The sequence below is a fragment of the Escherichia sp. MR genome (assembly GCF_005280595.1).
GTDB classification, from domain to species: Bacteria; Pseudomonadota; Gammaproteobacteria; order Enterobacterales; family Enterobacteriaceae; genus Escherichia; species Escherichia ruysiae.
Map to the genome: position 1 here is coordinate 1 of NZ_SZVK01000026.1, position 54,624 is coordinate 54,624.

53 protein-coding genes, 3 pseudogenes and 1 other annotated feature are annotated in these 54,624 nt (G+C 50.8%); of the genes and pseudogenes, 21 read left to right on the forward strand and 35 right to left on the reverse strand.

The genetic code is table 11. From position 1 onward, the window contains the following. Nucleotides 1-75: 75 nt before the first annotated feature. Nucleotides 76-702 (reverse strand): annotated as a pseudogene (fliB, locus tag FC814_RS12605) (flagellin lysine-N-methylase); the annotation flags it as partial. Nucleotides 703-1,187: 485 nt separating this feature from the next. On the opposite strand from fliB, the gene FC814_RS12615 reads away from it, so the two are divergent. After that, nucleotides 1,188-2,090: a carboxylate/amino acid/amine transporter gene (locus tag FC814_RS12615; protein ID WP_000535939.1), complete on the forward strand. Its 903-nt coding sequence runs from the start codon at nt 1,188-1,190 to the stop codon at nt 2,088-2,090. Nucleotides 2,091-2,115: 25 nt separating this feature from the next. On the opposite strand, the gene nlpA is transcribed toward FC814_RS12615, so the two are convergent. Further along, the gene (nlpA, locus tag FC814_RS12620; protein WP_000779439.1) at nt 2,116-2,934 is read right to left on the reverse strand and encodes a lipoprotein NlpA; all 819 of its coding nucleotides are present in this window, start codon (nt 2,932-2,934) and stop codon (nt 2,116-2,118) included. 219 nt (nt 2,935-3,153) lie between these two features. Between nlpA and yicS the strand changes: the two genes are divergently transcribed. Continuing rightward, nucleotides 3,154-3,447, forward strand: a complete 294-nt coding sequence (gene yicS, locus FC814_RS12625) for a protein YicS (RefSeq protein WP_010350505.1) — start codon at nt 3,154-3,156, stop codon at nt 3,445-3,447. 41 nt (nt 3,448-3,488) lie between these two features. Here yicS and nepI read toward each other — a convergent pair whose 3' ends face one another. From nepI to adeQ, 3 genes are all read right to left on the reverse strand, one after another. Continuing rightward, nucleotides 3,489-4,679 (reverse strand): purine ribonucleoside efflux pump NepI, encoded by a 1,191-nt coding sequence (gene nepI, locus FC814_RS12630; protein ID WP_032226856.1) that lies wholly within the window; start codon nt 4,677-4,679, stop codon nt 3,489-3,491. A 210-nt stretch (nt 4,680-4,889) separates the two neighbouring features. Next, complete coding sequence (locus FC814_RS12635; protein ID WP_010344415.1) at nt 4,890-5,342, reverse strand: DUF1198 domain-containing protein; 453 nt, start codon at nt 5,340-5,342, stop codon at nt 4,890-4,892. Nucleotides 5,343-5,394: 52 nt separating this feature from the next. After that, nucleotides 5,395-6,729 (reverse strand): adenine permease AdeQ, encoded by a 1,335-nt coding sequence (gene adeQ, locus FC814_RS12640; protein WP_016159934.1) that lies wholly within the window; start codon nt 6,727-6,729, stop codon nt 5,395-5,397. A 174-nt stretch (nt 6,730-6,903) separates the two neighbouring features. On the opposite strand from adeQ, the gene adeD reads away from it, so the two are divergent. Then, nucleotides 6,904-8,670 carry an adenine deaminase gene (adeD, locus tag FC814_RS12645; RefSeq protein WP_137326012.1) on the forward strand — a complete coding sequence of 589 codons (1,767 nt, stop codon included), beginning with the start codon at nt 6,904-6,906 and terminating at the stop codon, nt 8,668-8,670. 43 nt (nt 8,671-8,713) lie between these two features. Here adeD and uhpT read toward each other — a convergent pair whose 3' ends face one another. From uhpT to ivbL, 7 genes are all read right to left on the reverse strand, one after another. Next, on the reverse strand, nt 8,714-10,105 hold the full coding sequence (uhpT, locus tag FC814_RS12650) for a hexose-6-phosphate:phosphate antiporter (protein ID WP_000879190.1): 1,392 nt from the start codon (nt 10,103-10,105) through the stop codon (nt 8,714-8,716). 202 nt (nt 10,106-10,307) lie between these two features. Continuing rightward, nucleotides 10,308-11,627, reverse strand: coding sequence for an MFS transporter family glucose-6-phosphate receptor UhpC (uhpC, locus tag FC814_RS12655; RefSeq protein WP_137326023.1), 1,320 nt, complete (start codon nt 11,625-11,627; stop codon nt 10,308-10,310). 9 nt (nt 11,628-11,636) lie between these two features. Next, nucleotides 11,637-13,145 (reverse strand): signal transduction histidine-protein kinase/phosphatase UhpB, encoded by a 1,509-nt coding sequence (uhpB, locus tag FC814_RS12660; protein ID WP_137326024.1) that lies wholly within the window; start codon nt 13,143-13,145, stop codon nt 11,637-11,639. After that, nucleotides 13,145-13,735 (reverse strand): transcriptional regulator UhpA, encoded by a 591-nt coding sequence (uhpA, locus tag FC814_RS12665; protein ID WP_137326013.1) that lies wholly within the window; start codon nt 13,733-13,735, stop codon nt 13,145-13,147. The genes uhpB and uhpA overlap by 1 nt, the downstream gene beginning before the upstream one ends. A 73-nt stretch (nt 13,736-13,808) precedes the next feature. Further along, nucleotides 13,809-14,099 (reverse strand): acetolactate synthase small subunit, encoded by a 291-nt coding sequence (gene ilvN / locus FC814_RS12670; RefSeq protein ID WP_001181709.1) that lies wholly within the window; start codon nt 14,097-14,099, stop codon nt 13,809-13,811. Nucleotides 14,100-14,102: 3 nt separating this feature from the next. Next, nucleotides 14,103-15,791, reverse strand: a complete 1,689-nt coding sequence (ilvB, locus tag FC814_RS12675; RefSeq protein WP_137326014.1) for an acetolactate synthase large subunit — start codon at nt 15,789-15,791, stop codon at nt 14,103-14,105. A gap of 104 nt (nt 15,792-15,895) precedes the next feature. Next, nucleotides 15,896-15,994 carry an ilvB operon leader peptide IvbL gene (ivbL, locus tag FC814_RS12680; RefSeq protein ID WP_016159932.1) on the reverse strand — a complete coding sequence of 33 codons (99 nt, stop codon included), beginning with the start codon at nt 15,992-15,994 and terminating at the stop codon, nt 15,896-15,898. Between the two features lie 562 nt (nt 15,995-16,556). Here ivbL and tisB point away from each other — a divergent pair. Both tisB and emrD read left to right on the forward strand, forming a co-directional pair. Then, nucleotides 16,557-16,646: a type I toxin-antitoxin system toxin TisB gene (gene tisB / locus FC814_RS12685; RefSeq protein WP_000060506.1), complete on the forward strand. Its 90-nt coding sequence runs from the start codon at nt 16,557-16,559 to the stop codon at nt 16,644-16,646. Between the two features lie 282 nt (nt 16,647-16,928). Further along, nucleotides 16,929-18,113 carry a multidrug efflux MFS transporter EmrD gene (emrD, locus tag FC814_RS12695; protein WP_024212485.1) on the forward strand — a complete coding sequence of 395 codons (1,185 nt, stop codon included), beginning with the start codon at nt 16,929-16,931 and terminating at the stop codon, nt 18,111-18,113. A 6-nt stretch (nt 18,114-18,119) separates the two neighbouring features. Here the strand turns inward: emrD and FC814_RS12700 are convergent, their stop codons facing one another. From FC814_RS12700 to ibpA, 6 genes are all read right to left on the reverse strand, one after another. Further along, nucleotides 18,120-18,617 (reverse strand): radical SAM protein, encoded by a 498-nt coding sequence (locus FC814_RS12700; RefSeq protein WP_000148080.1) that lies wholly within the window; start codon nt 18,615-18,617, stop codon nt 18,120-18,122. Then, nucleotides 18,614-18,976 (reverse strand): DUF202 domain-containing protein, encoded by a 363-nt coding sequence (locus FC814_RS12705; RefSeq protein WP_001113440.1) that lies wholly within the window; start codon nt 18,974-18,976, stop codon nt 18,614-18,616. Before FC814_RS12705 ends, FC814_RS12700 begins: the two co-directional genes overlap by 4 nt. Beyond that, nucleotides 18,966-19,313, reverse strand: a complete 348-nt coding sequence (locus tag FC814_RS12710; protein ID WP_085461480.1) for a YidH family protein — start codon at nt 19,311-19,313, stop codon at nt 18,966-18,968. The genes FC814_RS12705 and FC814_RS12710 overlap by 11 nt, the downstream gene beginning before the upstream one ends. Before the next feature lie 149 nt (nt 19,314-19,462). Beyond that, nucleotides 19,463-21,124: a putative transporter gene (locus FC814_RS12715; RefSeq protein WP_024165177.1), complete on the reverse strand. Its 1,662-nt coding sequence runs from the start codon at nt 21,122-21,124 to the stop codon at nt 19,463-19,465. Between the two features lie 195 nt (nt 21,125-21,319). After that, on the reverse strand, nt 21,320-21,748 hold the full coding sequence (gene ibpB, locus FC814_RS12720; RefSeq protein WP_001243431.1) for a small heat shock chaperone IbpB: 429 nt from the start codon (nt 21,746-21,748) through the stop codon (nt 21,320-21,322). Nucleotides 21,749-21,859: 111 nt separating this feature from the next. Further along, a complete protein-coding gene (ibpA, locus tag FC814_RS12725; RefSeq protein ID WP_001243437.1) occupies nt 21,860-22,273 on the reverse strand; it encodes a small heat shock chaperone IbpA in 414 nt (137 codons plus the stop codon). Then, nucleotides 22,267-22,339, reverse strand: a sequence feature (ROSE (Repression Of Heat Shock gene Expression) occurs in the 5'-region of heat shock genes and acts as an RNA thermometer to modulate expression.). Its footprint overlaps the gene before it by 7 nt. A 238-nt stretch (nt 22,340-22,577) precedes the next feature. Here ibpA and FC814_RS12730 point away from each other — a divergent pair. Continuing rightward, on the forward strand, nt 22,578-22,910 hold the full coding sequence (locus tag FC814_RS12730; RefSeq protein ID WP_064732606.1) for a YceK/YidQ family lipoprotein: 333 nt from the start codon (nt 22,578-22,580) through the stop codon (nt 22,908-22,910). Here FC814_RS12730 and FC814_RS12735 read toward each other — a convergent pair whose 3' ends face one another. After that, nucleotides 22,911-24,125: a DUF3748 domain-containing protein gene (locus tag FC814_RS12735; RefSeq protein WP_205713602.1), complete on the reverse strand. Its 1,215-nt coding sequence runs from the start codon at nt 24,123-24,125 to the stop codon at nt 22,911-22,913. Between the two features lie 100 nt (nt 24,126-24,225). Between FC814_RS12735 and cbrA the strand changes: the two genes are divergently transcribed. Further along, on the forward strand, nt 24,226-25,326 hold the full coding sequence (cbrA, locus tag FC814_RS12740; RefSeq protein ID WP_137326016.1) for a colicin M resistance lipid reductase CbrA: 1,101 nt from the start codon (nt 24,226-24,228) through the stop codon (nt 25,324-25,326). Here cbrA and FC814_RS23150 read toward each other — a convergent pair. Beyond that, nucleotides 25,287-25,400: pseudogene (locus tag FC814_RS23150) on the reverse strand (hypothetical protein); the annotation flags it as partial. The gene cbrA and the pseudogene FC814_RS23150 overlap by 40 nt on opposite strands. Before the next feature lie 136 nt (nt 25,401-25,536). Between FC814_RS23150 and yidX the strand changes: the two are divergent. Then, nucleotides 25,537-26,193: a protein YidX gene (gene yidX / locus FC814_RS12745; protein ID WP_137326017.1), complete on the forward strand. Its 657-nt coding sequence runs from the start codon at nt 25,537-25,539 to the stop codon at nt 26,191-26,193. 45 nt (nt 26,194-26,238) lie between these two features. On the opposite strand, the gene yidA is transcribed toward yidX, so the two are convergent. From yidA to dnaA, 6 genes are all read right to left on the reverse strand, one after another. Beyond that, entirely contained in the window at nt 26,239-27,051 is an 813-nt protein-coding gene (yidA, locus tag FC814_RS12750; protein ID WP_137326018.1) for a sugar-phosphatase, read from the reverse strand. A 114-nt stretch (nt 27,052-27,165) separates the two neighbouring features. Then, nucleotides 27,166-27,564: a YidB family protein gene (locus FC814_RS12755; RefSeq protein WP_000522198.1), complete on the reverse strand. Its 399-nt coding sequence runs from the start codon at nt 27,562-27,564 to the stop codon at nt 27,166-27,168. Between the two features lie 233 nt (nt 27,565-27,797). Then, nucleotides 27,798-30,212: a DNA topoisomerase (ATP-hydrolyzing) subunit B gene (gene gyrB, locus FC814_RS12760; protein ID WP_137326019.1), complete on the reverse strand. Its 2,415-nt coding sequence runs from the start codon at nt 30,210-30,212 to the stop codon at nt 27,798-27,800. Nucleotides 30,213-30,240: 28 nt separating this feature from the next. After that, nucleotides 30,241-31,314, reverse strand: coding sequence for a DNA replication/repair protein RecF (recF, locus tag FC814_RS12765; RefSeq protein ID WP_000060090.1), 1,074 nt, complete (start codon nt 31,312-31,314; stop codon nt 30,241-30,243). Next, a complete protein-coding gene (gene dnaN / locus FC814_RS12770; protein ID WP_000673456.1) occupies nt 31,314-32,414 on the reverse strand; it encodes a DNA polymerase III subunit beta in 1,101 nt (366 codons plus the stop codon). Before dnaN ends, recF begins: the two co-directional genes overlap by 1 nt. A gap of 4 nt (nt 32,415-32,418) precedes the next feature. Continuing rightward, entirely contained in the window at nt 32,419-33,819 is a 1,401-nt protein-coding gene (dnaA, locus tag FC814_RS12775) for a chromosomal replication initiator protein DnaA (RefSeq protein ID WP_137326020.1), read from the reverse strand. Between the two features lie 606 nt (nt 33,820-34,425). Between dnaA and rpmH the strand changes: the two genes are divergently transcribed. The 12 genes from rpmH to yieF all read left to right on the forward strand — a co-directional run bounded on the left by rpmH (nt 34,426) and on the right by yieF (nt 45,309). Next, a complete protein-coding gene (gene rpmH, locus FC814_RS12785) occupies nt 34,426-34,566 on the forward strand; it encodes a 50S ribosomal protein L34 (protein WP_000831330.1) in 141 nt (46 codons plus the stop codon). A 16-nt stretch (nt 34,567-34,582) separates the two neighbouring features. Then, nucleotides 34,583-34,942, forward strand: coding sequence for a ribonuclease P protein component (rnpA, locus tag FC814_RS12790; RefSeq protein WP_000239730.1), 360 nt, complete (start codon nt 34,583-34,585; stop codon nt 34,940-34,942). Continuing rightward, nucleotides 34,906-35,163 (forward strand): membrane protein insertion efficiency factor YidD, encoded by a 258-nt coding sequence (yidD, locus tag FC814_RS12795; protein ID WP_001307474.1) that lies wholly within the window; start codon nt 34,906-34,908, stop codon nt 35,161-35,163. Before rnpA ends, yidD begins: the two co-directional genes overlap by 37 nt. A 2-nt stretch (nt 35,164-35,165) precedes the next feature. Next, a complete protein-coding gene (gene yidC / locus FC814_RS12800; RefSeq protein WP_000378289.1) occupies nt 35,166-36,812 on the forward strand; it encodes a membrane protein insertase YidC in 1,647 nt (548 codons plus the stop codon). Nucleotides 36,813-36,917: 105 nt separating this feature from the next. Beyond that, the gene (gene mnmE / locus FC814_RS12805; RefSeq protein ID WP_001282346.1) at nt 36,918-38,282 is read left to right on the forward strand and encodes a tRNA uridine-5-carboxymethylaminomethyl(34) synthesis GTPase MnmE; all 1,365 of its coding nucleotides are present in this window, start codon (nt 36,918-36,920) and stop codon (nt 38,280-38,282) included. Between the two features lie 241 nt (nt 38,283-38,523). After that, the gene (gene tnaC, locus FC814_RS12810) at nt 38,524-38,598 is read left to right on the forward strand and encodes a tryptophanase leader peptide (protein ID WP_032147965.1); all 75 of its coding nucleotides are present in this window, start codon (nt 38,524-38,526) and stop codon (nt 38,596-38,598) included. A 221-nt stretch (nt 38,599-38,819) separates the two neighbouring features. Then, nucleotides 38,820-40,235: a tryptophanase gene (gene tnaA, locus FC814_RS12815; RefSeq protein ID WP_010347274.1), complete on the forward strand. Its 1,416-nt coding sequence runs from the start codon at nt 38,820-38,822 to the stop codon at nt 40,233-40,235. Nucleotides 40,236-40,325: 90 nt separating this feature from the next. Then, nucleotides 40,326-41,573 (forward strand): low affinity tryptophan permease TnaB, encoded by a 1,248-nt coding sequence (gene tnaB / locus FC814_RS12820; RefSeq protein WP_000138823.1) that lies wholly within the window; start codon nt 40,326-40,328, stop codon nt 41,571-41,573. A gap of 132 nt (nt 41,574-41,705) precedes the next feature. Further along, entirely contained in the window at nt 41,706-42,881 is a 1,176-nt protein-coding gene (gene mdtL, locus FC814_RS12825) for a multidrug efflux MFS transporter MdtL (RefSeq protein WP_137326021.1), read from the forward strand. Further along, a complete protein-coding gene (gene yidZ / locus FC814_RS12830) occupies nt 42,856-43,815 on the forward strand; it encodes an HTH-type transcriptional regulator YidZ (RefSeq protein ID WP_085461487.1) in 960 nt (319 codons plus the stop codon). Before mdtL ends, yidZ begins: the two co-directional genes overlap by 26 nt. 156 nt (nt 43,816-43,971) lie before the next feature. Further along, on the forward strand, nt 43,972-44,721 hold the full coding sequence (locus tag FC814_RS12835; protein ID WP_010347267.1) for a 4'-phosphopantetheinyl transferase superfamily protein: 750 nt from the start codon (nt 43,972-43,974) through the stop codon (nt 44,719-44,721). A 21-nt stretch (nt 44,722-44,742) separates the two neighbouring features. Beyond that, nucleotides 44,743-45,309 (forward strand): class I chromate reductase YieF, encoded by a 567-nt coding sequence (yieF, locus tag FC814_RS12840; RefSeq protein ID WP_001291116.1) that lies wholly within the window; start codon nt 44,743-44,745, stop codon nt 45,307-45,309. A 54-nt stretch (nt 45,310-45,363) separates the two neighbouring features. Here the strand turns inward: yieF and adeP are convergent, their stop codons facing one another. Continuing rightward, nucleotides 45,364-46,701 carry an adenine permease AdeP gene (gene adeP / locus FC814_RS12845; RefSeq protein ID WP_010347264.1) on the reverse strand — a complete coding sequence of 446 codons (1,338 nt, stop codon included), beginning with the start codon at nt 46,699-46,701 and terminating at the stop codon, nt 45,364-45,366. Nucleotides 46,702-46,867: 166 nt separating this feature from the next. Here adeP and yieH point away from each other — a divergent pair, with 166 nt between their 5' ends. Further along, a complete protein-coding gene (gene yieH, locus FC814_RS12850; protein ID WP_137326022.1) occupies nt 46,868-47,533 on the forward strand; it encodes a 6-phosphogluconate phosphatase in 666 nt (221 codons plus the stop codon). Between the two features lie 69 nt (nt 47,534-47,602). On the opposite strand, the gene phoU is transcribed toward yieH, so the two are convergent. The 8 genes and pseudogenes from phoU to FC814_RS23505 form a co-directional block, all read right to left on the reverse strand. Further along, nucleotides 47,603-48,334: a phosphate signaling complex protein PhoU gene (phoU, locus tag FC814_RS12855; protein WP_000377802.1), complete on the reverse strand. Its 732-nt coding sequence runs from the start codon at nt 48,332-48,334 to the stop codon at nt 47,603-47,605. 14 nt (nt 48,335-48,348) lie between these two features. Then, nucleotides 48,349-49,122 carry a phosphate ABC transporter ATP-binding protein PstB gene (pstB, locus tag FC814_RS12860; protein ID WP_000063120.1) on the reverse strand — a complete coding sequence of 258 codons (774 nt, stop codon included), beginning with the start codon at nt 49,120-49,122 and terminating at the stop codon, nt 48,349-48,351. Between the two features lie 182 nt (nt 49,123-49,304). Then, on the reverse strand, nt 49,305-50,195 hold the full coding sequence (gene pstA, locus FC814_RS12865) for a phosphate ABC transporter permease PstA (RefSeq protein ID WP_001251991.1): 891 nt from the start codon (nt 50,193-50,195) through the stop codon (nt 49,305-49,307). Continuing rightward, nucleotides 50,195-51,154 (reverse strand): phosphate ABC transporter permease PstC, encoded by a 960-nt coding sequence (gene pstC, locus FC814_RS12870; protein WP_000741617.1) that lies wholly within the window; start codon nt 51,152-51,154, stop codon nt 50,195-50,197. Before pstC ends, pstA begins: the two co-directional genes overlap by 1 nt. Before the next feature lie 85 nt (nt 51,155-51,239). After that, entirely contained in the window at nt 51,240-52,280 is a 1,041-nt protein-coding gene (gene pstS, locus FC814_RS12875) for a phosphate ABC transporter substrate-binding protein PstS (protein WP_000867164.1), read from the reverse strand. 246 nt (nt 52,281-52,526) lie between these two features. Then, nucleotides 52,527-53,594 carry a fimbrial protein gene (locus FC814_RS12880; RefSeq protein WP_001038771.1) on the reverse strand — a complete coding sequence of 356 codons (1,068 nt, stop codon included), beginning with the start codon at nt 53,592-53,594 and terminating at the stop codon, nt 52,527-52,529. Nucleotides 53,595-53,604: 10 nt separating this feature from the next. Continuing rightward, a pseudogene (locus FC814_RS12885) lies at nt 53,605-54,549 on the reverse strand (fimbria/pilus outer membrane usher protein); the annotation flags it as partial. 16 nt (nt 54,550-54,565) lie between these two features. After that, nucleotides 54,566-54,622, reverse strand: coding sequence for an IS1 family transposase (locus FC814_RS23505; RefSeq protein WP_003032489.1), 57 nt, complete (start codon nt 54,620-54,622; stop codon nt 54,566-54,568). Nucleotides 54,623-54,624 lie beyond the last annotated feature (2 nt).

Genomic DNA, 54,624 nt, shown 5'->3' on the forward strand with positions numbered 1-54,624 from the left:
TGATAGAAACAGAAGCCACTGGAGCACCTCAAAAACACCATCATACACTAAATCAGTAAGTTGGCAGCATCACCCAAAATGGCGATGCAGATCGAACTCAATGCGTTGCAAGTAAACCATAAACTGTGCCAGCGCCATCAGGTTCTCTTCAACGTTCAACGATGGCGACTGTAGAAGGTGCCAGGCAAAGAGATGCACAATCTGTTGGATCTGATTAACCGGCTGCTGCCGGGCGATGATATTGTTTTTCGCCTTCGCCAGCAGCTCATCTTGTTCATGCACTAACATGCTGTCGGCATCGAACAATACCAGCCGGGCTACTTCCGGACATGAAAGCGTCATCGAATAACGAGTTGTATCCGCGTAGTGCTTTTTACAACGTGGATAAGTAGAACAGGTAACTGAAAGCGCGTTGCCTCCCAGCTCGCGATGAACCAGGCAGAGTTTATTTTCGTCGAGAAACGGACACTGCCCCTGCGCGTCCAGCTTAATTCTCGAATATCTTTGTTTACCTTTTCGCACCAGCATCAAATTCTCTTTCGCCAGCCTGGAAATTTCCAGATGGTGTGCGTTGAGGTAATCATGATGAGTTTTCTTGTCGATATCTATTTGCCATCCCTGACAACAGGAAATCAGGCAGTCAGGTCCGACACAGGAAAACTTCTTCACAAACTCGGGTTTGATCACTTTATGGATTTGCATAACATTCTTCGCGTTTAAAAAGCGAACAGTAACATGCTGTCAGAAAAAAATGATAACGCCATAACATGACGATTTAATAAGCATTTCACGCGTTTCATAAAGATAAAGAATAATGCTCGACCTCATCAAATTACCCACGCTATTTGTCAGCGACGCTAATGCAAAAATATTTCGTTGCGACGTGATAAGAGATTTCAATGCTTTTGAATAACGACCGACGCAAACTATGAAGGATACTTATGAGAAAAATATTTATGATTCCGACGAGGATAATATAAAAGCCTCACGGTCGATTTTATTTTCAGACTGCTTCTGGCTGGCGATAATAATGTCAGACGTATCAATGGTCTGCCTGTTATTGCTCAAGATGCGTAACTATTGCTGAAAGGCAACATAAATATGCCTTATATGAACAGAGCCATCCTTGCCATTTTTGCTATCATGCCTGCATACATAAATGACAAAACCGTATGTAGAGGGGAAAAATGGGTTCCACCAGAAAGGGGATGCTGAACGTTCTAATTGCCGCCGTATTGTGGGGAAGTTCAGGTGTCTGCGCACAATACATCATGGAGCAAAGCCAGATGTCATCGCAGTTTCTGACTATGACGCGACTGATATTTGCCGGTTTTATTCTGCTAACGCTCTCCTTTGTCCACGGCGATAAAGTCTTCTCAATCATTAAAAATCATAAAGATGCCATCAGCCTGCTGATTTTTTCCGTTGTTGGCGCACTGACCGTCCAGCTTACTTTCTTACTGACAATTGAAAAATCCAATGCTGCTACAGCAACGGTGCTGCAATTTTTATCACCAACGATTATCGTGGCATGGTTCTCACTGGTACGTAAATCACGCCCCGGCATCCTGGTTTTTTGCGCCATTCTGACATCGCTGATTGGTACGTTTTTATTGGTGACGCACGGTAATCCGACGTCATTATCGATCTCTCCTGCTGCGTTATTCTGGGGTATCGCCTCGGCATTTGCTGCCGCATTCTATACAACATACCCCTCAACGCTCATTTCCCGTTACGGCACGTTGCCAGTGGTCGGCTGGAGTATGCTCATTGGAGGTCTGATCCTGTTGCCCTTTTATGCCGGACAAGGAACAAATTTCGTGGTTAATGGCAGCCTGATTCTGGCATTTTTCTATCTGGTGGTAATTGGAACTTCGCTAACCTTTAGTCTGTATCTGAAAGGCGCACAGTTAATTGGCGGGCCAAAAGCCAGCATTTTGAGCTGTGCAGAACCATTAAGTAGCGCGCTGCTCTCTTTGCTGTTGCTGGGGATCACTTTCACATTACCTGACTGGCTGGGAACGCTGCTGATTCTGTCATCGGTGATTTTGATTTCAATGGATTCCCGCCGCCGCGCCAGAAAAATGTGATCGTCTGGCGCGGCGCGGTTGATAATTACCAGCCCGGCACCGCGCCACCGTTAAAGATAGTTTCTGCCGCTTTAGCAACTTCTGGTGATTGATAAGATTGCAAAAATTCCTTCACGTTTTCTGCATCCTTGTTATCTTCCCGCGCCACCAGAATGTTCACATACGGCGAATTTTTATCTTCAATAAATACGCTGTCATGCACCGGGGAAAGCCCGGTTTGCTGAATATAAGTCGTGCTGATAATCGCCACATCCACTTTCGGGTCGTCCAGTACACGCGGCAACTGTGCCCCCTCCAGTTCCATTATCTGCAAATGACGCGGGTTATCGGTAATATCCAATGCCGTTGGCAGTAAACCTTTCCCTTCTTTCAACGTAATCAGTTTCTCTTTTTGCAAAAGTAACAGCGCCCGCCCAAGGTTGGTCGGATCATTCGGAATCGCCACTGTCGCCCCATCTTTTAGCTGATCGACCGTTTTAATTTTTTTCGAATATCCCGCCATGGGGAATACAAAGGTATTTCCCACCGCCACCAGTTTATAACCGTGCGCCTGATTATCCTGTTCAAGGAAAGGGCGATGCTGGAATACATTGGCATCCAGTTCACCATGATCTGTTGCATCGTTCGGCAGCAATGAACCGCTAAATCCAATCAGTTCAACCTCAAGGCCATACTTCTCTTTAGCCACTTTTTTTGCGACTTCCGCCACATCTTGTTCGGCACCGTTTATGACGCCAACTTTAATGTGTTTGGTATCGCTGCTTTGCTGGTCGCAGCCTACCAGTAGTATTCCTGCCAGTAATAACGCTGCTCCTGTTCGTAGATGATGTGTTGTCAGTTTCATTTTTTATCCTTTTATTAATGATGACCTGACTATAGCGGTAAGGTCGCTGCGGTTAAAAAACGAAATGCTATCGATAAGAAGAAAAAGGAATAAAAGAGGAATATAAGGTCTGGCACTTCTTACTGAATACTAAAACGCGTTTCGTACAGCATGATTAGAGCGATGAAAACAAACTACACTTATGCTTCATTCGATGCCATTTGTAAAAAGGTAGAACTCATGAAACCAACGACGCTGCTTCTTATTTTCGCTGTTTTCGCGATGCCGGGTATCGTGTATGCCGAGTCGCCTTTTAGCTCGTTACAATCGGCGAAAGAGAAAAATACGGTATTACAGGATTTGCGAAAAATTTGTACCCCGCAGGCATCGTTATCAGATGAAGCGTGGGAAAAGTTAATGTTGTCTGATGAAAGCAATAAACAACACATACGCGAAGCCATCGTGGCGATGGAGCGTAATAATCAGAGTAACTACTGGGAAGCGTTGGGCAGGGTAGAATGCCCGGATATGTAAGAGCGGCAACAGCCACTGACCAACACTTCTTTAACCTGATATCAGGATTTCTTCATTTTCACCTTTGCAGTAACCAACAGCGCGGTAAGCAACATCAACGTGCCGGACAATATTAACGGCGAAGTCAGGCCAATGTTATCCAGTGCATAACCGCCAATTGCCGCGCCGCAGGTATTGGCAAGCTGAATAACAGCCACCTGAATAGATCCCGCCTTTTCTGCCTGGTCGGCTAATGAGCGGGTGATCCACGTTGACCAGCCCACGGGAATTAAAGCAAAGGTCAGCCCCCAGATAATCGCCACACCGGTAGCAATAATTTTATCGCTTCCCCACAACGTCAGTACCAGTGCACTAAGAGCAAGCACTAACGGTGCTCCCGCTAAGGCCAGTTTTACTGAACGTTTAAGAATGATCGACGAAAGCGACGTACCGACAAAACTGGCGATACCAAAACTCAACAGCACCAGCGTTAAGCCATCTACGCCGAATCCCGCCAGATTCATATATACCGGTCGAATATAGGTGAAGAAAGCGAATTGCCCCGCAAAGGACATAAAGATAGCGATCATCCCGGCCATCACCCCCGGACGCTGCAACAGACGGAAGGTATTTTGTTTCTGATGCGAGGGTTCGCCAGGCAGCGAAGGCAATGATTTGATAATGCAGATAATACACAGCACGCCCATCACCGCTGCCGCATTAAAGACATTGCGCCAGCCGATAAGCTCGCCTAAAAAGCTGCCTAACGGCGCGGCAATCACCAGCGCAATAGAAACCGCGCCGAAGATCACCGACAGCGCCTTCGGCACCGTACGAGGCGGCACCAGACGCATGGTCAGTGACGCTGACATCGCCCAGAATCCGCCCAGCGCCAGCCCCAGACAGGCTCGACCGATTAATAACATTCTGAACGAGCTGGCAAAGGAAACCAGTAAGCAAGAGAGCGTCAGCAAAACGGCGAACAAAATAACAACGTAGCGGCGGTCGGTGGCCTGAATTGTCTGGGTAATAAACAAACTGGCAAACATCGCCACAAAGGCGGTCACGGTCACCGATTGCCCGGCAAGCCCTTCCGAAATGCCTAAATCCTGCGCCATCGGCGTCAGCAAACTGACAGGTAAAAACTCAACGATAATCAGGCAGGCGACGCAAAACGCCACCGAGAAAACGGCTGACCAGTTCGGTCGGGTGATGGCATCCGCGCCACAGTTTTCTTCGATATGTTCACTCATGGTGTTACCCGTGGCATGTTTCAGGGGAAAAGCCGGTCAGTTTAGCATTGAAATGTGTGACGTATTTAACGTTTCTGCAACTTTTACGGTGTTGCTTGAGCTGGAGTTAAGATCGAAACGGAACAGGGCAAAGATTACCGAATGCGGCATGAACGCCTTATCCCCCCTACAGGTCAGGCGCGGTCTGTAGGCTGATAAGACGAAGCGGTTTTAATGCAGCCAGTGAACGCCCTCGGCAGGCTGAAAGAACGCGTTATAGCGCATCTGGAAAGCGTTAATCTCCTGCATTTCAGGTTCAGTTTCGCGCAGAAAACCCAGCGCCAGCCTGACCTGTGCGTCGGTAATGGGAGCTGCGAGGCGGGCTTTTTGTAAAATTCGATGCCATTGCAACAGGTTCTGTTCGCTACCATCGACAATGACAATTTGCCAGATGAGCAACACCTGCGCAGCATTTTGCAGGTGCGACTCATCCGGGCGATGCAGATAACGTAAAAATTCGTCACCCGCTGACTTTCCCATCTGATCGACCATCGATTCGACGGGTACGACATCAATATTCAGCCGATCGCTGAGACGGCGAATCGCCTTTCTGGCCCCGGATGTCAGCACCCGAAAACCAACCACAAACACCACCGCCAGTGTGGCAAGCATAATCCAGATCATGAGTTCTCCTGCGTAACCGGCCCTCATGATATCTGGAAACACTTATCAGATACTAATCCACCAGGATGATTTTCAGCGCAAACAGCGCCGCTACAACCACCACACACAGGTTCAGATCGCGCCATCGTCCGGTACAAACTTTCATAATGCAGTACGACATAAAGCCCAGCGCGATACCTTCAGTGATCGAGAAAGTAAAGGGCATCATCACCGTAGTAATAAATGCGGGCACCGATTCGGTAAAATCATCCCAGTTAACGCGCGCCAGACTTGAGGTCATTAACACGCCCACGAAGATGAGCGCCCCGGCAGTCGCATAGGGTGGAACCATTGCCACCAGCGGTGAGAAGAACATAACCAACAGGAACATAACGCCGACCACAACCGCAGTCAGCCCCGTGCGGCCACCGACCGCCACACCAGAAGTACTTTCAATATAGGCAGTAACAGACGAGGTGCCGATAAACGCACCCGCCACCGAACTGACGCTATCGACATACAGCGCCTTATTCATATTGGGGAATTTACCGTTACTATCTATTAAGCCAGCTTTATCAGTTACCCCAATTAATGTTCCTGATGAATCAAATAGGTTGATCAGCATAAAGGAGAAAATGATACCGGCAAGTTCAAGCGACAACGCGCCGCTCAAATCGACTTCACCAATGACACCGCTAATATCGGGTGGAATGGAATAGATACCGCTAAAATGAACATCACCGAAAAATAATCCACAGCAGGAAGTAACAACAATAGAAACCAACACCGCCGCATGAAAATTACGTGATGACAACACGGTTATAATAAAAAAACCTAAAATACCTAACAACACGCCGTGAGAACTTAAATCGCCAATCATAACCAGCGTATCTTTATTGGCGACAATAACACCGGTATTTTTTAATCCCATCAAGGCAATAAATAACCCGATACCACTGGTGATACCAATACGTAAACTTAATGGAATGTTGGAAATCATCCAGTAACGGATACGAAAGAGCGTGAGCAAAAACAGTCCGATTGCGCCCCAGAATATGGCTCCCATCCCGGTCTGCCAGGAGATCCCCATCGCCCCCACGACCACGAACGCGAAGAAGGCGTTCAGCCCCATTGCCGGTGCCAGCGCCACGGGTAAGTTAGCAAATATCCCCATCGCAATACTGCCAATACCGGCAATTAAACAGGTGGTGACAAATACCACTTTCGGGTCCATTTGTGCCGCGCCAAGGATTTGCGGGTTAACAAAAACGATGTACACCATGGTTAAAAAAGTAGTCATCCCCGCAATCAATTCTGTGCGGACGGTGGTTCCATGTTGAGGAAGTTTAAATAATCGCGAAAGCGTCCCTGATTCATTACTCACGTAATCGGTATTGTCATTATTCATTTTTTTGTCCATTGAAGGAAATTTAAATCCTTGCTTTTGTAAAACAAATGACAACACTGGTTCAGTGATAATTATCACATTTCAATTGCACATTAATGGATATTCTTTAATAATCTCGCGACGTTTCTTTATGATAAATAATAATCAATTTGATAAAATCAAAATGAGAAAAACATGAATAATTCTATTAGCCATAAATTTCATTACATTAGTCGGAGCGAATACCAGGAATTGTTAGCCGTATCCCGTGGCGAAGCCGTTGCCGATTATATTATTGATAATGTCTCTATTTTGGATCTGATCAATGGCGGAGAAATTTCCGGCCCGATTGTGATTAAAGGGCGTTACATTGCTGGTGTTGGCGCAGAATACGTCAACGCTCCGGCTTTGCACCGAATTGATGCTAACGGCGCAACGGCAGTACCAGGATTTATTGATGCTCACCTGCATATTGAATCCAGCATGATGACGCCAGTCACCTTTGAAACCGCCACCCTGCCACGCGGCCTGACAACTGTTATTTGCGATCCCCATGAAATCGTCAATGTCATGGGCGAATCCGGATTCGCCTGGTTTGCTCGCTGCGCAGAACAGGCAAAGCAGAATCAGTATTTGCAAGTTAGCTCTTGCGTACCCGCACTGGAAGGCTGCGATGTAAACGGCGCCAGTTTTACTCTCGAACAGATGCTCGCCTGGCGAGATCACCCGCAGGTTACCGGTCTCGCGGAAATGATGGACTACCCTGGCGTAATTAGCGGGCAGGATGCGCTGCTCGATAAACTGGACGCGTTTCGCCATCTGACGCTGGACGGTCACTGCCCCGGTTTAGGCGGTAAAGAACTTAACGCCTATATTGCTGCCGGTATTGAAAACTGCCATGAGAGCTATTTGCTGGAAGAAGGCCGTCGGAAATTACAACTCGGCATGTCGTTGATGATCCGCGAAGGATCCGCTGCCCGCAACCTCAACGCGCTGGCTCCGTTAATCAACGAATTTAATAGCCCGCAATGTATGCTCTGTACCGATGACCGTAACCCGTGGGAAATCGCCCATGAAGGGCATATCGATGCCTTAATTCGCCGCCTGATCGAACAGCACAATGTGCCGCTGCATGTGGCATATCGCGTCGCCAGTTGGTCAACAGCGCGCCATTTTGGTCTTAATCATCTCGGTTTACTGGCGCCCGGCAAGCAGGCCGATATTGTCCTGTTAAGTGATGCGCGTAAGGTCACGGTGCAGCAGGTACTGGTGAAAGGCGAACCGATTGACGCGCAAACCTTGCAAGCACAAGAGTCGGCGAGACTGGCGCAATCCGCCCCACCGTATGGCAATACTATTGCTCGCCAGCCGATTTCCGCCAGCGACTTTGCCCTACAATTTACGCCCGGAAAACGCTATCGGGTCATTGACGTTATCCATAATGAGCTGATTACGCACTCCCGCTCCAGCGTCTATAGCGAAAATGGTTTTGATCGCGATGATGTGTGCTTTATTGCCGTGCTTGAGCGTTACGGGCAACGACTGGCTCCGGCCTGTGGTTTGCTTGGGGGCTTTGGTCTGAATGAAGGTGCACTGGCTGCGACGGTTAGCCATGACAGCCATAACATTGTGGTGATCGGTCGTAGTACGGAAGAGATGGCGCTGGCGGTAAATCAGGTGATTCAGGATGGCGGCGGGCTGTGTGTGGTGCGTGACGGTCAGGTGCAGAGCCATCTACCGTTGCCCATTGCCGGCCTGATGAGCACCGACACGGCGCAGTCGCTGGCGGAGCAAATTGACGCCCTGAAAGTTGCCGCCCGCAAATGTGGTTCGTTACCGGATGAACCGTTTATTCAGATGGCGTTTCTTTCCCTGCCAGTGATCCCCGCGTTGAAACTGACCAGCCAGGGGTTGTTTGATGGCGAGAAGTTTGCCTTCACTACGCTGGAAATTGCGGAATAAAAAAATGCCCGGCGTCATGCCGGGCAAAAGTCACCAGTTACGTTTATGCCACTGTCAACTGCTGAATTTTTTTCTCGCGGCGGATTTTGCGTTCTTCCATCACCGCGACTATCGCCATCAGACAGATACAGCCAATTGCGGCGATATCCAGCGCGGCGAAGGTTCCAGCCCAGCCGGTGAGGCCGAATACCGGAGTACCATCGGCAATCATCCCCAGACCTAACTTGGCAAAGCTGTCACCAATCAGGTAGGCGAAGGTGCCTTTAATCCCGTCGGCAGCGCCGATCGCTTTTTTCGGTACAAAGCCAACTGCGGCCACACCAATCAACAATTGCGGGCCAAATACCAGGAAACCTAATGCAAAGAGAGAAGCCAGGTAGATATATTGATTGCTGGCGTGCTGATACACACCGAGTGTCGCGATAATCAGCGCCAGCGCGATGCAGGCTACAAGGCCACGGCGACCGTTCGCCAGGTCAGAGAGCCAGCCCCACAGTAGAGTACCGACCAGTGCGCCTGCTTCAAACAGCGTAAAGCCCTGAATCGCCACCGCTTTAGAGAGTTTCAGTTCCTGGAACGCGTACACGGTTGACCACTGGTCGATACCAATACGCACCACGTACAGGAAGATGTTGGCGAAGCACAGCAGCCAGATCACTTTGTTTTTCAGCACATACTCAACAAAGATCTGCCACTTGGTCATATCCGTGGATTCCGTCTCTTTGTCCTCTTCGCTGATCTCTTCACCAAACAGTTCTTCGGCTTTACCGAGGCCATACGCTTCAGGGGAGTCACTGCCGTAACGCAGGCCGATAAAACCGACAATCAGCGCGATAATCGACGGGAAAATAAACATGCCGATCACATGACCGTCGAACAGGTAATTTGCGCCGAACAGCGCCACACCCGCCGCGCCCGCACCGCCGAGGTTGTGGGAAATGTTCCAGAAACCGAGAAACGTCCCGCGCTTACGACGCGGCGTCCATTTGGTGATGGTGGAATAACTGCATGAGCCGCCAGTACTCTGGAAAAAGCCGCTTAAGGCGTAAAACGCAATCATCAGGAACAGGCTAACCGATCCGCTGCCCATACTGGCGCTGAAGCCCAGCATACAAATGGCAGAGAGGATCAGCATGAAAGGCAGGAACTGTTTGGTGTTTTTGCCGTCGGCGTAGTAGGAGACCAGCGTTTTACCCACGCCATAAGTGATGGAGAAGCCCAGGCCGATCATCCCCAACTGCGTCATGCTCAACCCGTAAGTGGAGATCATGTCGTTCTGCGCAATGTTAAAGTTCTTGCGAATCAGATACATCGTCAGGTAGCCAATAAAGACCACCAAGTAGGATTGCATGAACGGTTTGAACCACATTTTGCGCCGCACTTCGAGCGGAAGATCCAGAGTCGGCTTGCGAACCTGGTTGAGGAAAGCCAGCATGGGTTACTCCTGATTTCCCATCATTCTTCAAGCCGCAGGTGCTTTAGCTGCATGTATTCCTGCAACTTGAATTAATTGGGGAAAGAATTAATGAATGATGGCATTGTAAAAATCAGCAGCCAATCAGGCCTGAGATAGTGTCCAGGCAAAACCTGGAAAATTTCTTAGTTTTGCCGGATATGAGGTAAAAAGGTGAGATGTATCACGCTTCGCGCGGTGCCTGAGCATTCAAAAAGGGCAGTAATAGCAAGGCCGAGATCCCGGCGGCAATGGAGATAACCACAAAAAAACCGCTCCAGTGCCAGGTATCGAGCACTTTCGCCAGCGGCCAACCAGCAAGCGACGCCCCCAGGTAAGCAAACAAGCCGACAAACCCCGTCGCCGCCCCTGCCGCTTCTTTGTGGGAACACTCTGCTGCTGCCATACCGATTAACATCTGTGGGCCAAAAACAAAAAAACCAATGGTGAAGAAGCAAGTCGCCTGCATCACGTAGCTGGCAAACGGCATTAGCCACAGCGAGCCGACTGATAGCAAAATCCCGGCGGCGAAAATCAAATTCATCGGCCCACGGTTGCCGTTAAACAGTTTGTCCGAACCCCAACCGGCAACCAGCGCACCGATAAATCCGCCCAGTTCAAACATCGTCACTGCTGTATTCGCCGTGACCAGATCGACGCCCAGCGTCTCGGACATGTACAAGTTGCCCCAGTCGTTGATCGCTGCGCGAACCACGTAGACCAGCACGTAGCAGAACGAAAGCAACCAGATATACGGATTCAGCAACACATATTTGGTGAGGATCTCTTTACGCGTCAGCCCTGCGCCTTCCTGCTGCTGGGCGACCTCCAGCGCGTCGTGTCGCCATTCGCCGACCGCCGGTAAACCTAATGCCTGCGGGCGATCGCGCAGTCGCCAGCAAAGAAAAATCCCCACGACTATCGCCATACAACCGGCAACCATCATCCCGATACGCCAGCTGTGATGCAGCGCAACTGCCGCCATCACAATAGGGATCAACGCGCCGCCAACGTTATGCGCCGTGTTCCATAACGCCCACCAACCGCCGCGCTCGGTACGTGAATACCAGGCGGTTAACAGCCGCGCACAAACCGGCGAACCCCAGCCCTGGAAAAAAGCGTTCAACACCCAGAGCACGGCAAACGCCCATAGCGAAGTGGAAAATCCAAACAGAATGTTGATGATGCCAGTCGCAATAAGCCCCATCCCCATAAAATAACGCGCATTTGAGCGGTCGCTGACAATGCCGGAAACAAACTTCGACAAACCGTAGGTGATGTAAAACAGGGTTGCTAACAGGCCGATATCGCTACGACTTAGCACGCCAGTGGCAAGGATTTCTGGCATAGCGGCGTTAAAACTCTTACGCGTGAAATAAAACAGCGCATAGCCCAACCAGATTGTCAGCAAAATATGCCGACGCCAGTAACGATAGCGGGCATCAATTTCACGTTTATCGCTTATCAGCGGCGCGTCGGCAGGTGCTTTCAGGAACTGCAACATCATCAAGCCTTACACATAACGTTGGGGTAGAGAGACACTGACGCGCGTGCCGTGCAGACAGGATATGGTCAAGGTGCCACCCAACGCCGTTACGCGCTCGCGCATTCCGGTGAGACCAAAACCGTGTTGCCCTGAATCTGGCGGCAAACCGCTACCATCGTCGTCAATCACCAGCATTAATCGCCCAACCTGCTGCCAGCCTTGCAGCGTGACCGCACTGGCATCGGCATGTTTCACAATGTTGTTCAGCCCTTCCTGGCAGACACGAAACAGCGTCACACGCTGGTTTTCACTTAATGCTGATTCATCTATCTGCCATTCAAGATGACTGACAATGCCGCGACCTTCCAGCTCCATTTCTCGCATCAATGAACGGATAGCCTGCTCCAGGGTGAGATCATCCAACTGGCGCGGACGTAACCGTCCTAATAAGCGGCGCACCGCGTCGTAAACGCCCAGCGACAGTTGTTCGATTAACTGCCCGCTCTGCTTCACGCTGGCGTTATCTGCCGCCAGCCGCTGAACAATGCCCGCCTGAGTACGAATGGCGGTGATGGTCTGACCGATATCGTCGTGCAGTTCACGCGCCACATCGCGGCGCACGCTCTCTTCGGTTTCCAGCAAACGTTCGGCAAGATGCTGATTGCGTGCCAGCTCCTTTTGCAGCGACTGGTTAAGTTCACGCAACCGCTGGATGCCTGCGCCCAGTAACAGCCCTGTCAGACTTTGCACCAGAAGCGAGAGCAATAAATCTACCGGATGATCGCGCCATGTCTGGCTGGCAATCAGCGCAATGGCATTCATCAACGTCGCAATCAGCGCCCCTTGCCAACCATAGTGCCAGGCCAGAGCGATAATCGGCAGCGCCAGGCAGAATGGCGTAAAACGCGACAGTTCGTTCGGCAGTCCCAGTTGCAGCCAGAGGCTGATAACAAACAGCAGCAAGTACCAAATCAGATGCCGCCCGCGCCAGTTTATCGGCTGAGAAACCAGCGACGGCCCCAGCGGCAGCCAGGTGTTATTCGCCAGGTAGTGCCAGAACACAAGGCAAACAGGAGCCAGCGTCAGACCACCAGTTAAGGTTAATAACAACGCGTTCCACGATTCGTTACCATACCCGTGCCAAAGCCAGGGCAGCGACTGTAACAACGCTGCCGCCGTCAACGCAGCCCCCTGTAACAACAATGTGCGCCAGTCGCGCTGATGGCGAAAGCGGGAAATCAACGCCACGGGCAGTAACGTCAATAAACTACCGATCATCAATAATGGAAAATGCGTTAACCCGACAGCCTGCGTCAGCCAGTAAATCAGCAGCCATTCCGCGCCCAGCAACACGGGCCAGTATCCGCGCGGGCATTGCAACATCAGCCCCAGTCGCAGACCAAACGGAAACAGCAATACCGCCAGATCCGGTCGTTCAACCAGATGCAGGCTAATACTCCACAGGCAAAACCATGCGGCAGAGAAGATAAAAAAGCAGGAAATTACAGTATTTAAGCGGGAGAAAAATGTCTTCATCACCAGCCATCAAACATGCGGCGAGCCAGTTCAACATCGTTACTGACGCCCAGTTTGTCCATCAGATTAGCGCGATGTACGTGCACAGTTTTCGGCGACAAGCCCAGTTCGGCGGCAATCTCTTTCACCGCCATCCCTTGCGCCAGCTTTTCCGCTACCTGACGTTCGCGTTTGGTCAGCGGATCCTGACGACCGGATGCCAGTTTAATGGCGATATCTGGCGTCAGATAACAGCCGCCCGTGGCAACGGTATGCACCGCAGCGATCAGTTCGTCCGAGCTACAGCGTTTGGAGAGAAAGCCGCGTGCCCCTGCATTGAGCGCCTGTTCAACCAGCGCCGGACTGTCGTGAACGGAGAGCATAATTGTCGCCATGCCTTTCGGTAGTTGGCTTAGCAGCTCCAGACCGGAAATATCCGGCATAGAGATGTCGCAAATACACACCTGCACACCGCGCCCTGGCAACCCGGCCAGCGCCTCGCGCCCCGAACCAAACTCGGCAACTACCTGCAAATCAGGTTCCAGCCCCAGCAACTGCGCAAAGCCGGAGCGGACGATAAGGTGATCGTCTATAAGGGCAACGGTTATCATGGTCTTGTCCTGGCGGGTAAAAAAAACGCGCTTACCTTAACGATAAGCGCGCCGCTGTTCAAGCCTTGAGCGGTTACTGAAAGAACACAGCAATCTTGTTAAACATGGTCGGGTCGGACTGATTACGCTGCACTTTTACCACATCTTCCAGTTTGTCTATCTGGCTTATCATCTGCTCCAGCCGCTGATCATCATTCACCAGTAGCCAGATATGGCTTTTGTCGCTGTCCTGAACAGGCAGACAGAGAATGCCCTCAACGTTAAAGGCGCGGCGGGCAAAAAGCCCACAAACGTGGGTCATTACACCAGGATGGTTGCGAACGGTGAGTTCCAGAATCACGTTGTCATGAGTTGTATTTTGCATGGTTTATTCCCCCACCATTTCAGTATTCGCCGCACCTGGCGGCACCATCGGGTAAACTTTTTCTTCCGCATCAATCCGTACATGGATCAGTACCGGACCAGGGCGATTAATCATTTCCTGCAATGCGGCCTGCGGATCGGCTTCGTTATTCAAATCACACGTTTCGAGGCCGAATCCGGCGGCAATCTGCATAAAGTTGATTTTGCCCGGATAAGTGGCAGCAAAAACACCCTGCTTGTAGAACAGACTTTGTTGCTGATGCACCAGCCCCAGAGCTTCGTTGTTCATCAGAATGATTTTGACATCAAGCTGGTTTTCGCTGGCGGTGGCCATCTCCTGAATATTCATCATCAGACTGCCGTCACCGGAAAAACACAACACTTTGCGATCGGGGTTCGCCAGCGCCGCGCCAATCGCCGCAGGCAGGCCGAAGCCCATCGTACCCAGCCCACCGGAGGTCAGCCACTGACGTGGGCGATTGAGCGGATAGGCCTGCGCCGTCCACATCTGATGCTGACCAACATCAGTGGTAATAATCGCGTTGTCATCCACGCAGGCGGCAACGGCATTAATCAGGCCGTAATGTGTTAACGGATCGCACGCTTTTGGAATTGGACACGGGTATTCGCGCTGTAAATCAGCCACCAGTTGATGCCACTCTGCTCGCGGCTGGGCTTCCACCTGCGGGATCAGTTGCGCCAGCACGTCATCGACATCCGCCTGTATCGCCACATGCGGTTGCTTCACTTTACCCAGCTCTGCGCGGTCAATATCCACATGGATGATTTTGGCGTTCGGACAGAACTCCTCCGTTTTGCCAATCGCCCGGTCATCAAAACGTGCTCCGAGAACAATCAGCAGATCCGCCTCCTGCAAGATATAGTTGGTGCTGCGCACACCGTGCATCCCCAGCATACCCAGCGACAGTGGATGCGCTTTCGGCAACATGCCCAGCGCCATTAAGGTCATGGTGGTGGGCAACTGGGCTTTCTCTGCCAGTTCACGCACCCGTGCAGGCGCGTTAATGACACCGCCCCCCAGATAAAGCACCGGGCGTTTGGCGGCGTTAATCATTGCCGCAGCGTCACGAACGCTTTCTTCGCTAAAGGTGGGGGCGGCGGCTTTTTCTGCCATAACAGGTTGTTCTTCAATCTCAAAAACCGCTGTTTGCACATCCTTAGGAATGTCTATCCACACCGGGCCAGGACGGCCTGATTGCGCAATGCGGAAGGCATCGCTCATGACCTGCGGGAGTTCTTCGATATGTCTGACCAGATAGTTATGTTTGGTGATGGGGATAGAGATGCCGTAGGTATCGACTTCCTGGAAAGCGTCGGTGCCAATCATTGAGGCAGGAACCTGACCGGTGATGCAAATCAGCGGGATAGAGTCCAGCCGCGCATCGGCAATGGCAGTCACCAGATTAGTCGCCCCCGGCCCACTACAGGCCATGCAAACTGCGGGTTTGCCGTCGGTACGCGCCATCCCCTGGGCGATAAATCCCGCGCCTTGTTCGTGACGAGCCAGAATATGGCGGATTTGCGTGCTTTGGCTTAAGGCGTCATAGACAGGGAGAATCGAGCCGCCAGGTATCCCCGTCACAATCTTAATGCCCTGCTGTTCCAGAAAATGAACGATAAATTCTGCGCCAGTAAAACGCTTGCGTGTCGATATTATGCCCGAACTTGCCATACTCCAGTCCTTTTCTTCTGAGCCGACTTTCCGGGGGCGCTTAAACGAAAAACCCCGCCCGGTTTGCGCCGGCGGGGTTTTGGAATCGTGTGTTGTTCCAGTCCCTACGGCGCATTGCCGACGACCACCACCACACGCACGACGACCACTGCGGCGGATGGCGCAGTTGGTAGTAGTTTTGCGTTGAGCATGGAAATAGTCATTGGGGACCTTGTTGGTTTTGTGTTTAACAATATTTATACAAGCACAGGTTTACAGGGGAGACAATGGAAAATTTTTCATCAAAGGAAAATTGAGGGATTGATCACGTTTTGTACTGAATCGCAGGTAACAAAAAACCCCGCCGGAGCGAGGTTTCGTCAGCCGCTCGCGGCTGGTAACCGCAAAGCACACTGTATTATGTCAACACTGAAAGTATACGTGTTCCGCATAGAACACGCAATTTCGGCACGAATTTTGACTTTTTTAACGCATAGTCGAGTATCGATCACAGTTTGCAATTTGTCCAAAAATTACTGTTTATTTATACAGTGCACCTCTATAATATCACTGTACGCAATGTGTTATGCGGGGCCGCATCGTTACCCGGCGCACTAAGTCCTGGCTGAAACGGGTGGTGCCGTCAGCGCCTTAACCCCGCGTGAGCACACTGTGTTATGTCAACAGCACAACGTTTCTCCTTGAGAGACCGCGTGCACAACAGCTGGCAACAGGCAGCGGAAAGGTACGTCGGCTGGTAGTGCTCCTGAACCACAGGAGACGCGTATGAGCCTGGTGGATATCGCCATTCTTATCCTCAAACTCATTGTTGCAGCACTGCAACTGCTTGATGCTGTTCTGAAATATCTTAAGTAATTCAGATTCAAGCCGCACTAAAGGGGAGCGGGAAACCGCTCCCCTTTTATATTCTGCTTGCAAATGGGTGTCGGATGCGATGCTGGCGGATGTGGCGTTAAGGTTTTATCCCTATTCCGGCAACATTTATTGCCGCTTTTGTTTATATATTCTGCCGTTTTTCTTATTACTATTCCTCATATATATCTGGCTAACATTTATCAATGTGATAGATTTCTCTCCCGCATTTATTCGAATGCGTAGTAACTTATTCTAAATATATTTTTATAAGCGTCTGTGATAATGAAAAGGCATAGAAACGTCAATTTATTATTGATGTTGGTATTACTCGTGGCCGTCGGTCAGATGGCGCAAACTATTTATATTCCTGCTATTGCCGATATGGCGCGCGATCTCAACGTCCGTGAAGGGGCGGTGCAGAGCGTAATGGGCGCTTATCTGCTGACCTACGGTGTCTCACAACTATTTTATGGCCCAATTTCCGACAGGGTAGGTCGCCGCCCGGTGATCCTCATCGGAATGTCCATTTTTATGTTAGCAACGCTGGTTGCGGTCACCACCTCCAGCCTGACGGTATTGATTACTGCCAGCGCAATGCAAGGGATGGGAACCGGTGTCGGTGGTGTGATGGCGCGTACATTGCCGCGTGATTTGTATGAACGGACACAGCTACGCCACGCTAATAGCATGTTAAATATGGGTATTCTCGTCAGCCCTTTGCTCGCACCACTCATTGGCGGTCTACTGGATACCATGTGGAACTGGCGAGCCTGTTACCTGTTTTTACTGGTGCTTTGTGCTGGTGTGACCTTTAGTATGGCACGCTGGATGCCAGAAACGCGCCCTGTCGATGCACCGCGTACGCGTCTGCTCACCAGCTATAAAACGCTCTTTGGAAATGGCGGTTTTAACTGCTATTTACTGATGCTGATTGGCGGTCTGGCAGGGATTGCCGCTTTCGAAGCCTGTTCTGGGGTGCTGATGGGCGCAGTATTAGGGCTGAGCAGTATGACGGTCAGTATTTTGTTTATTCTGCCAATTCCGGCGGCATTTTTCGGTGCATGGTTTGCCGGACGCCCGAATAAACGGTTCTCTTCGTTAATGTGGCAGTCCGTTATCTGTTGCCTGCTGGCAGGACTGATGATGTGGATCCCCAGCTGGTTTGGCGTAATGAGTGTCTGGACACTGCTCGTTCCCGCAGCATTGTTCTTTTTCGGTGCCGGGATGCTGTTTCCGCTGGCAACCAGCGGCGCGATGGAGCCTTTCCCCTTCCTGGCGGGCACGGCTGGCGCACTGGTCGGCGGTCTGCAAAACATTGGTTCCGGCGTGCTGGCGTCGCTCTCCGCGATGCTGCCGCAAACCGGCCAGGGAAGCCTGGGGCTATTGATGACCTTAATGGGAATGTTAATTGTGCTGTGCTGGCTGCCGCTGGCGACGCGGATGTCGCAGCAGGGACAGCCCGTTTAACTTACGTCACCACAGCATCGTCATCAGCTCCACAGGAGAACGATGCTGCTTTATCAAGTCGCGCATTACCCGCATGTGCGGCGCGGAGTGGGAATAAAAAGCCTGATAGCCAGCACAAAGTACCTTATCCGGCTGACCATCCCCGGCATGAGGGCAAAGGAGATACCAGTCACACTCCTGACACCCCCTCTGTGGTTGTTGGCTTTCGTTCCCGCACCATTTTTGCAGCGTGACATCAAAAAGCTCGATTGATATACGACTGATATCTGTCCGCACCCAACACTCGAACAGGGCGATTAAAAATTGTCCCCATAACTCGGTTGTCACCGACGCTGCCGTCAGCTCGCCTCGGTCATTAAATTCTATATGGGGAATGAGTTGCACGGCGCGGATGCCCCTCTGTTTTAAATTCTTATAAAAATCACCTGGTTGTAATGTATCTTTATACTCTACAACCAGTTTATGCCTGTCCTCTTTAGCATCTATAACCTGACTTCCTGTCATGTGATTCTCTCAATTAATACGATAAGTTGGTGTATATGCGTAACAGCAAACAGTATTGCGAGAGATAACACCGCGAGGGAGATCATAAATTTGTCACGGATTACGCAAATTTGGGAAAAATCGCTATTAGCCACATCCATTAAATTACGATTTCGTGTATAGCGCCAGAGGATTAGTGCCACAAGGGCGAGGATGCCAATAGAAATCCAGAACAATATGCCTGACTGGTGCCAGTTATGTTTGATTGCCAGCGCCATCAACGCACCGTAGCCCAGCATGGTACGAAACCATGCCAGCGATGTGCGTTCCGGCTGAAGGCCTGGGTCGGCAATCCGTCTGGCTTTGCGGCTATCCGGCATACAACACCAGTCCCATAACGACCACCGCCACGATCATCAATATTAAGCTGATGATTAATAAGCTGTTTGTGTAGGGTAAATCTTCTTTCAGACGCATCGCTTTTTCATTGCGTAACCAGCGCAGGTAGCCATACATTGCCAGTCCGCCAGAAAATAAGCATAGCAATAACGCCAGCAGCTCGCGAATGACGGGCGTGGCGAAGTCTGGCGCAAGTTGATCCAGCCCCACACCTGCTGCCAGAAACCCTAATGCAGTACGGATCCACGCCAGAAATGTACGTTCATTAGCCAATGAAAAGCGGTAATCAGGCGCTTCTCCGAGGCGGGAAATTTTCATTGTTGCTCCTTTGCAATTTCACAATAGCGATGTTTTATCCGTCTCTTTTTAGGAATTTCGGTTGATGTTTTCTTTCCTGACCGGCGGCTCGATGATGTTCAGAAATACCAGGTGGAGTGCCATTTACGGCGACTCCACCCGGAAAAGAGTTAACCGATACTCCAGAAGAGCACCGCCAGTAATTGGGGGGTGATAATGCGCAGGAACATGACTAACGGATAGACCGTGGCGTAAGAGAGCGCCGCCGCACCGCTGGTAGGATGAAGATTATTGGCAAACGCCAGCGCCGGAGGATCGGTCATAGAGCCAGCCAACATCCCGCACATCGAGAGATAATTCATTTTGGCTAACATCCGCGCCAGAATGCCGACTGTAATCAGCGGAACAGCGGTGATCAGGGCACCATAACCAATCCAGCTTAGTCCTTCGCCATTGACCAGGGTATCGACAAAATTCCCACCGGATTTCAGACCCACTACCGAGAGGAACAGTACGATCCCCAGCTCCCGCAGCGCGAGGTTGGCGCTTGGTGGCATAAACCAGTACAGCTTGCCGATACTGCCAATACGCCCAAGGATCAGCGCCATAATCAGCGGCCCCCCCGCCAGCCCCAGCTTCAATGCCGCCGGGAATCCAGGCACAAACACGGGAATGGAGCCTAACAACACGCCAAGACCGATACCAATAAACACCGGTAACATCTGAACCTGTTGCAGTTTTTGCTGCGCATTACCTAATACATTGGCAACGGCATCAATAGCAGAAGGCCGCCCCACCAGGTTGAGGATATCGCCAAATTGCAGGCTAATATCGCCACTGGCGACCAGTTCAACCCCGGCACGGTTCAGGCGCGAGATAACAACGTCATAGCGTTCTTTAAAGTGCAGGTCGCGAATACGTTTACCGAGCACATTTTCATTGGTGACCACCACGCGTTCGACGCGCAAATCGGTGCCTTTCGTTGATAGCGAAGTATCCACCTCCTGACCAATCACCAACTGTGCATTATGCAAATCCGCAGGCTGTCCCACCAGATGCAGCAAATCGCCAAGTTGGATAATGGTATCTGGCGAAGGTACTTTTAGGGTTTCTTCTCGTTTCAATCGTGAGCAGATAACTTTATCGCCATTAAGAATTGGCACATCTTTAATGGCTAAATTATGCAAATTAGGGTTTTCAACACGGATGTTAATCGTCCTGATTAGCGCACCGCCGTTGGTTCGCGTGGACTCGTGCTGCTGGGCCTCAGTCTCAACATTGACGCGGAAAATAACCCGCAGCATCCACATGGTGAACAAAATCCCACAAATGCCGAATGGATACGCCATCGCGTAACTCATCCCCATCTGATCGACCATCTCCATCGGTGTGCCGAGGTCGCGTAAGATTTGCTGACCTGCCCCCAATGCTGGCGTATTGGTGACCGCGCCAGAGAAAATCCCCAGCACCACAGGCAGTGGAATATCGAAAAGTTTATGCAAGATTGCAGTAACCAGACCGCCGATAATGACTATCAGAACAGCAAACAAGTTGAGGCGTAACCCGGAGACGCGCAATGAGGCAAAGAAGCCCGGCCCCACCTGAATCCCGATGGTATAAACAAACAGGATCAGGCCAAATTCCTGGATAACATGCAGCATATCGCTACTTAATGTCATCCCAGCCTGAGAAACGAAATGGCCGACGATGATCCCACCAAACAGCACGCCGCCAATGCCTAATCCTATGCCGCGAAACTTGACGTTGCCGATAAACAAACCGACGACCGCCACCAAAGCCAGAATACTGACTGTTAATGCTATATCACTCATCGTCCATTTCTCTTGAAATAACATTTTAATTACCAGGGATTATGGCTGAATCGGTGAAGCAGATTTGCCTTATGGCGCACATTATCACGGGAAAGAGAGTGCCGGAACATCTTAACCTGACGAAAATTAATACAGAGTTGAAGATGGTTGATAAAAAAAGCCCCACCAGGCTGGCGGGGCAAAAAGAATAGCTAATTAGCTATTTAACGCGGGACGTTCGCTGATAGCGATACGCTGCGCAGCGATGGGTTCAGGCTCATTACGAATTAAATCAATATGCAGCAAACCATTAACGAAGGTTGCGCCAGAGACTTCCATATTTTCAGCCAGCGTAAAGCTCAGACTAAATGGCTGATTCATAAGCCCTTGATGCAACCATTTTTTCTCTTCTTTTGGCTGCTCAGGCGTGCCTTTTACGCTCAGGCGCGTACCTTCCAGTTGAATCTCTAAATCTTCCTGACGGAAACCAGCCAACGCCAGGGTTATGCGGTAGTGGTTATCGTCGCTTTTCTCAATGTTGTACGGCGGGAAGCTCTGGCTTTCACCGGCGTTTTGCAATGCGTTAGCCAGTTTGTCAAAACCGATCCATTGACGCATCAGTGGGGATAAATCGAAGTTACGCATAGTCATTTCTCCTTCTAAGAAGCGAGTAAGTACCTGCAAATCCGAAGATTCGCATATGCTCCCTGACGGCGAGCATGGAAATGTCAGGCCGCGCCTGGCGGCCTTAGAGAATTAGTTGATTTCGATACGGCGCGGTTTTTTCGCTTCCGGAATCACGCGTTCAAGATCGATATACAGCAGCCCGTTCACCAGGTTAGCGCCACGAACATGAATGTTCTCGGCTAACTGGAATTTGCGTTCGAAGTTGCGTTCTGCGATGCCCTGGTACAGATAGGTGCGCTCTTTTTGTTCGTCAGCATGGGCACCTTTCACCACCAACAGATTGTCCTGGGCGGTAATTTCCAGTTCACTCTCAGCAAACCCCGCGACAGCGATAGCAATGCGGTAATGGTTTTCGTCTACCAGCTCAACGTTATACGGAGGGTAGCCACCATTACTCTGGCTCTGGTTGTTTTCTAAGTGGTTAAACAAACGGTCAAATCCAATAGCAGAACGGTAAAGCGGGGACAAATCAAAGTTACGCATAATCAATAGCTCCTGAAATCAGCGAGAATATAAGACCTTCCACAATGGACAGGTCGGGTAGCCAGAACACCCATCAGGCGCGCTCTCATCAGTTACGGTATAAAAATGGGTCTGGATATGCACTTTTCAAGCCTTTCCAACGGACTTTTTTTTGCAGTTTGTGGTCTATTGCATAGACTGGAGGACAGCACGAAACGTTAAAGTGCGATAGCCGCCACAGTGCGACATGATGATGATGTTATTTTCGGCAAGGGATCGCTATAACACATCATGCCAACACCCACGATTAACAGATGAATTTATTATGATAAGAAATGTGTTGTTAGCGTCCATGATATGCAGCGGAATGACATTACTCGGAGGATGCTCCAGCGTAATGTCCCATACCGGAGGTAAGGAGGGAACGTATCCCGGCACCCGCGCCAGTGTCACCATGATTGGCGATGACACAACAAACTGGGGAACCAAATCGCTGGCGATTCTCGATATGCCATTTACCGCAGTCATGGACACACTTTTGCTGCCGTGGGATGCGTTCCGCAAAGACAGTTCGGTGCGCTCGCGCGTGGAAAAAAGCGAAGCCGACGCGCAAGCCATCAATGCCGTTATTCCACCAGCCAGAATGCCAGCGAACTGACTAGCGACCCGTTTCGGTGATCCACAGCTGACCTGCTTCCATCCACGCCAGCCATTTACCGTCCGGCGAGAAGACCGCGGCGTCTGCCGAAGGTGGGTTGGCGTGATTATCAGTTAAATACTCAACTTCACCGCTTTGCGCATGTACGCAGGCAATGCGGTTATCCAGCACAACTCCCAGCCACTCTCCTGATGGATGCCAGTTAAATGCAGACTGGATATCCGTTTTGTTATGGGTTAACTGGCGCGGCTCGCCTCCCTGTGGCGAGATAAGCCACAGTTGCACAATGCCGTTATCATCACGCATTAAAAACGCGATTTGCGTACCCTGTGGATTACAGCGCACCCAGTGGCGCGGGACGTTGACTAACCCCGGATAAGCCCGATGGTGTGTAAAGGTTAAACGTCGCTGCACGACGCCACGCGGCGGCGCGGGCAGGGTTGTTTCCGTTCCGCTTAACGGCGCACCACCAGCTGCTTTCCAGCCAGCTTCATCTTGCGGTAACTCAACGATAAACAGCTCCGGTACTTTCTCGCCCTTTGGCGAAAGCGTGTCGCCAATAAACGCCAGCGCGTGATTTCCTACCCATCCCTCTTCATAAGCGCGATTGATTTCATCACTGCCAGGCTGCGGCGCGGGCGTAGTTTTACTCACCAGCACGCACCAGTGGCTACCGCTGTATTCACGCGGATGCTGCTTTTGTACGTTGACCGGGCCAAACGGTACGGCAACCCCGACGTTTCGCAAATCCAGCGCCGAATCGAGTTCATGCATTACATGGTCGTTATAGGTAAAACTCACCATTTCACCGTTCGGGCTAAAAACATGCACATGGCTGCCGCCGCGTAGCGCCCCTGGGGTGTACGGAACGGTAATATCCATTGCATCGAGATTACTCACCTTTCCACTTTCAACAATCACGCCACGGCGGTGATGGAAATCGTAATGCCATGTTTCATCAGGATTTTCAGGGCCGTGGATGAAGACATATTTCTCTGACTTCGGATGAACGGTCACCACGCCGACGTGTGCGCCCTGTGACGCCCGGTAGATAACCTCGACCTCGCCGGTATGGATATTCACGCGCTCAATGGTCTCGCCGGTAAACGACGCGCCAGAAGGACGCACATCAAACACCAGCCACTGGCTGTCGGGTGTCCAGGTATTGGTATTGGTGAGCAGGTGATTTCGTGAAGCGTTGGTGAGTTGTTTCATGGCGTGATCCTGATACAAAACGTTTCCCGCCATCATACTTCACAAGGACTTCACTTTCAGACAATAGTCTTTTGCCATCGTGATGAATGTGAGTAAAAAGATGGAACATTTCGACGTGGCGATTATTGGCCTCGGCCCGGCGGGGTCGGCGTTGGCGCGGCAGTTAGCAGGCAAAATGCAGGTGATCGCGCTGGATAAAAAGCACCAGTGCGGTACTGAAGGTTTCAGCAAGCCTTGTGGTGGTCTGCTGGCACCGGACGCGCAGCGTTCTTTTATTCGCGATGGACTGACGCTTCCTGTCGATGTGATCGCCAATCCGCAGATTTTCAGCGTCAAAACCGTCGACGTCGCCGCATCGCTCACGCGTAACTACCAGCGGAGCTATATCAATATTAATCGCCATGCCTTCGACTTGTGGATGAAGTCGCTGATCCCCGCCAGCGTTGAGGTTTACCACGACAGCCTGTGTCGAAAAATCTGGCGTGAGGATGATAAATGGCATGTCATTTTTCGTGCAGACGGCTGGGAGCAGCATATTACCGCCCGTTATCTGGTGGGTGCCGATGGCGCAAACTCGATGGTGCGGCGACATCTTTATCCGGATCATCAGATTCGTAAATATGTCGCTATCCAGCAGTGGTTCGCAGAGAAGCATCCGGTGCCGTTCTACTCCTGCATCTTTGATAATGCGATAACGGACTGTTATTCATGGAGTATCAGCAAAGACGGTTATTTTATCTTTGGCGGTGCCTATCCAATGAAAGACGGTCAGGCGCGTTTCGCGGCGCTGAAAGAGAAAATGAACGCCTTTCAGTTCCAGTTTGGCAAAGCGGTGAAAAGTGAAAAATGCACGGTGCTGTTTCCCTCACGCTGGCAGGATTTTGTCTGCGGTAAGGACAACGCCTTTCTGATTGGCGAAGCGGCGGGATTTATCAGCGCCAGCTCGCTGGAGGGGATTAGCTATGCGCTGGATAGCGCAGAGATTCTGCGTTCGGTGTTACTGAAGCAGCCGGAGAAGAGCAACGCCGCTTACTGGCGCGCCACCCGCAAACTGCGTTTAAAACTCTTCGGCAAGATAGTAAAAAGCCGATGCTTGACTGCACCTGCCTTAAGAAAGTGGATTATGCGCAGTGGTGTGGCGCATATTCCACAGTTGAAAGATTATCCAACGCGCTTCACATCGCCCACCAGCAGGATGTAAGAGAGCGCGCCAATCAACGCGACGGCGGAGATATAAACCAGTGCCGGGGCGAAGCCATAGCCTTGCAACAGATATTAGTCCACAAAAGAACACCTCATAAGAAAAGGTCTTATATCGGGCAGAAATCTGAAAAGGGAGATCAGGCGCTAAACAGGAGGGAAAGAAGAGTATGCTTTCAACGGCTTAGCGATCTTGTTTAAAGGATTAATCATGGATTTGAATTTTAAGGGATTTTTTAAGGCTGCCGGTTTATTCCCACTGGCGCTGATGCTTTCGGGCTGTATCTCGTATGCCCTGGTTTCCCATACCGCAAAGGGTACTTCAGGAAAGTATCAATCGCAGTCAGACACCATCACGGGGCTATCGCAGGCAAAGGATAGTAATGGAACAAAAGGCTATGTTTTTGTAGGGGAATCGCTGGATTACCTTATCACTGATGGTGCCGATGACATCGTTAAGATGCTCAATGATCCAGCACTTAACCGGCACAATATTCAGGTTGCTGATGACGCAAGATTTGTTTTAAATGCGGGGAAAAAGAAATTTACCGGCACAATATCGCTTTACTACTACTGGAATAACGAAGAAGAAAAGGCACTGGCAACGCATTATGATTTTGCCTGTGGTGTTCAACACTGTACTAGGTCACTGGAAAACCTAAAAGGCACAATCCATGAGAAAAATAAAAACATGGATTACTCAAAGGTGATGGCGTTCTACCATCCATTTAAAGTGCGATTTTATGAATACTATTCACCCAGAGGCATTCCGGATGGTGTTTCCGCAGCATTACTGCCAGTGACTGTTACGCTGGACATCATTACTGCACCGCTGCAATTTCTGGTTGTATATGCAGTAAACCAATAATCAGTAAGCGGGCAAACGCGTTTATGCTGTTTGCCCGCTTACTGATTAATTCAGCACATACTTTTCGATTGCAAACGCCACGCCATCTTCAAGGTTGGATTTAGTGACAAAGTTCGCCACTTCTTTCACCGAAGGAATAGCGTTATCCATCGCCACACCAACGCCTGCGTATTCAATCATTGCGATGTCGTTTTCCTGATCGCCAATCGCCATAATTTCTTCCGGTTTAATGCCAAGCACTTCCGCCAGCGATTTCACGCCAGTGCCTTTATTGACGCGTTTATCGAGGATTTCGAGGAAGTACGGCGCACTTTTCAGCACGGTGTATTTCTCTTTTACTTCCTGCGGAATGCGCGCGATGGCATGGTCGAGGATGGCGGGTTCATCAATCATCATCACTTTCAGGAACTGGGTGTCAGGGTTCATTTTCTCCGCCTCGCAGAACACCAGCGGAATGGTGGCAACAAATGATTCGTGCACCGTGTAATAGCTGATGTCACGGTTGGCGGTGTACAGCGTGGTGCGATCCAGCGCGTGGAAATGGGAACCGACTTCACGAGAGAGTTTTTCCAGGAAACGGTAGTCATCATAGCTCAGGGCTGTTTGCGCCACGGTGCTACCATCAGCGGCTTTCTGCACCAGCGCGCCATTGTAAGTAATGCAGTAGTCGCCCGGCTGTTCCATATGCAGTTCTTTCAGGTAGTTGTGAACGCCTGCATAAGGGCGCCCCGTCGTCAGTACGACATTCACGCCACGGGCGCGAGCTGCGGCAATCGCATTTTTAACGGCGGGTGAAATGGTGTGATCGGGCAGCAGAAGGGTGCCATCCATATCGATAGCAATGAGTTTGATAGCCATGAGTTCCCCAGGTAGATTGGTTCCTGACTCATGCTAACGCGATTCCGCTCAAAAATCAGTACAACACCCGAGGGAAAAGGGGGATGCAACGCGTGTTGCGTGCTCCCCTTTTGCTTAGCGGAAGAGTTTCCCTTTCAGCAACTCCATGCCTGCGGAAAGCAGATCGTTATTGGCTTGTGGTGACACTTCACCCTGCGGTGAAAGAGCATCAATAATCTTCGGCAATTGTTCCGCCAGTAAGCTGGAAGCAGCACGGGTATCTACGCCGAGTTTTTGCCCGAGATCGGACACCGCGTTTGTGCCGAGCGCCGACTCCAGTTGCTCGCCGCTCACCGGCTGATTGCCCTGTTGATTACTCAACCAGGTTGAGAGAATGGCACCTAAACCGCCACTTTGCAGTTTTTCCAGCAGCACCTGGATGCCTCCCTGTTCCTCAACCCAACTTAAAATCGCCTGATATTTTCCCGCATCGCCTTTCAGAAAGGCACCGACAACTTCATCAAAAAGCCCCATGATATTCACCTGTAAAGCGTTACGTGTTGACTCAAAAAGTATAGTTCTGCGGGATGATAATTGCGGATTGCAGAAATAAAAAGAGCGGAGATCATCTCCGCCCTTTTATTACTTATAGCTTCTTGCCGGATGCGGCATGAACGCCTTATCCGGCCCACAAAACATTGCAAATTCAATATATTGCAGAAGTTTCGTAGGCCTGATAAGCGTAGCGCATCAGGCACGCTCGCATTTTAAATATCGATATTCGCCGCTTTCAGGGCGTTTTCTTCGATAAACGCACGGCGCGGTTCTACGGCGTCGCCCATCAGCGTGGTGAACAATTGGTCGGCGGCAATCGCATCTTTAACGGTAACGCGCAGCATACGGCGGCTTTCCGGATCCATTGTGGTTTCCCACAACTGTTCCGGGTTCATCTCGCCCAGACCTTTATAACGCTGGATGGAGAGGCCGCGACGGGACTCTTTCACCAGCCAGTCCAGCGCCTGCTCGAAGCTGGCTACCGGCTGACGACGCTCGCCACGTTCGATAAACGCATCATCTTCCAGCAGACCGCGCAGTTTCTCGCCCAGCGTGCAGATACGACGATATTCGCCGCCGGTGATAAACTCGTGATCCAGCGGATAGTCAGTATCCACGCCGTGGGTACGCACGCGAACAATCGGCTCGAACAGGTTTTTCTCGGCATTGGTGTGGACATCAAACTTCCACTGGCTGCCGTGCTGTTCTTTGTCGTTCAGTTCGCTGACCAGCGCGTTCACCCAGCGGGTAACAGTCTGCTCATCAGAGAGGTCGGCTTCCGTCAGCGTCGGCTGATAGATAAGCTCTTTCAGCATTGCTTTCGGATAGCGACGTTCCATGCGAACGATCATTTTCTGCGCCGCATTGTACTCCGACACCAGTTTTTCTAACGCTTCACCAGCTAAAGCTGGTGCATTGGCGTTGGTATGCAAAGATGCACCATCCAGAGCGATAGAAATTTGGTACTGATCCATCGCTTCATCGTCTTTAATGTACTGCTCCTGCTTGCCTTTCTTCACTTTGTACAGCGGCGGCTGAGCAATGTAGACATGACCGCGTTCGATGATTTCCGGCATCTGACGATAGAAGAAGGTCAACAGCAATGTACGAATGTGCGAGCCGTCGACGTCCGCATCGGTCATGATAATGATGCTGTGATAACGCAGTTTGTCCGGATTGTATTCGTCACGACCAATACCACAACCAAGTGCGGTGATAAGCGTCGCCACTTCCTGGGAAGCAAGCATCTTATCGAAACGGGCTTTCTCAACGTTGAGGATTTTACCCTTCAGCGGCAGAATCGCCTGGTTCTTGCGGTTACGCCCCTGCTTCGCAGAGCCGCCCGCAGAGTCCCCTTCCACAAGGTACAGTTCGGAAAGCGCCGGGTCGCGCTCCTGACAGTCCGCCAGTTTGCCCGGCAGGCCAGCTAAGTCCAGCGCGCCTTTACGACGGGTCATTTCACGGGCGCGACGCGCAGCTTCACGCGCACGAGCGGCATCAATGATTTTGCCGACCACGATTTTCGCGTCGGTTGGGTTTTCCAGCAGGTATTCTGCCAGCAGTTCGTTCATCTGCTGTTCTACCGCCGATTTCACCTCAGAAGAAACCAGTTTGTCTTTGGTCTGGGAGGAAAATTTCGGATCCGGCACTTTCACGGAAACGACCGCAATCAGGCCTTCACGCGCATCGTCACCGGTGGCGCTGACTTTGGCTTTTTTGCTGTAGCCTTCTTTGTCCATGTAGGCGTTCAGGGTACGGGTCATCGCCGCACGGAAGCCTGCCAGGTGAGTACCGCCGTCACGCTGCGGAATGTTGTTAGTAAAGCAGTAGATGTTTTCCTGGAAGCCATCGTTCCACTGCAATGCCACTTCGACGCCAATACCGTCTTTTTCGGTGGAGAAGTAGAAGATATTCGGGTGGATCGGCGTTTTGTTCTTGTTCAGATATTCAACGAACGCCTTGATGCCGCCTTCATAGTGGAAGTGGTCTTCTTTGCCGTCGCGCTTGTCGCGCAGACGAATGGAAACGCCGGAGTTGAGGAACGACAACTCACGCAGACGTTTCGCCAGAATTTCATATTCAAACTCGGTCACATTGGTGAACGTTTCGAGGCTTGGCCAGAAACGAACCATAGTGCCGGTTTTATCAGTATCGCCGGTAACCGCCAGCGGTGCCTGCGGTACGCCGTGCTCGTAGATCTGACGGTGAATTTTACCTTCACGCTGGATAACCAGCTCCAGTTTTTGCGACAGGGCGTTTACTACCGAAACACCAACGCCGTGCAGACCGCCGGACACTTTATAGGAGTTATCGTCAAATTTACCGCCCGCGTGCAGGACGGTCATGATCACTTCCGCCGCCGATACGCCCTCTTCCGGGTGAATACCGGTCGGAATGCCGCGCCCATCATCCTGTACAGAGACAGAGTTATCGGCGTGAATGGTGACGATAATTTCTTTACAGTGACCCGCGAGCGCTTCGTCGATAGCGTTATCTACCACCTCGAATACCATGTGGTGCAGACCGGTGCCGTCATCCGTGTCGCCGATATACATACCAGGGCGCTTACGCACCGCATCCAGCCCTTTCAGGACTTTGATACTGGAGGAGTCATAAGAATTCGACATCAACGTTTCTCGCTCATTTATACTTGGGTTAATCCGTTATTTTACCCTTTTCCACGGTAAACATCTTCGAATTTTCGTCCGACATGTCTATAACGTGTTCAGCACTTATCGCACTGACAAAGACCTGTGATTGCGTCGCTTTTAAGCGACTGGCAAGCAGTCCGCGACGCTCATCATCAAGCTCAGAGGCAAAATCATCTATCAGGTAGAGACACCGCCGCCCGCTTTCACGGGTGAGGAACTCTCCTTGCGCCAGACGTAAGGCGCACATCAGCAGCTTTAGCTGCCCACGCGATAAGGTATCTTCCACCGGCGCACCGTCGGCGCGAATGCGTAAGTCCGCTTTGTGCGGGCCGTGCGCAGTGTAGGTTAGCTGGCGATCGCGTTCAAAATTACGTTCCAGCACCTCAGCGTATTCTGTCTCTTTCTCCCAGCCGCGCTGAAAAGAGAAAGTCAGAGAAAACTCCGGGAGAAATTGCTTACAGGTATCGGCCATATCGGCGGCGATACCGGCGCTGTACTGGGCGCGCCAGGTGCTGATTTGCTCCGCCAGCGGGATCAGTTCTTTATCCCACGGGCGTAGCTGCTCGTAACGAGTCACCTGACGCAGCGCCGCATTGCGCTGCTTGAGCAAACGCTTGAGATTGCTCCAGGCGGTGAAAAATCCAGGTTCGTTGTGAAAGCATCCCCAGTCGAGGAATGCTCTTCTGTATTTCGGGCCGCCGTTGAGTAAAGTAAACCCTTCTGGCGTTATCAGTTGCATCGGCATCAGATGCGCCAGCTCCGCAACTTTATGCCCGTCAGTACCGTCAATGCGGACTTTGCTGTCGCCCTGTTTATCTTTGGTTAAGCCAATTGCCGTCTCACGCTCTTCGCCCTGTAATCGCCCGTGGAGAATAAACGCCTCCTGCTCATGGCGAATGACGCGACCAATCTGCAAACTACGAAACGCCCGACCGTGACCGAGCGTATAGATGGCTTCCAGCACGCTGGTTTTGCCACTGCCGTTGGCACCCACCAGAAAGTTAAAGCCAGGAGATAAAGCGAGATCCGCGTTTTCGATATTGCGGAAATCGCGGATCAACAAGCGGGTGAGGGACATTACAGTCTCATTGGCATGACAACATAGGCAGCCGACTGTGATGCGGCATCTTCAATCTGCACGCTGGAAACCGAATCGGTCAGCATCATACGCACGTTTTCGCATTTCAGCGCGTTCAGAACATCCAGCACATAGCTAACGTTGAAGCCGATTTCCATTTCTGCACCGCTATAGGTGACGTCGAGGATCTCTTCCGCTTCTTCCTGTTCCGGGTTGTTGGCGGTAATTTTCAACTGGTTTTCACTGACATACAGGCGCACACCACGGAATTTCTCGTTAGAGAGAATCGCCGCACGAGCAAACGCCTGTTTGAGCAGATCACAGCCAGCTTCCAGATGTTTATCCGGGTTCTTCGGCAGAACTCGACGGTAATCCGGGAAACGACCGTCCACCAGTTTGGAGGTGAAGATAAAGTCGCCAACGTGGGCGCGAATGTTGTTGCTGCCAATCTGCACGCGCAGCGGATTGTCGCCACCGTCGAGCATACGCATTAGTTCAATCACACCTTTACGCGGCACAATCACCGAATGGCTTGGCAAAGACTGACCAATCGGCATTGAGCAGACCGCCAGACGGTGACCGTCGGTCGCCACGGTACGCAGTTCTTCGCCTTCGGTTTCGAACAACATACCGTTTAAATAATAGCGAACGTCCTGATGCGCCATTGAAAACTGGGTCGCTTCAATCAGACGCTTCATCGTCGCCTGCGGCAGGGTAAATTCGACTTCGCTCTGCCAGTCATCGAGGTTCGGGAAATCCGCCGCTGGTAGGGTAGACAGCGAAAAACGGCTACGCCCGGAGCGCACCAGCATCCGCTCACCTTCCAGTTGCACGGCAATTTCCGCGCCTTCAGGCAGACCACGGCAGATATCAAAGAATTTGCGCGCCGGAACGGTCGTCGCCCCTGGTTCGTGCGGCTGAATCAGCGCAACACGTGCCACCATTTCCATCTCGAGATCTGTACCGGTCAGCGACAACGTACCGTCAGCAACCTGTAACAGCAGATTACCGAGAATCGGTAGCGTAGGACGACCACCTAACGGACCGCTCACCTGTTGTAGCGGTTTTAATAAATGCTCACGTTCTACGGTAAATTTCATAGGATTAAGATGACAATGTTCTGATTAAATTTGAAAAATCTTCTTTGATATCATGGCTTTCTTCACGCAACTGCTCGATCTTACGGCAAGCATGAAGCACCGTCGTGTGGTCACGACCACCAAACGCATCGCCGATCTCTGGCAGACTGTGGTTAGTCAGCTCTTTCGCCAGCGCCATCGCCATCTGGCGCGGACGCGCCACCGAGCGAGATCGACGCTTGGAAAGGAGATCCGCGACTTTGATCTTGTAGTACTCCGCCACCGTCTTTTGAATATTGTCGATGGTGACCAGTTTTTCCTGCAATGCCAGCAAATCGCGCAGCGCCTCACGCACGAAGTCGATGGTGATCGCCCGTCCGGTAAAGTTAGCGTTAGCAATGACGCGGTTCAGTGCCCCTTCCAGCTCACGCACGTTAGATCGTAGACGCTTGGCGATAAAGAACGCCACTTCGCCCGGCAAACGAATGTCGTTTTCGTCGGCCTTTTTCATCAGGATCGCCACGCGGGTTTCCAGCTCTGGCGGTTCGATCGCCACAGTCAGTCCCCAGCCAAAGCGGGATTTCAAACGATCCTCAACGCCGTTGATCTCTTTCGGATAGCGATCCGAGGTGAGAATGATCTGCTGATTACCTTCAAGCAGGGCGTTGAAGGTGTGGAAAAACTCTTCCTGGGATCGTTCTTTATTAGCAAAAAACTGAATATCGTCGATCAGCAGCGCATCTACGGAACGGTAGTAGCGTTTAAACTCTTCAATCGCGTTGTTTTGCAGAGCTTTTACCATGTCCTGCACAAAACGTTCGGAGTGCATATAAACCACTTTGGCATTGGGCTTGCGCGCCATAATGCCATTGCCCACCGCATGGAGCAGGTGAGTTTTCCCCAGCCCCGTGCCGCCATAAAGGAACAGCGGGTTATAGGCGCCGCCAGGGTTGTCTGCCACCTGGCGAGCCGCCGCGCGCGCCAGTTGGTTAGATTTACCTTCGACGAAGTTATCAAATGTATGTTTAACGTTAACGTTGGAACGATAGGTCGGTTCTGCCGGAGCCGGAACGTTATCCCAACCCGAGCGCGCCGCAGGTGCAGCACGTTGCGGTTGCACCTGAGCGGCCTGAGCTAGTGCAACGGTGTTACTGGCAGGGACTTTCAGCGTTTGTGTCACGGGCTTTGTGCCCACTTCAAAACGCAGCTGTGGGGCATCCGCTCCGCAGAAACTGGTTAGCAGTCCATTGATATTATTGAGGTACTTGTCCCGTACCCAGTCGAGGACAAAACGGTTTGGCGCGTACAAGGCCAGCGTGTTATCGCTCAGTTCCGCCTGCAATGGGCGTATCCACATACTAAATTCTGTGGCTGGTAACTCATCCTGCAATCGGGCAAGACACTGCTGCCAAAGCGAAAGTGACACGGCGGACTCCACTCGAACAAAAGTCGATTATGACTAAGGCTGAAACATTCATGATTGTTGACGCACGTCGAAAAGACCCTGCATGAGGGTGACGCACGAACCGCTGTCTGCGGTTATATGCCCGATCAAGATCCTGCAAAACGATCGGGACCGAGGATCATAGCCTAAACTGCGCAAGAGATCTTCTGTTTCTCACAGATTTTCCCGATTTATCCACAGGACTTTCCAGAACCCGTTAAGTGTAAACGATCCAGGCGCAAGGCGGGCACGATTTAGGCCGCATATTGGAAAATTTAATGACCATAAACAAAATTAGTCTTAATCGATCTAATAAAGATCCTGAGCGATCCTTGCGCTTTACCTGGTAGCCCGTATAATCCTCCACCCGGCGCGCAATGCTGGTTTTCACCGGTATACAGTTGCACTTTTTCCCTGTGAAAAGGTGCGGAAAAGCGCGGTAAATAAGGAAAGAGAATTGACTCCGGAGTGTACAATTATTACAATCCGGCCTCTTTAATCACCCATGGCTTCGGTGTCCATCGTTCGATTTTCGGACGGATATCCAATAAAGCCATTGAATTTATTCAAGTTTAGGTAGAAATCGCCATGAAACGCACTTTTCAACCGTCTGTACTGAAGCGCAACCGTTCTCACGGCTTCCGTGCTCGTATGGCTACTAAAAATGGTCGTCAGGTACTGGCACGTCGTCGTGCTAAAGGCCGTGCTCGTCTGACCGTTTCTAAGTAATAAAGCTAACCCCTGAGTGGTTAAGCTCGCATTTCCCAGGGAGTTACGCTTGTTAACTCCCAGTCAATTCACATTCGTCTTCCAGCAGCCACAACGGGCTGGCACGCCGCAAATCACCATCCTCGGCCGCCTGAATTCGCTGGGGCATCCCCGTATCGGTCTTACAGTCGCCAAGAAAAACGTTCGACGAGCGCATGAACGCAATCGGATTAAACGTCTGACGCGTGAAAGCTTCCGTCTACGCCAACATGAACTCCCGGCTATGGATTTCGTGGTGGTGGCGAAAAAAGGGGTTGCCGACCTCGATAACCGTGCTCTCTCGGAAGCGTTGGAAAAATTATGGCGCCGCCACTGTCGCCTGGCTCGCGGGTCCTGATAGCCCTTATTCGGGTCTACCAACGCCTGATTAGTCCGCTACTCGGGCCGCATTGTCGTTTCACTCCAACCTGTTCAAGCTACGGAATTGAGGCATTGCGCAGGTTTGGAGTGATAAAAGGCAGTTGGTTGACGGTGAAACGCGTATTAAAATGCCACCCTTTACACCCTGGTGGTGACGATCCCGTCCCGCCCGGACCATTTGATACCAGAGAACACTAACGATGGATTCGCAACGCAATCTTTTAGTCATCGCTTTGCTGTTCGTGTCTTTCATGATCTGGCAAGCCTGGGAGCAGGATAAAAACCCGCAACCTCAGGTTCAACAGACCACGCAGACAACGACCACCGCAGCGGGTAGCGCCGCCGACCAGGGCGTACCGGCCAGTGGCCAGGGGAAACTGATTTCGGTTAAAACCGACGTGCTTGATCTGACCATCAACACCCGTGGTGGTGATGTTGAGCAGGCCCTGCTGCCGGCTTACCCGAAAGAACTGAACTCTACCCAGCCGTTCCAGCTGCTGGAAACCTCACCGCAGTTTATTTATCAGGCACAGAGCGGTCTGACCGGTCGTGATGGCCCGGATAACCCGGCTAACGGCCCGCGTCCGCTGTATAACGTCGAAAAAGACGCTTATGTGCTGGCTGAAGGCCAAAACGAACTGCAGGTGCCGATGACGTATACCGACGCGGCAGGCAACACGTTTACCAAAACGTTTGTCCTGAAACGTGGTGATTACGCTGTCAACGTCAACTACAACGTGCAGAACGCTGGCGAAAAACCGCTGGAGATCTCCACCTTTGGTCAGTTGAAGCAATCCATCACTCTGCCACCGCATCTCGATACCGGAAGCAGCAACTTTGCGCTGCATACCTTCCGTGGCGCGGCGTACTCCACGCCTGACGAGAAGTACGAGAAATACAAGTTCGATACTATTGCTGACAACGAAAACCTGAACATCTCTTCGAAAGGTGGTTGGGTTGCGATGCTGCAACAGTATTTCGCAACTGCATGGATCCCGCATAACGACGGCACCAACAACTTCTATACCGCTAATCTGGGTAACGGCATCGCCGCTATCGGCTATAAATCTCAGCCGGTACTGGTTCAGCCTGGTCAGACTGGCGCGATGAACAGCACCCTGTGGGTTGGCCCGGAAATCCAGGACAAAATGGCGGCCGTTGCTCCGCACCTGGATCTGACCGTTGATTACGGTTGGTTGTGGTTCATCTCTCAGCCGCTGTTCAAACTGCTGAAATGGATCCATAGCTTTGTGGGTAACTGGGGCTTCTCCATTATCATCATCACCTTTATCGTTCGTGGCATCATGTACCCGCTGACCAAAGCGCAGTACACCTCCATGGCGAAGATGCGTATGCTGCAGCCGAAGATTCAGGCAATGCGTGAGCGTCTGGGCGATGACAAACAGCGTATCAGCCAGGAAATGATGGCGCTGTACAAAGCTGAGAAGGTTAACCCGCTGGGCGGCTGCTTCCCGCTGCTGATCCAGATGCCAATCTTCCTGGCGTTGTACTACATGCTGATGGGTTCCGTTGAACTGCGTCAGGCACCGTTTGCACTGTGGATCCACGACCTGTCTGCACAGGACCCGTACTACATCCTGCCGATCCTGATGGGCGTAACGATGTTCTTCATTCAGAAGATGTCGCCGACCACCGTGACCGACCCGATGCAGCAGAAGATCATGACCTTTATGCCGGTCATCTTCACCGTGTTCTTCCTGTGGTTCCCGTCAGGTCTGGTGCTGTACTATATCGTCAGCAACCTGGTAACCATTATTCAGCAGCAGCTGATTTACCGTGGTCTGGAAAAACGTGGCCTGCATAGCCGCGAGAAGAAAAAATCCTGATTCGGTGAGTTTTCGCTAAAATAAGGGCGGTCAGTTGACCGCCTTTTTTCTTTTCGTAGTGCGGATAAGCACAGCGCATCCGCCACACAAAGCAACAGGAACATCATGAGCGATAATGACACTATCGTAGCCCAGGCCACGCCTCCTGGACGTGGCGGCGTTGGCATCCTGCGCATCTCCGGCTTCAAAGCCCGTGAAGTTGCCGAAACCGTGCTGGGTAAATTGCCTAAGCCGCGCTACGCCGATTATCTTCCGTTTAAAGACGCCGACGGCAGCGTGCTCGATCAGGGGATTGCGCTATGGTTCCCTGGCCCGAACTCGTTCACCGGTGAAGATGTGCTGGAACTGCAAGGTCATGGCGGTCCGGTGATCCTCGACCTGCTGTTAAAACGTATTCTGACCATTCCTGGCCTGCGGATTGCTCGCCCTGGTGAGTTTTCAGAACGCGCGTTTCTTAACGATAAACTCGATTTAGCCCAGGCCGAAGCGATTGCGGATCTTATCGACGCCAGCTCAGAACAGGCGGCTCGTTCGGCGCTTAACTCACTGCAAGGCGCGTTCTCCGCCCGGGTCAACCATCTGGTGGAAGCCCTCACCCACTTGCGCATTTACGTCGAAGCGGCGATTGATTTCCCCGATGAAGAGATCGATTTCCTCTCCGACGGCAAAATTGAAGCCCAACTCAATGACGTGATTGCCGACCTCGACGCAGTACGCGCCGAAGCACGTCAGGGTAGTCTGCTGCGCGAAGGGATGAAGGTGGTGATTGCCGGGCGCCCAAATGCCGGTAAATCGAGCCTGTTAAACGCGCTGGCAGGCCGTGAAGCGGCAATCGTGACTGATATTGCCGGAACCACGCGCGACGTGCTGCGTGAGCATATTCATATTGACGGGATGCCTCTACATATTATCGATACCGCCGGGCTACGAGAAGCCAGCGACGAAGTGGAACGTATTGGTATCGAGCGCGCGTGGCAGGAAATTGAACAGGCCGATCGCGTGCTGTTTATGGTTGATGGCACGACGACAGACGCCGTTGATCCAGCAGAGATCTGGCCGGAGTTTATCGCCCGTCTGCCTGCAAAACTGCCGATCACCGTGGTGCGCAATAAAGCCGACATTACCGGCGAAACGCTGGGAATGAGCGAAGTGAACGGTCACGCGTTGATTCGTCTCTCTGCAAGGACTGGCGAAGGCGTGGATGTGTTGCGTAACCATCTCAAACAGAGCATGGGTTTCGACACGAATATGGAAGGTGGCTTCCTGGCGCGTCGTCGTCACTTACAGGCGCTGGAACAGGCGGCGGAACATCTACAACAGGGCAAAGCGCAACTGTTGGGAGCCTGGGCAGGTGAACTGCTGGCGGAAGAGTTGCGCCTGGCACAGCAGAACTTAAGCGAAATCACCGGGGAATTTACCTCTGATGATTTGCTGGGGCGGATTTTCTCCAGCTTCTGTATCGGTAAGTAACCCGTACCTACAAAGCCGCATCCTGATTGCCTGATGCGGCTTTGCTTTCTTGTTAGCACTCTTATTATTACTCAACCCTTTTTATAAACCTTAACCTTCTCACGTAACTTATTTTCTTAAAAAAGCATTTAATATTGCTTCGTAATCGTTTGTGATTCGATTCACATTTAAACAATTTCAGAATAGACAAAAATCTTGAGTATTATACTGTAACGTCGTGTCTTTCGAGGATAAGTGCATTATGAATACCTTACATATATGTGTGACCTCAAAGTGGTTTAATATTGACAACAGAATTGTCGATCACCGCCCTTAATTTGCCCTTCTGTAGCCATCATCAGAACCAAACCGAATTAGATTCCATGTGATCTATTTGTTTGCTATATCTTAATTTTGCCTTTTGCAAAGGCTATCTCTCATTTATTTACTTGTTTTAGTAAATGATGGCTCTTGCATATATATCTGGCGAATTAATAGATATTGCAAATGTAATATTCACAGGGATCACTGCAATTAAAATAAATGAAGGATTATGCAATGGAAAACTTTAAACACCTCCCTGAACCGTTCCGCATTCGTGTTATTGAGCCAGTAAAACGTACCACTCGCGCTTATCGTGAAGAAGCGATTATTAAATCCGGTATGAACCCATTTCTGCTGGATAGCGAAGATGTGTTTATCGATTTACTGACCGACAGTGGCACCGGAGCGGTGACGCAGAGTATGCAGGCAGCGATGATGCGCGGCGACGAAGCCTACAGCGGCAGCCGCAGCTACTACGCATTAGCCGAGTCAGTGAAGAATATCTTTGGTTATCAATACACCATTCCGACTCACCAGGGGCGTGGCGCAGAGCAAATCTACATTCCGGTACTGATTAAAAAACGCGAGCAGGAAAAAGGGCTGGATCGCAGCAAAATGGTAGCGTTCTCGAACTATTTCTTCGACACCACTCAGGGGCATAGCCAGATTAACGGCTGTACCGTGCGTAACGTCTATATCAAAGAAGCCTTCGATACGGGCGTGCGTTACGACTTTAAAGGTAACTTTGACCTCGAAGGATTAGAACGCGGTATTGAGGAAGTTGGCCCGAATAACGTGCCATATATCGTTGCTACCATCACCAGTAACTCCGCAGGTGGTCAGCCGGTTTCACTGGCAAATATGAAAGCGATGTACAGCATTGCGAAGAAATATGACATTCCTGTAGTGATGGACTCCGCGCGCTTTGCTGAAAACGCCTATTTCATCAAGCAACGTGAAGCGGAATACAAAGACTGGACTATCGAGCAAATTACCCGCGAAACCTACAAATATGCCGATATGCTGGCAATGTCCGCCAAGAAAGATGCGATGGTGCCGATGGGCGGCCTGCTGTGCGTGAAAGACGACAGCTTCTTCGATGTCTATACCGAGTGCAGAACCCTTTGCGTGGTGCAGGAAGGCTTCCCGACTTATGGTGGTCTGGAAGGTGGCGCGATGGAGCGTCTGGCTGTGGGTCTGTATGATGGCATGAATCATGACTGGCTGGCTTATCGTATTGCGCAGGTGCAGTATCTGGTCGATGGTCTGGAAGAGATTGGCGTTGTGTGTCAGCAGGCGGGCGGTCACGCGGCGTTCGTTGATGCAGGTAAACTGTTGCCGCATATTCCGGCAGATCAGTTCCCGGCACAGGCGCTGGCGTGCGAGCTGTATAAAGTCGCCGGTATCCGTGCGGTAGAAATTGGTTCTTTCCTGTTAGGCCGCGATCCGAAAACCGGTAAACAACTGCCGTGCCCGGCAGAATTGCTGCGTTTAACCATTCCACGCGCAACCTATACTCAAACACATATGGACTTTATTATTGAAGCCTTCAAACATGTGAAAGAGAACGCAGCAAATATTAAAGGGTTAACCTTTACCTACGAACCGAAAGTATTGCGTCACTTCACCGCAAAACTGAAAGAAGTTTAATTAATACACTCAGAGTGGCTATAAGGATGTTAGCCACTCCACTCCCTACATCCTCAATAACAAAAATAGCCTTCCTCTAAAGGTGGCATCATGACTGAACAAGCAGAAAAAAAACACTCTGCATTTTGGGGTGTTATGGTTATAGCAGGTACAGTAATCGGTGGAGGTATGTTTGCTTTACCTGTTGATCTTGCCGGTGCCTGGTTTTTCTGGGGTGCCTTTATCCTTATCATTGCCTGGTTTTCAATGCTACATTCTGGGTTACTTTTATTAGAAGCAAATTTAAATTATCCCGTCGGCTCCAGTTTTAATACCATCACTAAAGATTTAATCGGTAACACCTGGAACATTATCAGCGGCATTACCGTTGCCTTCGTTCTCTATATTCTCACTTACGCCTATATCTCCGCTAACGGCGCGATCATTAGCGAAACGATATCAATGAATCTGGGCTACCATGCCAATCCTCGCATTGTCGGGATCTGCACGGCCATTTTCGTCGCCAGCGTATTATGGATAAGTTCGTTAGCCGCCAGCCGTATCACGTCATTGTTCCTCGGGCTGAAGATTATCTCCTTTGTCATTGTGTTTGGCTCTTTCTTCTTCCAGGTCGATTATTCCGTTCTACGTGATGCCACCAGCACGACTGCGGGGACGTCTTACTTCCCGTACATTTTTATGGCTCTGCCAGTGTGCCTTGCGTCATTTGGTTTCCACGGCAATATTCCCAGCCTGATTATTTGCTATGGCAAACGCAAAGATAAGCTCATCAAAAGCGTGGTTTTCGGTTCGCTGCTGGCGCTGGTGATTTATCTCTTCTGGCTGTATTGCACGATGGGGAATATTCCGCGTGAAAGTTTTAAAGCGATTATCTCCTCCGGCGGCAACGTCGATTCACTGGTGAAATCGTTCCTCGGCACCAAACAACATGGCATTATCGAGTTTTGCCTGCTGGTGTTCTCCAACTTAGCTGTCGCCAGCTCGTTTTTTGGTGTCACGCTGGGGTTGTTCGATTATCTGGCGGATCTGTTTAAGATTGATAACTCCCACGGCGGGCGTTTCAAAACCGTGCTGTTAACCTTCCTGCCACCCGCGTTGTTGTATCTCGTCTTCCCGAATGGCTTTATTTACGGGATCGGCGGTGCCGGACTGTGCGCCACTATCTGGGCGGTCATTATTCCCGCAGTGCTGGCAATCAAAGCTCGCAAGAAGTTTCCCAATCAGATGTTTACGGTCTGGGGCGGCAATCTTATTCCGGCGATTGTCATTCTCTTTGGTATAACCGTAATTTTATGCTGGTTCGGTAACGTTTTTAACGTGTTACCTAAATTTGGCTGATCCCTTCAAGAAGCCAGCTATTTTGCTGGCTTCTTGCCTCACAGGAAATCTCTTTTGTCCAAATGGCAACTCGCCTGATTCTCCGTCACCACGTATGCTTTGCGTCACCTTTCCGTCAGGACGCTTTAGCTCATGTCCCGTTTCTTAATTTGTAGTTTTGCCCTGGTTTTACTTTATCCCGCAGGGATTGATATGTACCTCGTTGGTTTACCGCGTATCGCCGCCGACCTCAATGCCAGCGAAGCGCAGTTACATATTGCGTTTTCCGTTTATCTGGCGGGAATGGCGGCAGCGATGTTATTTGCCGGTAAAGTGGCCGATCGTTCAGGAAGAAAACCGGTCGCCATACCCGGCGCGGCGCTATTTATTATCGCCTCGGTGTTCTGTTCACTGGCTGAAACCAGCGCGTTATTTCTTGCAGGACGCTTTCTACAGGGGCTGGGCGCGGGCTGTTGTTACGTGGTGGCGTTCGCCATTTTACGCGACACACTGGACGATCGACGTCGGGCAAAAGTGCTGTCGTTACTCAACGGTATTACCTGCATCATTCCGGTGTTAGCGCCGGTACTCGGGCATCTGATTATGCTTAAATTCCCGTGGCAAAGCCTGTTCTGGGTAATGGCGATGATGGGCTTCGCAGTACTGATGTTGTCTTTATTTATTTTAAAAGAAACGCGCCCTGCCGCGCCTGCCGCTTCGGACAAACCACGAGAAGATACTGAATCGCTGCTTAACCGTTTTTTCCTCAGCCGTGTTGTTATCACCACCCTCAGCGTTTCGGTGATCCTCACCTTCGTGAATACGTCGCCTGTATTGATGATGGAAATCATGGGTTTTGAGCGCGGAGAATACGCCACCATTATGGCGCTGACCGCAGGCGTCAGTATGACCGTATCGTTCTCCACGCCGTTTGCATTGGGAATTTTTAAGCCGCGAACGCTGATGATCACCTCGCAGGTGTTATTCCTGGCGGCGGGTATCACCCTTGCCATTTCACCTTCCCACGTGATTTCTCTGTTTGGCATCACGCTGATTTGCGCCGGTTTCTCGGTAGGTTTTGGTGTGGCGATGAGTCAGGCGTTAGGGCCGTTTTCATTACGCGCGGGCGTAGCCAGCTCGACCTTAGGTATTGCGCAAGTTTGCGGTTCGTCACTGTGGATTTGGCTGGCGGCGGTGGTTGGTATCGGCGCATGGAATATGCTGATCGGGATTCTGATTGCCTGTAGCATAGTGAGCCTGTTGCTGATTATGTTCGTCGCGCCTGGACGCCCGGTTGCCGCTCATGAAGAAATCCATCACCACGCTTGATCTCAATTTGCTGCTCTGTCTGCAATTGCTGATGCAGGAGCGCAGCGTAACCAAAGCGGCGAAACGGATGAACGTCACGCCTTCGGCGGTGAGCAAGTCATTAGCAAAACTTCGGGCATGGTTTGATGATCCGCTCTTTGTGAACTCACCGCTGGGTCTGACGCCCACGCCGCTGATGGTCAGCATGGAACAAAATCTGGCGGAATGGATGCAAATGAGCAATCTGCTGCTGGATAAACCGCATCACGAAACGCCGCGCGGCCTTAAGTTTGAGTTAGCGGCGGAGTCGCCGCTGATGATGATCATGTTTAACGCGTTATCGAAACAGATCTACCAGCGTTACCCCCAGGCGACCATCAAACTACGTAACTGGGATTACGATTCGCTGGATGCAATTACCCGTGGCGAAGTGGATATCGGTTTTTCCGGTCGTGAAAGTCATCCCCGTTCGCGGGAGCTACTAAGTTCGTTGCCGTTATCCATTGATTATGAAGTGCTGTTTAGTGATGTGCCCTGCGTCTGGCTACGCAAAGATCATCCGGCACTACGTGAAGCGTGGGATCTGGACACCTTTCTGCGTTATCCGCATATCAGCATTTGCTGGGAACAGAGCGACACCTGGGCGCTGGACAATGTGTTACAGGAGCTAGGCCGAGAACGCACGATTGCTATGAGTCTGCCAGAATTTGAGCAGGCACTATTTATGGCGGCGCAGCCCGACAATCTGCTACTGGCGACCGCACCGCGCTACTGTCAGTACTACAATCAGCTCCACCAACTGCCGTTGGTTGCTCTCCCTCTCCCGTTTGATGAAATCCAGCAAAAAAAGCTGGAAGTACCGTTTACTCTGCTGTGGCACAAACGGAATAGCCATAACCCGAAGATCGTCTGGTTACGGGAAACTATTAAAAATATTTACGCCTCGATAGCATAATAAAATCGTATAAAATGCGACCACGTTTCACGATAAAATGTAAAAAACATGTAATAAACTTATCCGAATCGAACTTTTCGCCACTTTAGTCTGTCCATAGTTCCAGCAAATGATTACTCTTGTATTCATAATGGACCATTAAGCATGGAGCGAAAAATGGCGACTCACTTTGCCCGAGGGATTTTAACGGAAGGACATTTGATATCTGTTCGTCTCCCCTCCCGGTGTCATCAAGAAGCCCGAAATCTTCCCCCTCATCGTCAAAGTCGTTTTCTGGCGTCCAGAGGTTTACTCGCAGAACTGATGTCTATGCTGTATGGCATAAGCGAATTACCAGAGATCGTCACCCAGGCTAAAGGAAAGCCGGTTTTCCTCGATAAAAATTTGCCATCATTTTCAATATCCTATGCCGGAAATATGGTCGGCGTAGCGTTAACAACCGAAGGTGAGTGTGGTCTCGATATGGAGCTACAGCGCGCAACACGCGGGTTTCATAGTCCCCATGCACCCGATAACCCTATTTTTTCCAGCAATGAATCGTTATGGATCAGTAAGCAGAACGATCCTAATGAAGCACGAGCGCAACTCATTACTTTGCGCCGAAGCGTGCTAAAACTTACCGGCGATGTACTGAATGACGACCCGCGCGATCTGCAATTGCTGCCCATTGCCGGACGCCTGAAATGTGCCCATGTAAATCATGTAGAAGCGTTATGCGACGCAGAGGACGTGCTGGTGTGGTCCGTGGCGGTCACTCCAGCGATTGAGAAGCTCAGTGTCTGGGAGTTAGATGGTAAGCAAGGCTGGAAAAGTCTGCCGGATATTCACAGTCGCGCCAACAACCCCACCAGCCGGATGATGCGTTTTGCCCAGCTATCTACCGTGAAGTCTTTTTCGCCAAATTGATAGACAACCACAGGAGTCATCATGTCTGAAAAATTGAAGGTGGTTACGTTACTGGGGAGCCTGCGCAAAGGCTCATTTAATGGCATGGTTGCACGTACACTGCCGAAAATTGCCCCTGCGGGTATGGAAGTCAATGCGTTACCTTCCATTGCCGACATTCCTCTGTATGACGCTGACGTACAGCAGGAAGAAGGTTTTCCAGCGACAGTTGAAGCTCTGGCGGAACAAATTCGCCAAGCTGACGGCGTGGTGATCGTCACGCCGGAATATAACTACTCCGTGCCGGGCGGACTGAAAAATGCCATCGACTGGCTATCTCGCCTGCCGGATCAACCGCTGGCCGGTAAACCGGTGTTGATTCAGACCAGCTCAATGGGCGTGATTGGCGGCGCGCGCTGCCAGTATCACCTGCGCCAGATTCTGGTTTTTCTCGACGCGATGGTAATGAACAAACCGGAGTTTATGGGCGGTGTGATTCAGAACAAAGTCGATCCACAAACCGGAGAAGTGATTGATCAAGGAACACTGGATCATCTGACCGGACAATTGACCGCATTTGGCGAGTTTATTCAGCGGGTGAAACTCTAAATAAAAAACCCGCCAGCGGTAACTCATGGCGGGTTTTTTAACGAGTTATCGATTTTAGTGGGCGTCGATAAACACGATCTTCAGGATAAACAGCAGCGCAACGATGATTACGCACGGGCTTAGATCACGCAGACGTCCGGTGCCGATTTTCATCACGCAGTAGGAAATGAAGCCCAGCGCAATACCTTCAGTAATCGAAAAGCTGAACGGCATCATCACGGCGGTAATAAACGCCGGAACGGATTCAGTAAGATCCTGCCATTTCACGCGAGCAAGACTTGAGGTCATCAGTACGCCCACGTAGATCAGCGCGCCAGCAGCAGCATAGCCAGGCACCATTCCCGCCAGCGGTGACAGAAAGATAACCAGCAGGAATAGCAGGCCGACAACCACTGCCGTCAGACCGGTACGACCGCCAACGGAAACACCAGAAGAGGACTCAATATACGCCGTGACGGAAGATGTACCGATAAAGGAACCGGTAACAGAAGAGATACTGTCGACATACAGCGCCTGCTTCATGCGCGGGAATTTACCTTTCTCATCCGCCAGACCCGCTTTATCGGTTACGCCAATCAACGTACCGGAGGAGTCAAACAGGTTGACCAGCATGAAAGAGAAAATTACCCCTGCCAGACCGAGGTTTAATGACCCGGCTAAATCCACATGACCCACTACCGTCATCACGCTCGGCGGCGCGGAGACAATGCCGTTGTAGTGCACATCACCCAGCATCCAGCCCAAAAGCGTCGTCACCACGATGGAAACCAGCACCGCCGCGTGAATGTTGCGCGAGGCCAGAATAGCAATGATGAAGAAGCCGAGGATACCCAGCAGCACGCTGTGAGAAGTCAGGTTACCGATGCTAACCAGCGTTTCCGGGTTAGCGACAATGACACCTGCGTTTTTCAGCCCCATCATACCAATGAACAGGCCGATACCGCTGGTGATCCCCACACGCAGACTCACTGGAATGTTAGCAATCATCCAGTAGCGAACGCGGAAAATCGTCAGTAACAGCAGACCAATCGCGCCCCAGAAAATGGCGCCCATCCCGACCTGCCATGGCAAGCCCATCGCCTGCACCACAACAAAGGCGAAGAACGCATTCAGACCCATAGCGGGAGCCAGCGCGACTGGCAGGTTAGCAAACAGCCCCATCAGAATACTGCCGAACGCAGCAATCAGACAGGTGGTGACGAAGACGGCGCTGGTGTCCATGCCAGCGACGCCAAGAATTTGCGGGTTAACAAAAACGATGTAAACCATCGTCAGGAAGGTGGTAAAACCAGCGATCACTTCGGTTCGTGCCGTCGTGCCATGTTCGCGCAGTTTAAACACGCGTTCCAGCATCCCCTGGCCAGAAGCCTGGGTTGTGTGTTGTTGACTCATTATCTATTTCCGAACAAGGAGGGAAAATCCGTCGCTATCGTATACCAAAATGAGACAATATGGACGGCTGAAGATAACTTTTTTTCATTGTATTTGCTTATACGGCAACGATTGCGTCGCGCCAATCTGCATGACGAAAACGTTAAACTAACGATAAAGGAAAGACATGTCCCAGATAGAAGCGGTATTTTTCGACTGTGACGGTACGCTGGTCGATAGCGAGGTTATTTGCTCTCGCGCCTATGTCACGATGTTCAGGGAATTTGGCATTCACGTTGACCTGGAAGAGATTTTTACCCGTTTTAAAGGCGTAAAACTCTACGAAATCATCGACATCATTAGCAAAGAACAGGGCGTAGAAATGGTTCGTGCCGATGCCGAGCACGTTTATCGTGCGGAAGTGGCACGTCTGTTTGATAGCGAACTGGAGGTGATTGCGGGTGCTAACGAATTGCTGGCGAGCGTTAACGTGCCGATGTGCGTCGTCTCTAACGGCCCAGTCAGCAAAATGCAACATTCGCTTGGCAAACTCAATATGCTGCACTATTTCCCGGAAAAACTGTTCAGCGGTTACGATATCCAACGCTGGAAGCCCGATCCGGCGTTAATGTCCCATGCGGCAAAAGCGATGAATGTGAACGTTGAAAACTGCATTCTGGTTGATGACTCCAGCGCCGGTGCGCAGTCAGGAATCGATGCCGGTATGGAAGTGTTTTACTTCTGCGCTGACCCGCACAATAAGCCGATCGTTCATCCGAAAGTCACTACTTTTACCCATCTTTCACAGTTACCGGAACTCTGGAAGGCTCGCGGCTGGGATATCACTCAGTAAATAAAGAGACCGGTGATATATCTCACCGGTCAGATTACGTACTCGCAGATTGCCTGATGCGGCATACGGTTAGCGTGAGGCTTTCGGATCTTTCTCTGCCAGCAGTTTATCCAGCTCATCGCCGCCGACGTGACGGAAATCCTGCCCTTTCACGTAGTAGAAGATATATTCACAGATATTCTGACAACGGTCACCGATACGTTCGATTGAACGCGCACAGAACAGCGCGGTAAGTACGCTCGGAATAGTGCGCGAATCTTCCATCATGTAGGTCATCAGCTGACGAACAATACCTTCGTACTCCTGATCGACTTTTTTATCTTCACGATAAATTCGTACCGCTTCGTCAATATCCATGCGCGCGAACGCGTCCAGTACGTCATGCAGCATCTGGATTGTGTGACGCCCCAGAGATTCCAGACTTACCAGCAACGGCTGATGCTGCTGGGAGAATTTCTCCAGCGCAGTACGGCAGATTTTGTCCGCCACGTCGCCAATACGCTCCAGTTCGGCGATGGTCTTGCTGATCACCATCACCAGACGCAGGTCGCTCGCCGTCGGCTGACGTTTAGCAATAATGCGCACACAGGCTTCATCGATTGCCACTTCCATCATGTTGACGTTTTTGTCGCCTTCGATCACACGCTTCGCCAGATCGCTATCCTGATTGTGCATGGCGGTGATGGCATCAGTAAGCTGTTGCTCCACCATACCGCCCATGGTCATCACCTGCGTGCGGATGCTTTCCAGTTCGGCATTGAACTGGCCAGAAATATGTTTATTAAGATTGAGACTGTCCATAACGCACTCCTGAATCAACCGTAACGACCGGTGATGTAGTCTTCTGTTTGTTTCTTCGCTGGCTTGGTGAACAGATCGTCCGTGTTGCTGAACTCAATCAATTCGCCCATATACATAAATGCCGTGTGGTCGGAACAACGCGCAGCCTGCTGCATGTTGTGGGTGACGATCACCACGGTGTAATCCTGCTTCAGTTCGGTGATCAGCTCTTCAATACGCCCGGTGGAGATAGGGTCGAGCGCCGAACACGGTTCGTCGAGCAGCAGCACTTCCGGGCGAATGGCGATTCCTCGCGCAATGCACAGACGCTGTTGCTGACCACCAGAGAGAGAGTAACCGCTCTGGTGCAATTTATCTTTGGTTTCGTTCCACAATGCGGCTTTGGTCAATGCCCACTGTACGCGCTCGTCCATGTCGGCACGAGAGAGCTTCTCAAACAGACGGACACCAAAAGCGATGTTGTCGTAAATGGACATCGGGAACGGCGTCGGTTTCTGGAACACCATGCCCACTTTCGCACGCAGCAGGGCGATATCCTGAGTGTTCGTCAGAATGTTGTCGCCATCGAGCAGAATTTCACCTTCCGCACGCTGATCCGGGTACAGTTCAAACATTTTATTGAAGGTACGCAGCAGCGTCGATTTACCGCAGCCGGACGGCCCGATAAACGCCGTAACCTGGTTTTTAGCGATATCCAGGTTGATGTTTTTCAGGGCATGGAATTTGCCGTAGTAGAAGTTCAAATTACGAACCTGAATTTTACTCGGGGCAGTTTCAACCATACTCATTGCAATCTTTTCCTCATCGTGCCTGATGCACTTCGCGAATCAGGCTTACCGTAGGCCGGATAAGGCGCTCACGCCGCATCCGACAAAGTGTTAACCGTGTACAGAGTCAAAAAGGCGCTCGATCGGTCCCCTCGCCCCTCTGGGGAGAGGGTTAGGGTGAGGGGAAAACCGTGTCAGCAATATCAACCGTGTTTATTCTTCGCAAAAACAACGCGCGCCAGAATGTTCAGCAGCAGGACGCACAGAGTGATGATCAATACCCCGGCCCAGGCCAGTTGCTGCCATTCCGCAAATGGGCTCATCGCAAACTTAAAGATCGTCACCGGCAGGTTGGCGATCGGCTGCATCATGTCCGTGCTCCAGAACTGGTTGGAGAGCGCGGTAAACAGCAGCGGCGCGGTTTCACCAGCAATACGGGCAATCGCCAGCAGGATACCGGTCATGATCCCGGATACCGACGCTTTCAGCGTAATCGCGGAGATCATCTTCCACTTCGGCGTACCCAGCGCATAAGCCGCTTCACGCAGGCTGTCCGGCACCAGTTTCAGCATGTTCTCGGTGGTACGGATAACAATCGGCACCTGCAACAGCGCCAGCGCAATTACGCCCGCCCAGCCGGAGAAGTGCTCCATCTGCGCCACCACGATGGTATAAACAAACAGACCAACCACAATCGACGGAGCGGAGAGCAGAATGTCGTTAATAAAGCGAATCACTTCTGCCAGCCAGGATTTACGGCCATACTCCGCCAGATAAATCCCCGCCATAATACCCAGCGGCGTACCGAATACCGTGGCCCACAAAATTAACAGGCCGCTACCCGCCAGGGCGTTCGCCAGACCACCACCTTCCGTATTTGGCGGCGGCGTCATTTCGGTGAACAGCGCCAGCGACATACCGTCGATTCCGCGAGTGATGGTGGACATTAAAATCCAGATCAGCCAGAACAGGCCGAAGGCCATCGTCGCCATTGAGAGCGTCAGCGCAATACGGTTTTTGAGACGGCGACGCGCCTGCATTTTGCGGCGGGATTCCGCCAGCGCCGCAGTGGTTTGCATTTCAACCATAGCCATTAGCGTGCCCCCTCATTCTTAGCCAGGCGCATAATCATAAACTTCGATGCGGCCAGTACGATGAAGGTAATTACAAACAGGATCAGGCCGAGTTCCATCAGTGCGGCAACGTGCAGGCCAGATTCCGCTTCCGCAAATTCGTTGGCCAGCGCAGAGGTGATACTGTTGCCCGGCATGTACAGCGAGGCGCTGTCGAGCTGGTAGGTGTTACCGATGATAAAGGTCACCGCCATGGTTTCACCGAGCGCGCGCCCCAGCCCCAGCATAATGCCGCCGATAACACCATTTTTGGTGAACGGAAGAACGATACGCCAGATAACTTCCCAGGTGGTGCAGCCGATACCGTAGGCCGACTCTTTCATCATCACAGGTGTCTGTTCGAACACATCGCGCATGACCGCCGCAATGTACGGAATGATCATAATGGCGAGGATCACGCCTGCCGCGAGGATACCGATACCAAAGGCCGGTCCGGAGAACAGCGCACCGACAATCGGGATATTCGACAGGATATTGCCGACTGGCTCCTGGAAGTAAACGGCAAACAGCGGCGCAAAGATAAACAGGCCCCACATGCCGTAAACGATACTTGGAATGGCTGCCAGCAGCTCAATGGCGATACCCAGCGGGCGTTTCAGCCAGCCAGGCGCAAGCTCAGTCAGGAACAGGGCGATACCGAAACTCACCGGAACGGCGATCAGCAGCGCGATAAACGAAGTCACCAGCGTACCGTAGATCGGCACCAGCGCCCCGTAGATATCGTTCGGTGCATCCCACTCTTTGGTCCACAGGAAAGCCAGACCAAATTTCTGAATGCTCGGCCAGGAGGAGATGATCAGAGAGACAATAATGCCACCCAACATCAATAGCACAATCAGCGCCGCCAGTTTTACCAGCACGCTGAAAATTATGTCGCCCTTTTTACCCGGTGGGTTAAAAGCAGGCTTGGTTGCAGCCATAAGTTACTCTTCAGTTAAACGCGTTTACAAAGTCATTTTGTAATGCCGGATACGACGTAAAGACCTTATCCGGCATGGTGTTTTATTAGTACAGCGGCTTACCGCTACTGTCTTTAATATTGGTCTTCCACGCAGCGCGAACCTGTTCTACAACGCTCTCCGGCAGGCTGGCGTAATCAAGGTCGTTAGCCTGTTTAGCCCCGGTTTTGTATGCCCAGTCGAAGAACTTCAGCACTTCTACACCCTGCTCAGGTTTCTTCTGATCTTTGTGGATCAGTATGAACGTGGTAGAGGTAATAGGCCATGCATCTTCGCCTTTCTGGTTGGTCAGATCCTGAGCGAAGGTTTTGCTCCAGTCTGCACCTTTTGCTGCATTAGCGAAGTTTTCTTCGGTCGGACTAACCGGTTTACCATCAGCGGAGATCAGTTTGGTGTACGCCAGGTTGTTCTGCTTAGCGTAAGCATATTCAACGTAACCAATTGCACCCGGCAGACGCTGAACGAACGCGGCGATACCGTCGTTACCTTTACCGCCCAGACCGATCGGCCATTTTACGGTAGAGCCAGTACCAACGTTGTTTTTCCACTCTTCGTTCACTTTCGCCAGGTAGCTGGTGAAGACGAAGGAAGTCCCGGAGCCATCTGCGCGGCGCACTACGGCAATGTTCTGTGAAGGCAGTTTCAGACCCGGATTGAGTTTAGCGATGGCTTCGTCATCCCACTTTTTGATTTTGCCCAGGTAGATGTCACCGAGAGTTTTACCATCCAGCACCAGTTCACCAGATTTCAGACCCGGCAGGTTAACCGCCAGCACCACGCCGCCAATCACGGTCGGAAACTGGAAAAGGCCTTCCTGAGCCAGTTTTTCGTCAGACAGCGGCGCGTCTGAAGCACCGAAATCAACGGTATTGGCGATAATCTGTTTTACGCCACCGGAAGAACCGATACCCTGGTAGTTAACTTTATTACCGGTTTCTTTCTGGTAAGTGTCAGCCCATTTGGCATACACCGGCGCAGGGAAGGTTGCACCCGCACCTGTCAGGCTTGCTTCTGCAAATACAGAGAAAGCACTCATCGATAAGGTCGCGGCGACAACAGTTGCGACGGTGGTACGCATAACTTTCATAATGTCTCCTGGGAGGATTCATAAAGCATTGTTTGTTGGCTACGAGAAGCAAAATAGGACAAACAGGTGACAGTTATATGTAAGGTTTATGACAGTTTTATGACAAATCAGGATTATTATTTAAGTGTTTAATTTATTTGAAGAAAAAAAGGAAAGCGATGTCATCGTTTTGTCATGTCGGATGAAAATATACAGCCAAAAATGCGTAAAATGACAACGGTGTGAGGAGCACCGCTGTCAGTTCGGTTAGCGAACAATCTCAATTGTTATGGTTGCAGTCGCGGTAAATGTTCCTGGCGCAGGGCGAGCTCCAGTGAGGCTTGCAGGTGCGGCAGAAAAAGTGACGTTGCCAGCTTTCTCTCCATAGACGGTTGTTTTGCCCATATCTGTCGACAATTCGCCTCCGTTTACTTTGATTTCCTTATTATTTTTATCGTATATTTTTACCCCCACGTTGGGGTTTGACGTTACAACCATAGAATTATCCGTACTGGATTCAGTAGCATAAAATGATGTGGTGATATCGTCTGTATTCAGTAACCCCATGTTTTCACACTCAATAGTGACGGTTTTAGTGATTTTATGCGTTGTTACCGCACTCCCGGTAACAGAGGAAAAATCTGCGGCGGGTATTTCTTTAAAATCAAAATAAACCGGTTGTAAATTATTAATTTCGCAAGTTTGTGCCGCAGTGATATCGCCGTGAATGTAAACATCAGCCATCGGTTGAGAATAATCAACCGGCGTATCACGACTTATGGTTCCATACAACGTAGATATCTTTGTTTCAGGAATAATTAACTTTCCCACAAAGGTTTTTTTGATATAAAAATAAATTTGTGCTCTTGCACCGCTGGAAATATTCAAGGGGGAAATACGGCCACAATCATAACTGTTAGAAGGCTTATTAGGCTGATAGTCAAACGGTGCATTAACCATTCCTACTCCGAGAATATCAATTGCAATACCCACATCGAGATTCGGATTAAGATTATAATAATTCAAGCCTGAGTGAACACCAGCAAAGCTTAAGGCATCATTGATTCTGGCTGTGTAGTAAATAAAGGAGAATCGATCTAAAGGCCCCGTATCACAATGACAGCGACCTGGATAAGAGCCACCATTACTCACCGTGGTGTTAAATATCGTACCTACTCTGTTCTGGTTCGCTGTAATAAGATAGCCTGAAAAATTAAGCGTACTATGGAAAACCCCATTATCTGGAGTACAGATACCTTTAGGCGCAGCTAGTATTGTGCCACTAAAAGAGACAATAAGAATCGCCAACCACCATCGTATAATATTCTTGTTCATAAAAATCCTTTTAATGACATGTCACGTCTTGCTCAATTAATCCACTTTCACTTGCAGGTAATGAGAGAGTGTAATCGAAGGTACATTTTGTGGTCGCATTTTCGCCCCAGGATAATGTTACTTGTCCCTTTTCAGTAAGTCCCGAGAGATAAAGCTCGCCATGGTCCCCCACAATCCCTGAGTTTGCAGAGGACGCGCTTTGTACTGATGCCATCGCGCCAAATGGTGCTGGCTTACCTTTTACATTCATGACTCTGAATAAAACACGGTAACCCACATGCGTAACAAACTCTGCTTTAACCACAGCGCCACGCGTCGGAATCATCGTCACGACGGTATTATCAAGCTCGACATTTGCTTTCGAGAAATAGTTATCACTGATTGCCACTCGGTTTTCATCATATGGATTTAGTTGTGTCTTGACCGTGTAGCCACGCCAGTCCGTTGCGGCACCGCGCATATTATCAATTTCCAGCCCGGCTGCGCCTGGTGCTTTAACCAGCGCGATGGTTTCACCTAACTCCTGACTTAACGTTACCCCTTCGCTGTGCGCCAGAATACCGCCCTTAATACCGTAATTGAGTCGCTGGGAATTTTGGCTGTAATTATAACTGCCGTTCAGCGAACCGTAGGTGCCGTCATAAGACAGTGACATATTCCCGCCAACTTCATCATCGTGGCTGTTATAAGACTGCATTAAATTCCAGGACAGATTATTTTTTTCCAGGGCTGTTCCGCTTATCCCTACTTGATGTGAACTGCCGGAATTATCATTTTGTGAAACGGAATATGTGGCGTAACTATTCCCCCACCAGCCAGATAAAGGCACAGATAAAGAGAGCATGTAGATCTGCTCACTGCTGTTATCACTGGCATAATTATTACTCGTCCCCTGACGAGCGGTATTGGAATAACTCCAGGAGATATTCCACGAGAGACGCTTCCAGCTACTGCTGGGTAATGACTCCAACTTATTGATAGTGTTTTATGTTCAGATAATGCCCGATGACTTTGTCATGCAGCTCCACCG

Bases quoted from the DNA above. Each gene is read 5' to 3' on its own strand.
- FC814_RS12615 (WP_000535939.1), top strand. From the start codon at position 1,188: ATGGGTTCCACCAGAAAGGGGATGCTGAACGTTCTAATTGCCGCCGTA.
- nlpA (WP_000779439.1), bottom strand. From the start codon at position 2,934: ATGAAACTGACAACACATCATCTACGAACAGGAGCAGCGTTATTACTG.
- yicS (WP_010350505.1), top strand. From the start codon at position 3,154: ATGAAACCAACGACGCTGCTTCTTATTTTCGCTGTTTTCGCGATGCCG.
- nepI (WP_032226856.1), bottom strand. From the start codon at position 4,679: ATGAGTGAACATATCGAAGAAAACTGTGGCGCGGATGCCATCACCCGA.
- FC814_RS12635 (WP_010344415.1), bottom strand. From the start codon at position 5,342: ATGATCTGGATTATGCTTGCCACACTGGCGGTGGTGTTTGTGGTTGGT.
- adeQ (WP_016159934.1), bottom strand. From the start codon at position 6,729: ATGAATAATGACAATACCGATTACGTGAGTAATGAATCAGGGACGCTT.
- adeD (WP_137326012.1), top strand. From the start codon at position 6,904: ATGAATAATTCTATTAGCCATAAATTTCATTACATTAGTCGGAGCGAA.
- uhpT (WP_000879190.1), bottom strand. From the start codon at position 10,105: ATGCTGGCTTTCCTCAACCAGGTTCGCAAGCCGACTCTGGATCTTCCG.
- uhpC (WP_137326023.1), bottom strand. From the start codon at position 11,627: ATGTTGCAGTTCCTGAAAGCACCTGCCGACGCGCCGCTGATAAGCGAT.
- uhpB (WP_137326024.1), bottom strand. From the start codon at position 13,145: ATGAAGACATTTTTCTCCCGCTTAAATACTGTAATTTCCTGCTTTTTT.
- uhpA (WP_137326013.1), bottom strand. From the start codon at position 13,735: ATGATAACCGTTGCCCTTATAGACGATCACCTTATCGTCCGCTCCGGC.
- ilvN (WP_001181709.1), bottom strand. From the start codon at position 14,099: ATGCAAAATACAACTCATGACAACGTGATTCTGGAACTCACCGTTCGC.
- ilvB (WP_137326014.1), bottom strand. From the start codon at position 15,791: ATGGCAAGTTCGGGCATAATATCGACACGCAAGCGTTTTACTGGCGCA.
- ivbL (WP_016159932.1), bottom strand. From the start codon at position 15,994: ATGACTATTTCCATGCTCAACGCAAAACTACTACCAACTGCGCCATCC.
- tisB (WP_000060506.1), top strand. From the start codon at position 16,557: ATGAGCCTGGTGGATATCGCCATTCTTATCCTCAAACTCATTGTTGCA.
- emrD (WP_024212485.1), top strand. From the start codon at position 16,929: ATGAAAAGGCATAGAAACGTCAATTTATTATTGATGTTGGTATTACTC.
- FC814_RS12700 (WP_000148080.1), bottom strand. From the start codon at position 18,617: ATGACAGGAAGTCAGGTTATAGATGCTAAAGAGGACAGGCATAAACTG.
- FC814_RS12705 (WP_001113440.1), bottom strand. From the start codon at position 18,976: ATGCCGGATAGCCGCAAAGCCAGACGGATTGCCGACCCAGGCCTTCAG.
- FC814_RS12710 (WP_085461480.1), bottom strand. From the start codon at position 19,313: ATGAAAATTTCCCGCCTCGGAGAAGCGCCTGATTACCGCTTTTCATTG.
- FC814_RS12715 (WP_024165177.1), bottom strand. From the start codon at position 21,124: ATGAGTGATATAGCATTAACAGTCAGTATTCTGGCTTTGGTGGCGGTC.
- ibpB (WP_001243431.1), bottom strand. From the start codon at position 21,748: ATGCGTAACTTCGATTTATCCCCACTGATGCGTCAATGGATCGGTTTT.
- ibpA (WP_001243437.1), bottom strand. From the start codon at position 22,273: ATGCGTAACTTTGATTTGTCCCCGCTTTACCGTTCTGCTATTGGATTT.
- FC814_RS12730 (WP_064732606.1), top strand. From the start codon at position 22,578: ATGATAAGAAATGTGTTGTTAGCGTCCATGATATGCAGCGGAATGACA.
- FC814_RS12735 (WP_205713602.1), bottom strand. From the start codon at position 24,125: ATGAAACAACTCACCAACGCTTCACGAAATCACCTGCTCACCAATACC.
- cbrA (WP_137326016.1), top strand. From the start codon at position 24,226: ATGGAACATTTCGACGTGGCGATTATTGGCCTCGGCCCGGCGGGGTCG.
- yidX (WP_137326017.1), top strand. From the start codon at position 25,537: ATGGATTTGAATTTTAAGGGATTTTTTAAGGCTGCCGGTTTATTCCCA.
- yidA (WP_137326018.1), bottom strand. From the start codon at position 27,051: ATGGCTATCAAACTCATTGCTATCGATATGGATGGCACCCTTCTGCTG.
- FC814_RS12755 (WP_000522198.1), bottom strand. From the start codon at position 27,564: ATGGGGCTTTTTGATGAAGTTGTCGGTGCCTTTCTGAAAGGCGATGCG.
- gyrB (WP_137326019.1), bottom strand. From the start codon at position 30,212: ATGTCGAATTCTTATGACTCCTCCAGTATCAAAGTCCTGAAAGGGCTG.
- recF (WP_000060090.1), bottom strand. From the start codon at position 31,314: ATGTCCCTCACCCGCTTGTTGATCCGCGATTTCCGCAATATCGAAAAC.
- dnaN (WP_000673456.1), bottom strand. From the start codon at position 32,414: ATGAAATTTACCGTAGAACGTGAGCATTTATTAAAACCGCTACAACAG.
- rpmH (WP_000831330.1), top strand. From the start codon at position 34,426: ATGAAACGCACTTTTCAACCGTCTGTACTGAAGCGCAACCGTTCTCAC.
- yidD (WP_001307474.1), top strand. From the start codon at position 34,906: ATGGCGCCGCCACTGTCGCCTGGCTCGCGGGTCCTGATAGCCCTTATT.
- yidC (WP_000378289.1), top strand. From the start codon at position 35,166: ATGGATTCGCAACGCAATCTTTTAGTCATCGCTTTGCTGTTCGTGTCT.
- mnmE (WP_001282346.1), top strand. From the start codon at position 36,918: ATGAGCGATAATGACACTATCGTAGCCCAGGCCACGCCTCCTGGACGT.
- tnaA (WP_010347274.1), top strand. From the start codon at position 38,820: ATGGAAAACTTTAAACACCTCCCTGAACCGTTCCGCATTCGTGTTATT.
- tnaB (WP_000138823.1), top strand. From the start codon at position 40,326: ATGACTGAACAAGCAGAAAAAAAACACTCTGCATTTTGGGGTGTTATG.
- mdtL (WP_137326021.1), top strand. From the start codon at position 41,706: ATGTCCCGTTTCTTAATTTGTAGTTTTGCCCTGGTTTTACTTTATCCC.
- yidZ (WP_085461487.1), top strand. From the start codon at position 42,856: ATGAAGAAATCCATCACCACGCTTGATCTCAATTTGCTGCTCTGTCTG.
- FC814_RS12835 (WP_010347267.1), top strand. From the start codon at position 43,972: ATGGCGACTCACTTTGCCCGAGGGATTTTAACGGAAGGACATTTGATA.
- yieF (WP_001291116.1), top strand. From the start codon at position 44,743: ATGTCTGAAAAATTGAAGGTGGTTACGTTACTGGGGAGCCTGCGCAAA.
- adeP (WP_010347264.1), bottom strand. From the start codon at position 46,701: ATGAGTCAACAACACACAACCCAGGCTTCTGGCCAGGGGATGCTGGAA.
- yieH (WP_137326022.1), top strand. From the start codon at position 46,868: ATGTCCCAGATAGAAGCGGTATTTTTCGACTGTGACGGTACGCTGGTC.
- phoU (WP_000377802.1), bottom strand. From the start codon at position 48,334: ATGGACAGTCTCAATCTTAATAAACATATTTCTGGCCAGTTCAATGCC.
- pstB (WP_000063120.1), bottom strand. From the start codon at position 49,122: ATGAGTATGGTTGAAACTGCCCCGAGTAAAATTCAGGTTCGTAATTTG.
- pstA (WP_001251991.1), bottom strand. From the start codon at position 50,195: ATGGCTATGGTTGAAATGCAAACCACTGCGGCGCTGGCGGAATCCCGC.
- pstC (WP_000741617.1), bottom strand. From the start codon at position 51,154: ATGGCTGCAACCAAGCCTGCTTTTAACCCACCGGGTAAAAAGGGCGAC.
- pstS (WP_000867164.1), bottom strand. From the start codon at position 52,280: ATGAAAGTTATGCGTACCACCGTCGCAACTGTTGTCGCCGCGACCTTA.
- FC814_RS12880 (WP_001038771.1), bottom strand. From the start codon at position 53,594: ATGAACAAGAATATTATACGATGGTGGTTGGCGATTCTTATTGTCTCT.